We start from the raw sequence: 57,471 nt of genomic DNA on the forward strand, positions 1-57,471 counted from the left end.
CCGGGGGTTGTGCAGCAGCAGTCGACGGGAGGGTCGCGGTACCTGTGAGCAACAGCAGCAGGCTGAGGATGGACAGGGATGTTTTCACGTTGAGGCTCACTAAAAGTTGGTATGTCGTTGGCTGTGCAAGGGTTTTCCCCCAAAAAACCGCTGCATTGTGGAGTATGGTCGAAGTGCTGTCGATTGCTCGTTGAAGCGACCCGGCGAAATGAAAAAAGCTTCATGCTGGATCGGTTCTGCCGCCTCCGCTCGTCGGATCACACGGGCAAAAAAAGACCCGCCAAGCGGCGGGCCATAAGGGCGTAGGGAGCAACGCACAACAAATAATGTCAAGCGACCAGGGTATCTGGCTGCAACTGGTCGGCCAGGGCTTGAGCCGAGGCGCGGGTCGCCAAGGGGCCGCTCACGGGTTCACCGTTACGCACCAGGTACCAGCAGGCCAGCAGGCCTTGCTGACGCAGTGAAGGGGGGACGGCGCTGCCGACGACGGACATGATCTGGATAGTGGCCATGTGGACCTCCTGTAAAACATGGCCCTACCTTACGCAGCGGCCGCAGCGGTTTGAAATTAACTGAGTTGATAGTGATCATTGGTTTTATCAACGATCACCAACGGGGTGGCCCGTAGTACACCGGGGGCGGGCCGTAATAAGGGCGATAACCCGGTGGCGGCGGGGCCGGCGCATAGTAGGGCTGGTAGTACACCGGCTGCGGCGGCGGCTGTACGTAGACCGGCTGCGGTGCGTAATAGACTGGCTGGCGCTCCACATACACGGTGCGATCACGCCCGCCATAAACCGTTGCCCCCACCACGGCACCGACCACCGCCGCGCCTAACAGCGGGCCGGGTCCATACCAACCACCGCCACCACCATGGCCACCATGGGCAGCAGCTTGTCCGCTGATGGCCAGGGCACCGACCAGCAGGGCGATTACGGGAATGTGACGGTTCATAAAGCGTCCTCGCAGGGCAACCCCACAGATGGGGTCCTATTACTATGACTCCTGCCTCTGTCAGCTGAGCACAGGGAAACGGTAAAGGTTGTGTAAGGGACGACAAGCGGCTGCATCTGATACGCTGAACAAACGATTCAGTTCTGAAAATGGAGCAGGTTATGTCGACAACTCCCAGCAGAGACACAGTGCTGTGCATCTCCCTGGCCGGGCGGCCTGGCACCTTCGGCGTGCGTTTCCACAACCACCTCTACCAACAGTTGGGGCTGGACTTCTACTACAAGGCCATGAGCACTGACGACCTGCCGGCGGCGGTCGCAGGCATTCGTGCTTTGGGTATTCGCGGGTGCGGGGTGTCGATGCCTTACAAGGAAGCCTGCATGGCGTTGGTCGACGAGGTGGACCCGTCCGCTGAGGCAATCGAGTCGGTCAACACGTTGGTCAATTGCGGCGGCCATTTGAAGGCCTACAACACCGATTACCTGGCAGTGCGGCAACTGCTGGCGCAACACAAGGTCGACCCAACGACTGCGTTTGCCCTGCGCGGCAGTGGTGGCATGGCCAAGGCGGTGGTGAGTGCCTTACGTGACGCGGGCTTTACCCAGGGCACGATCGTTGCCCGTAATGAACAGGCGGGGCGGCAACTGGCAGATGTTTGTGGTTATCGCTGGGTGGCCGAGCTCGGAGACCTGTGCCCGCCGATGCTGATAAACGTGACGCCGATCGGCATGGCCGGCGGGCAGGAGGCCAACGCACTGGCTTTTAGCGAACAGGCCATTGCGGCGGCGGAGCGGGTGTTCGACGTGGTGGCGATGCCGGCGCAGACGCCGTTGATTCGCCGGGCCCAGGCATTGGGTAAGCCGGTGATCACGGGCCTGGAGGTGATTGCGCTGCAGGCGCTGGAGCAGTTCGTGCTGTATACCGGCGTGCGCCCTACGCGTGAGCAGGTGGAGGCGGCCGTCGCATACGCGCGCGATCCTCTGTAGGAGCAGCCTTGTGCTGCGAAGAGGCCGGTACAAGCATCATCATTCTCTGATCGCTGCACCGGCCTCTTGGCAGCACAAGGCTGCTCCTACAGGAGGGCCGCGCTATATTGCGTCAATCAGAACGCTTTGTGCCCCTTGTCCAGCTGTTCATCCACCAGCGCACGGCCATGGGCCAGCGACACATGCTGGGCATTCTCAAGGTCTGAGAAGAACTTCATCGGCATCGAGATACGCTTGCTGGTGTGCCCCTCAGGGTCAGTGATCAGGCAGCCGGCGGCATAGGGCAGGGGGGAGTCGGGGTGGGGCATCACACTGGCGGTGATGGTGTACTTGCGGTGCTCACAGTGAAGAGATTGCATCGTCCTTACCTCGCTGTGCTTATGAAGCGGTTACCTTCATATACCACAGCAAGGGGCCGGGAGTTCCCGGCCCGACGAGCGAATAGCGGTGTGCCTCAGCCTTTGAGTTCGGTCGGCTGGATCACTTCGACCCAGTAACCGTCCGGGTCCTTGACGAAGGCCAGGTGGTTCATGCGGCCATCCGCCAGGCGTTTCTGGAAGGGTACGTCGAGTGCTTCGAAGCGCGCGCAAGCCTCACGCACGTCCGGCACCGAAATGCAGATATGGCCGAAACCGCGGGGGTCGGTGTTGCCGTTGTGGTAGGCAAAATCGGCGTCGTTTTCGGTGCCGTGGTTGTGGGTCAGCTCTAGAACGCCTGGGATCGACTTCATCCACTGGTGGCGCGCGGCGTCATCGGCAGGGATCTGCGCCGGGTCGACCAGGGCCAGGAAGTACAGGCTGAAGGCGGCTTCCGGGAAGTCGCGCTTGTCCACCAGGCGGAAGCCCAGAACACGGGTGTAGAAGTCCAGCGACTTCTCGATGTCCTTGACCCGCAGCATGGTGTGGTTGAAGACGAACTTGGAGGTGGCGGCATCCGGCTGCGCGGTGACGCCAGGCAAGGTTTGCAGATCGTGCAGGCTCATGGGAACTCCTGAGACGGGGCCGGTGCGCGGCACCGGCAAAACAGACAGGCTGGCCATGATACGGCAGTGAAGCGATTGCGCAAATGAAAGCGCCCTGCACGAGGCAGGGCGCTTGAATTAGAGGCCCGCATGTGCGGGCGCGTGGGGTCGCTAGTCCTTTAGCTGTCTCGATACTGAGCCAGCGCTTGTGAAAAAAGTGTGAAGCCCATGTGGACGTTTCATCAGCGTACCCAGCTTTCGACGGTGGCAGCGCCGTACTCTTCTTTCCAGGCTTTCAGCCCGCGGTGGTTGCCACCTTTGGTCTCGATCAGCTCGCCCGTGTGTGGGTTTTCATAGACCTTGACCACGCGTGGGCGGCGCTGTTGTTTGGGGGCTGCGGCAGTGGGGCGGGTGGCAGCCTTGGGGTCGAGGATGGCGATGATATCGCGCAGACCCTTGTCATAGCTTTTCATCAGGCCGACTAGTTTCTGCTCGAATTCGATTTCGCGTTTGAGGCCGGCATCCTTTTTCAGCGCTTCCAGTTGAGCCATTTGTTCCTGAAGCGCTTTTTCGGCAGCACGAAACTCTGCAAGTCTGGACACTGTAATCACTCCTGTACGTCTTTCGTGGCAGGGCGTGACGAACATTGAAGAAGAACAAAACGCCTGCCACGGGGGGGGGTTCCGCTGTTCGCTGATATCGAGTGTAGTCATTCATTGCTACTGGGTAAACTGCAAACTTTTTATAAGTAAGCACGGAACTTTACAGGTTTTTCATGCGCCAGTTTATGACGACTTAGTGGGGACTGGCGAATTGCTCTAGACCAAGGTCCAATAGCCCGGAATAGAGCCTTTGAGCGATCATTTCAGATGATGCCCGACCACTGTTCGAGCGTGTCGCAGTACCGCAGCAGGTGTTTGCTGCAGGTTGTTTTTCGCCTTTCTTTCTGGATATTTCCTCGCATGTTTGCCCCCCTCCCTCACGCCCCTGGGCGCCGTGTTGCCGGCCTGTTCCTTTTGTGTGCCGGCGTCAATGCCCAGGCCGCCGGTTTTCTTGAAGACAGCAGCGCCAAGGTCGAAGCGCGCAATGTCTACTTCAACCGGGATTTCCGTGACGGCCACAGCAGTTCCAGCCAGGGCGCGTCCAAGCGCGAAGAGTGGGCGCAAGGCTTTATTCTCAATGTACAGTCGGGTTTTACCCAAGGGCCGGTAGGGTTTGGCGTGGATGCGCTGGGCATGTTCGGCTTCAAGCTCGACTCCAGCCCGGCGGACAGTAACAGCGGCCTGCTGCCGTCGTCTGGCCATGATCCACGGCGCTCGGCCGATCAATACGCGAAGATGGGCTTGGCGGCCAAGGTCAAGGTGTCCAGCACCGTGCTCAAGTACGGCTCGATGATGCCGGATGTACCGTTGCTCAAGTACAACGATGGGCGTTTGTTGCCGACGATGTTCCATGGCGCGATGCTCACCTCTGAAGAAGTCCGCGACCTGAAGTTCACCCTGGCCCGCCTGGACAAATACACCGCGCGTGATTCCACCGATCGCCAGGACATTCGCGTGCACTGCAAGAACAAGCGCTATGCCTGCGACATCGAAGCCGACCACTTCGACCTGGCAGGCCTCGACTACCGTTTCAACGACCGTATCAGTGCCCAGTACCAAGTGGCCAAGCTTGAAAACATCTATCGCCAGCACTTCTTTGGTCTGGTGGCTAGCCAGCCGCTGGCGGTAGGCAGCCTGTCGGCCGACCTGCGCGTGATCAAGAGCGACGACATCGGCAATGCCCGCGCTGGCGACATCGACCATCGCGCCTTCAGTGGCATGCTCGGCTACAGCCTGGGCGGCCATAAGGTCAGCGCCGGCTGGCAGCGCATGTACGGCGAAAGCGCCATGCCTTACCTGGATGGCAGCAACCCGTACCTGGTCAACTACGCCCAGGTCAACGACTTTGCCGCCGCCCAGGAGCGCTCCTGGCAGCTGCGCTACGACTATGACTTCAAGGCCCTGGGTGTGCCCGGCCTGACCTTCTTCACCCGTTACATCAATGGTGACCACATCAAAGTCCCGGGCAGTACGGCCGAAGGCAAGGAATGGGAGCGCGACACCGAGTTCAAGTATCAGGTGCAAAGTGGCACGTTCAAAGACGTCAGTGTGCGCCTGCGTAATTCCACCTACCGCAGCAACTATGAGAAGTGGGCGCGAGATATGGATGAGACTCGCGTCATTGTAAGTTACAACTTTTCCATCTTCTGACGGGGCGCTTTGCCAAGCGTGAGTGGCTGATCGACAATGGCCGACTGGCATTGGCGAAAGGGCAGGGCAATGAAAGACCTGTTGTTGATTGGCATCGGCCCGGGGGACCCACGTCAGGTCACCTATGAAGCGGTCGATGCGTTACGTCGTGCCAGCGTGTTCTTCGTGCTCGACAAGGGCACGGAGAAGGACGAGCTGGTGCGCTTGCGCAAGGCTATTCTGCAGCGCTATCGGCCTGAAGGCGGCTACCGGCTGGTGCAGGTCGCTGACCCTTCCCGCGATGGCCGGGCGGTAGATTACGTGGGTGCGGTTCAGGATTGGCACCGGCAGCGGGCCGCGCTGTACAGCCGGTTGATCGCGGACGAGATCGGAGCCGACGATGTCGGCGCCTTTCTGTTATGGGGTGAGCCTGGCCTGTACGACAGTACCCTGCGCATTCTCGATTGGGTCCGCGAAAGCGGGGTGGCGCTGCGACTGCAGGTGATTCCCGGCATCAGCAGCGTCCAGGCCCTGGCGGCTCGCCACCAAGTACCGCTCAACCGTATCGGTGAGCCGCTGACTGTACTGCCTGGGCGTCGCCTGGCCGAACAAGAGCGTATCGACAATGTGGTGGTGATGCTCGACGGGCAGTGCGCGTTTGCCTCGCTGGATGACCCGGGTTTGATGATTTACTGGGGGGCTTACCTGGGGACCGCAGATGAGGTGCTGATTGCCGGGCCTTTGCAGGCGGTGAAGGCGCAGATTCTGCAAGTGCGGGAGGAGGCCAGGTTGCGCAAAGGGTGGATCATGGACACGTATCTGTTACGCCGCGAAATGTAGCTGGCTGCAGCCCCCACAGTCGTTAAAGGCCTGTGGGAGAAACTGTCTTGTGGTGCTTGTGCCGGCCTCATCGCTGGCAAGCCAGCGCCCACAGGTGCGGCGCTAGCCTTTCAGGCTACACAGCTCGGGTGGGAGCGGGCTTGCCCGCGAAAGCCACCACGTGGGCATCAGACCGTACCCAGTATGTCCACCACCTTGTTGCGCAATTGTTCGATGCTGAACGGCTTGCCAATCAGGTGCATGCCCTCCGGCACTTTTATGTTTTCGGCATAACCGCTGGCAAACAACACCGGCAGCAGTGGACGAAGTTCGCGTGCCCGTTGCGCCAGCACTTCGCCGCGCATGTCCGGCAGGCCCACGTCTGTCATCATCAGCGCCAAGGCCTGGGAAGGGTCTTCGAGCACCCGCAGTGCTGCGGTGGCGTCTTCCGCTTCGATGACCGTGTAGCCCAATTCGTCGAGCACTTCGACCATCAGCATGCGTACGATGTCGTCGTCTTCGACTACCAGAAGATGCATGGTTTGGATCCTGTGAAAATGAATGTCTTTATTCTGTACGCCGGTAGACGGCAGAAGTTCCCGAGGATACCGATCCCTGCAATCAGATGGAACGATTCGCGCCTGTAACCTTCAAATGCTGGCTAAATGCCCTGCCAGCGCTAGCAAAGCTGGTTAGACTCGCTATTACCGGTGAGCGCGGCGGCAGACAATTATAACGGTCTTGGTGCCACACTTTTTCATGGACTCTTTTCGCTCGGGCGTTTTCAGATGATTCAAGTAGCCTCGATTGACCAGCAGAGCTTTCGCAAGCTGCTGAGTCGCAACATCGGCCTGCCCCTTGGGGTCGGCCTGCTGGGCGCAGTGGCGTTTGTCGCGGTGATCAACTACCTGCTCTCGGCCATGCAGTGGGTCGAGCATACGGACCGGGTGATCGGCAATGCCAACGAAACGGTCAAGCTGTCGATCGACATGGAAACCGGCATGCGCGGCTTCCTGATCACCGGCGACGAACGCTTTCTCGACCCCTACGAGGTGGCCAAACCGAAAATTCTCGGCAGCTTGCAGAGCCTGCGCGGCCTGGTCGAGGACAACCCGCAGCAGGTTGACCGAATCGATCGGCTGTTGGCCTTGCAAAAAGCCTGGAATGACTTCGGCAGCGAGATGATTACCCTGCGCCGCAGCCAGGGCAATTACCAGGCATCGATCGGCAATGGCCGCGGCAAGCGCATCACCGATGAAATCCGCAAGGAATTCGAAGGCCTGATCGACACTGAGCAGCAACTGCGCATGGCCCGTAACGAGAAGGTCAGTTCGGTCACCGTGACCGCGATCTCGGCCTTCGTACTGTTCATCGTCGGCCTCAGCGCCTTGTTGGCCTACCTCGGGCGCCGGGACCTGCTGGCGCTGTCGAGCAGTTATGACGAAAACCTGCAGGCCCAGCAGCGTGCGGCCGAGCGCCTGGAGCACCAGGCCTGGTTGCGTAATGGCCAGACCCAGTTGGCCCAGCAGGTGCTCGGGCAGCTGACCCTGCCCATGCTGGGCGACAATATCCTGCGCTTCTTTGCTACGTACCTGGGCAGCGTGGTGGGCGCGGTGTATGCGCGCGACGAACATGGCCGCCTGGTGCGCGTGGCCACCTATGGCCTGAGCGCCGAGGAGCAGGCCCGTGACCAGATCAAAGGCGACCACGATGGCCTGTTGGCCCAGGCCGTGCGCGAGGGCCGGCTGTTGTGCCTCGACGACCTGCCCGAAGACTACTACCGCCTGAGCTCAGGCCTCGGCAATGGCTTGCCGCGCAGTGCATTGCTGATGCCCGCCACCGATGATGGGCAGATCAATGGTGTGATCGAGCTGGGCTTTCTGCGCCCCTTGCAGCCGCGCGATGAAGAGCTGATGGAGCGGGTCGGCGGCAACCTTGGCATGTCCATCGAGAGTGCGCGTTATCGCCAGCGCCTGCAGGAAGTGCTGGCCGAGACCCAGCAGTTGAACGAAGAGCTGCAAGTGCAGCAGGAAGAGCTGAAAACCGCCAACGAAGAACTCGAAGAGCAATCACGGGTGCTCAAGGAATCCCAGGCCCACCTGGAAACCCAGCAGGCCGAGCTTGAACAGACCAACGAACAACTGTCCGAGCGCACCGACGCCCTGGACCGCAAGAACGATGAGCTCAGCCAGGCCCAGCAAGAGTTGCAGGCCCGCGCCGATGACCTGCAGCGTTCGAGCAAGTACAAGTCCGAGTTCCTCGCCAACATGTCCCACGAGCTGCGCACGCCGCTGAACAGCTCGTTGATCCTGGCCAAGTTGCTGGCCGAGAACGGCGAAGGCAACCTCAGCGCCGAGCAGGTCAAGTTCGCCGAATCGATCTACTCAGCGGGTAATGACCTGCTGAACCTGATCAACGACATTCTCGACATCGCCAAGGTCGAGGCCGGCAAGCTCGAAGTGCGCCCTGAGACCACCCAGCTGGAGCGCCTGGTCGAAGGCCTGCGCGGCATGTTCCTGCCGCTGGCGGAGCACAAAGGCCTGGCCTTTGAGGTCAAGGTCGAGCCGCAGGTGCCAGTGACGCTGTTCACCGACCGTCAACGGCTGGAGCAGATCCTCAAGAACCTGCTGTCCAACGCCATCAAGTTCACCGACCACGGCCAGGTCAGCATGACCATCAGCCACGAGGCGGGTACCGGCATCATCTTCGCCGTCCGTGACTCTGGTATCGGCATTGCCGCCGACCAGCAGCAGGCGATCTTCGGCGCCTTCCATCAGGTCGACGGCAGCAGCAACCGGCGCTATGGCGGCACCGGCCTGGGCCTGTCGATTTCGCGTGACCTGGCGCACTTGCTGGGTGGGCAGATCAACGTCGAGAGCAACCCGGGGCAGGGCAGCGTGTTCAGCCTGGTCATGCCCGAACGCTACGAAAATGAGGGCGAGGAAGTCGAGGCCCTGAGCCTGCGCCCTGCAGTAGACACTCTGCCGCCAGCGCCCAAGGCTTCCAACGCCGTGGCGCCGAAACTGCCGGCACCGACCTTCGCCGATGACCGCGAGCGGGCCCCCTTCAATAACCGCTGCATCCTGGTGATCGAGGACGAGCCGAACTTCGCCCGCATCCTCTTCGACCTGGCCCACGAGCTGGGCTACAGCTGCCTGGTGGCGCATGGCGCCGACGAGGGCTTTGCGCTGGCGTCCCAGTACATCCCCGATGCCATCCTGCTGGACATGCGCCTGCCTGACCATTCTGGCCTCACCGTGCTGCAGCGCCTCAAGGAGCTGGCCGGCACGCGGCACATCCCGGTGCACATCATTTCGGTAGAGGATCGCGTCGAAGCGGCCATGCACATGGGCGCCGTGGGCTATGCGGTCAAGCCGGCCAGCCGCGAAGAACTCAAGGAAGTGTTCGCCCGCCTGGAAGCCAAGCTGACCCAGAAGCTCAAGCACATCCTGCTGGTGGAGGACGACGACCTGCAGCGCGAAAGCATCGCCCGCCTGATCGGCGATGACGATGTCGAGATCACCGCCGTGGCCATGGCCCAGGACGCCTTGGCGCTGCTGCGCGAGAACATCTACGACTGCATGATCATCGACCTCAAGCTGCCCGACATGCTCGGCAACGAGCTCCTTAAGCGCATGACTGCCGAGGACATCCGGTCATTCCCGCCGGTGATCGTCTACACCGGGCGCAACCTCACCCGCGAAGAAGAAACCGACCTGCTCAAGTATTCGCGCTCGATCATCATCAAGGGCGCCCGTTCGCCGGAGCGCCTGCTCGACGAAGTGACGCTGTTCCTGCACAAAGTCGAATCGCAGTTGTCCCATGAGCGCCAGCGCATGCTCAAGACCGCGCGCAGCCGCGACAAGGTCTTCGAGGGGCGCAAAGTGCTGCTAGTGGATGACGATGTGCGTAATATCTTCGCCCTCACCAGTGCCCTGGAGCACAAGGGCGCCATCGTCGAGATCGGCCGTAACGGGCGTGAAGCCATCGAGCGCCTGGAGCAGCATGACGACATCGACCTGGTGCTGATGGATGTGATGATGCCGGAGATGGACGGCTTCGAGGCTACCCGGCTGATCCGCCAGCAACCGCGCTGGCGCAAGCTGCCGATCATCGCCGTGACCGCCAAGGCGATGAAGGATGACCAGCAGCGTTGCCTGCAGGCTGGCGCCAATGATTACCTGGCCAAACCGATCGACCTGGACCGCCTGTTCTCGTTGATCCGTGTATGGCTGCCGCAACTGGAGCGAATTTGACTAGCGAGCGCAACACCGACATCGAGATCCGGCTGCTGATCGAGGCGATCTACCTCAAGTACAGCTACGATTTCCGCAACTATTCCGGCGCTTCGATCAAGCGCCGCATCCTGCATGCCCTGCGCCAGTTCGACTGCCTGACGGTGTCGGCGTTGCAAGAGCGGGTGCTGCACGACCCGGGCATGTTCATGCAGTTGCTGCAGTTCCTGACGATCCCGGTCAGCGAGATGTTCCGCGACCCGAGCCACTTCCTGGCCCTGCGCAATGAAGTGGTGCCGCTGTTGCGGACTTGGCCGTCGATCAAGATCTGGGTCGCGGGCTGCAGCACCGGTGAAGAGGTGTACTCGATGGCCATCCTGCTGCGTGAGGAAGGCCTGCTTGAGCGCACCATCATTTATGCCACCGACATCAATCCGCATTCGCTGGACCGGGCCAAGCAGGGTATCTACTCGATGCAAAGCATGCGCGAGTATGAAGAAAACTACCGCCTGGCCGGTGGCCGCCGTGACTTTGCCGAGTACTACACCGCCGCCTATGGCAACGCCATCATGGACAGCAGCCTGCGCGACAACGTGACCTTCGCCGACCACAGCCTGGCCACCGACAGCGTGTTCTCCGAGACCCAGTTGGTGTCGTGCCGCAATGTGCTGATCTACTTCAACAAAGACCTGCAAGACCGGGCCTTGGGCCTGTTTCATGAATCCCTCTGCCACCGGGGCTTCCTGGTGTTGGGCAGCAAGGAGTCGGTAGACTTTTCGGCCTACAGCCAGCGTTTCGAGCCGCTGGTGAAGCCGGAACGGATCTACCGTAAGACATGAACGGCGCACGGGCAGTGGTGATGGGGGCCTCGGCTGGCGGGGTGGCGGCCTTGTTCCAAGTGCTCGGTGCGCTGCCGTCGGCCTTCGCCATCCCGGTGCTGTGCGTGCTGCACTTACCTGACGGGCGTCACAGCCAGCTGGCCGAAGTGCTGCAGCGGCGGCTGCAGCGCCCAGTGCGCGAGGCCAGTGACAAGGAACGGATCAGCGCTGGGATGATCTACGTTGCTGGGCCGGGGTACCACCTCTCGGTAGAACGGGACCTGACGCTGTCGTTGAGCCAGGAAGCGCCGGTGCACTTCTCACGCCCGGCCATCGACTTCCTGTTCATGTCGGCGTCCGATGCCTACGGCGCCAGCCTGCTAGGCGTGCTGCTGACCGGTGCCAATGAAGATGGCGCCGAGGGCCTGGCCTACATCAACAATAATGGGGGCCGCACGATTGTTCAGGACCCCCGCGACGCACAGGTCGCACTGATGCCGGAAGCCGCCTTGGCCCTGCACCAGCCCGACCATATCCTTACTCTGAGTGGTATCGGGCAGTTGCTCGCGACCCTGGAAACAAGCGCATGCTAAGCCACACCATCGCCAAACTGCTGATCGTCGACGACCTGCCGGAAAACCTGCTGGCGCTCGATGCCCTGATCCAGGGCGAAGACCGCGAGGTGCACCAGGCCCAGTCTGCGGAAGCGGCGTTGTCGCTGCTGCTGGAGCACGAATTTGCGCTGGCCATCCTCGATGTGCAGATGCCAGGCATGAATGGCTTCGAGCTCGCCGAGTTGATGCGCGGCACGGAAAAGACCAAGAACATCCCCATCGTGTTCGTCAGTGCGGCGGGGCGCGAGATGAATTACGCCTTCAAGGGCTATGAAAGCGGGGCCGTGGACTTTTTGCACAAGCCGCTCGACACCTTGGCAGTAAAGAGCAAGGTCTCGGTGTTCGTCGACCTGTTCCGCCAGCGCAAGGTGCTTGGTCGGCAACTGGAAGCCCTGGAGCGTAGCCGTCAGGAGCAGGAGGTGCTGCTGGGCCAGCTGGAGCTGGCGCGGTGCGAGCTGGAGCATGCGGTGCGCATGCGCGACGACTTCATGTCGATCGTCTCCCACGAAGTGCGTACGCCACTCAATGGCCTGATTCTGGAAACCCAGCTGCGCAAGATGCACCTGGCACGGGGCAACTTGGAGGCTTTCAGCGCAGACAAACTGCAGGCCATGGTCGAGCGTGACGAACGGCAGATCAACAGCCTGATCCGGCTGATCGAAGACATGCTGGACGTCTCGCGCATCCGCACCGGCAAGTTGTCGCTGCGGCCCAGGGTGTTCGATATCGGCCAACTGGTGCGCGGCCTGGTGGAAAACTTCAGCGCCCAGGCCACCGCGCTGGAAACCCATATCGCGCTGCAACGCTGTGAAACGTTGCAGGGTGAGTGGGACGAATTTCGGATTGAACAAGTGGTGGCCAACCTGTTGTCCAATGCCTTGCGTTACGGTGAACGAAAACCGGTGCAGGTGCGGGTGTTCGCTGAGGACGGCATGGCCTGGGTGCAGGTGCAGGACCACGGCATTGGCATCAGCGCCGTCAACCAGCAGCGCATTTTCCAGCAGTTCGAGCGGGTGGCTGCGCACCAGGCCAGCGGTGGGCTGGGCTTGGGGCTGTACATCTCCGAGCAGATCGTCCAGGCCCACGGCGGGCGGATTCTGGTGGACAGCGAGGAAGGCGAGGGCGCCACATTCACGTTGCAATTGCCGCTGGCAACGTTCAAAGAACAAAACGACCAGGCGCGGGCAACCTCTGCGTAAGCCTGGGGTCAGATGGCCAACTGTAAGAATTTCAAGGCGTTATCATGAGTGAAGATGCACAAGATGTGGTGCTGGTGGTCGAGGACGAGCCGGCGATTCGGATGATTTTGCGCGACTACCTGGCCGGCGAGGGGTATCACGTGCTGGTGGCCGAAGACGGCGAGCAGGCGTTCAAGATCCTGGCGAGCAAGCCGCACCTGGACCTGATGGTCACCGATTTTCGATTGCCAGGGGGCATCTCTGGGGTGGATATCGCCGAGCCCGCAGTCAAACTGCGGCCGGAGCTGAAGGTGATTTTCATCAGTGGCTACCCGGCGGAGATTCTTGAATCGGGCAGCCCGATCACGCGCAAGGCGCCGATCCTGGCCAAGCCGTTCGACCTGGATACCCTGCACGAGCAGATCCAGGTCCTGTTGCGCTGAGGCTGCCCGAATGTAGGAGCAGCCTTGTGCTGCGAAGAGGCCATTGCAGCCATAGAGAAGCAGGTGCCCCTGCCGGCCTCTTCGCAGCACAAGGCTGCTCCTACAAAAGCGCGAACGATTGCAGTCATAGAAAAGCAGGTGGCCATGCCGGCCTCTTCGCAGCACAAGGCTGCTCCTACAACAGTGTGAACGTTTAGCGCAGGGTTCGCTCAATGCCCCCCAGCAGCAGGCTTTCCATCAAGGCCAGCCCTTCGCCTTCCGGTAGGCGCCGTGCCTGCAGCAGCCCTGGCAACTGGTTGAGCAACGTCGCCAGCACATGCGCGGTCGCCGCCAGTGCTTCGCCTTTAAGGCTTGCCCGCGGTGCAATCAGGTGCAGCACCCCGGTTTCGTAACGCCTGCGCAGTAGCATCAGGCGTGCCTGTTGCGCCTCGCTCAAACAGCAAAAATCCCGCTCGGCCAGGCGAAACTGCAACGGCCGCTCAGCATGCAACTGCCAATGTGCCGCAATCAGGCACGACAACGCCGAACCGCCACGGGCCATGGCTCTGCGCCCAAGGTCCAGGGTCGCCTGCAGCTCCTCGTACAATTCTTCGATCAAGTCGTACAGCAGGTCCTGCTTGCTGGGGAAGTGGTGATACAGCGAACCCGCAGTCAGCCCGACGTGGGTCGCCAGCTCACGCATGCTGACCTGGCCGAAGCCCTTTTCGGCAAACAACGCCATGGCCCGGTCACGTCGCTCTTCAAAATTGGCACAGCGCATTGCAGCGTTGACCGGGGGCATGGCACTTGCTCCTCAATAAGTGAAGAAACCGCGGCCGCTCTTGCGCCCCAGCCAACCGGCCGCGACCATTTCCTTGAGCAACGGCGCTGGGCGGTACTTGCTGTCACTGAAGCCCTCATGGAAGGCCTCCATGATTGCCAGCAGGGTATCCAGGCCGATCAGGTCGGCCAGTGCCAGAGGGCCGATCGGCTGGTTACAGCCCAGGCGCATGCCCGTGTCGATGTCCTCGGCACTGGCCAGGCCTTCTTGGCGCACGAAGATCGCTTCGTTGATCATCGGCACCAGGATGCGGTTGACCACAAAACCTGGGCGATTGCCGGCGCTGATCGGGGACTTGCCCACCTTCTCGGTCACCAGCAAGGCCTGGGCATAGGTGCTGTCGCTGGTCTGCAGGCCACGAATGATCTCGACCAGGGCCATCATCGGCACCGGGTTGAAAAAGTGCACACCGATGAACCGCTCGGGGTGCTCGATGCTCGCGGCCAATTGCGTGACCGACAGCGACGAGGTGTTGGTGGCAATCAGGCAGTCGGCGGCCACGCTGGCTGCCACTTGCTGAAGGATGCGCTGCTTGAGCTGCAGGTTTTCGGTCGCTGCCTCGATCACCAACTGCGCGCCACTGAGTTGCGCGTAGTCGGTGCTGGTGCGAATACGGGCTTTCGCCGCCTCGGCCTTTTCGGCGTCGAGCGTGCCTTTGCTGACCTGGCGTTCGAGGTTTTTGCGCAAGGTAGCCACGCCACGCTCCAGCGCGGCATCGGCAACGTCCACCAGTAGCACGTGATAGCCCGCCACGGCGCACACCTGGGCAATGCCGTTGCCCATGGTGCCCGCGCCGATCACGGCAATCTGTTCGATGTTCATGTGTCAGTTTCCTCAGACGCGCTCGAAGACCACGGCGATGCCTTGGCCGCCGCCAATGCACATGGTGGCCAGGGCGTAGCGGCCCTGAATGCGGTGCAGTTCATGGATGGCCTTGGTGGCGATGATCGCGCCGGTGGCGCCGACCGGGTGGCCGAGGGAGATACCTGAACCGTTCGGGTTGACCTTTTCCGGGTCGAAGCCGAGCTCGCGGGCCACGGCGCAGGCCTGGGCGGCGAAGGCTTCGTTGGACTCGATCACGTCCAGGTCCTGGATGTTCAGGCCGGTTTTTTCCAGCACCTTGCGGGTTGCCGGGATCGGGCCCAGGCCCATCAGCTCCGGCTCGACGCCGGCATGGGCGTAGCCCACCAGGCGTGCCAGCGGTTTCAGGCCCAGGCGGCGCACGGCGTCACCATTGGCCAGCACCAGGCCGGCCGCGCCGTCGTTGATGCCACTGGCATTGCCGGCGGTGACGGTGCCGTCCTTCTTGAATACGGTCTTCATGCCGGCCAGCTGCTCGGCGGTGACATCGCCACGCACGTGCTCGTCGACGCTGAACTGTACGCTGCCTTTGCGGGTTTTCAGTTCCAGTGGGACGATCTGGCTGGTGAAGCGGCCCTCGGCAATGGCACGCGCGGCGCGGCGCTGGCTGGTCAGGGCCAGCTCGTCCTGCATTTCACGGGTGATGCCGTGTTTGGCCGAGACGTTTTCGGCCGTGATGCCCATGTGGAAGTGTTCGAAGGGGTCTTGCAGCACGCCGACCGTGTAGTCGATGCCTTGCAGGTCGCCCATGCGTGCGCCCCAGCGGGCTTGTGGCAGCAGGTACGGGCCACGGCTCATGGACTCGGCGCCCGCCGCCAGGGCCACATCGGTGTCGCCCAGCAGCAGGCACTGTGCCGCCGAGACAATGGCTTGCAGGCCCGAACCGCACAGGCGGTTGACGTTGAAGGCTGGGGTTTCCTTGGGGATACCCGCGTTCATCGCTGCAACCCGCGCCAGGTAGGCATCACGGGGTTCGGTGGGGATCACGCTGCCCATCACCACATGGCCGATTTGCCCAGCGTCCACGCCCGCGCGTTCGATGGCGGCACGCGTCACGGCGGTGGCGAGGTCGGCAAGCGGCAGGTCCTTGAGGGAACCGCCAAAGCCACCAATGGCTGAACGGACGGCACTGACGACGTAAATTTCTGCGCTGCTCATAGGGGCTCCAATTGCGAAGGCATGGCGGGACCGGGCCTGGCTCTGCGAGAATGGCGGGCGATCCCTTCGTTCATCCGAGTCTAGGCAAAGGCTCTGCCAGAGCCTATGCCGGATCTGTTCAATCAACCTGGCACTTTTTGCCACTCAGCATAGACAGCGAAATCCGCCATGCGCGATAGCGATACGGTCGCCGTGTACTTCCTTGAAGCCATGCTTCATGCCCTGCGCGCGCGCCCGGACGTGCGCGATGCACACCTGCGTGCGGTCGGCATCGACCCGCAACTGCTCGAACAGCCCCAAGCCCGCGTGCCGGCCAAGGCATTCGCCCAGCTGTGGCTGGCCCTGATCGAACTGTTGGACGACGAGTTTTTCTGCCTCGACAGCCACGGCATGCCGCTGGGCAGCTTTGCCCTGATCTGCCGTGGCCTGATTCAGGAGCCGAACCTGGAAAAGGCCTTGCGTCAGTGCATGGGCGGTTTTGGCCTGTTCCTGCGTGACCTGCGCGGCAGCCTCACGCTGCGCGGCGGCAGGGCGGTGATCAGCGTGCAGTCGAGCATTGCCGACCCGGTTACGCGTGTGTATGCCGAAGAAACCTACCTGGTGCTGATGATCGGCTTGCTGTGCTGGCTGGCAGGGCGGCGCATCGCCATCGACCGCACCGAGCTTGCGGTATCGCGCCCTGCGCAGGACGATGACCTGCTGTTGTGGGGGCCTGACCTGCGCCTGGGCAGTGGGCGTACCGAAGTGGAGTTCGACAGTGCCTACCTGCGCCTGCCGGTGGTGCAGGATCTGTCAGCCCTGAAGACCTTTTTGCGCAGCGCCCCCCAAGGCCTGGTCATCCGCTTTCGCAACCAGAACGGCCTGGTGGCCGAGGTCTATCGCCATCTACGCGCACGCCGCTACGGGCAATGGCCGACGTTGGCCGCGTTGGCGCAGGTGCAGGGAATCAGCGCCAGCACTTTCCGCCGTCAGCTGGAGCGGGAGGGGCGTTCGTACCAGCAGATAAAGGACGAAGTACGCCGGGCGATGGCCTTCGAGCGCCTGCGCGAAGGGGTGCTGAGCATCGCCGAGGTTGCCGAGCAGGCTGGGTTCCAGGAGCCCAGTGCATTCCACCGGGCGTTCAAGAAATGGACCGGGCAGAGCCCCGGCAGCTATCGGGCCAAGTTGACCGGGCGCAGTGGCTAAGCTGACACCATCAGGCCGGCACCATCGCAAAGCCGACGCCGAAGCGGTTCCAGGCATTGATGGTGGCGATGGCCAGCGTCAGGTTGACCACTTCCTGCGGCTCGAAATGCGCTTGCAGCGCTTGGTATTCCGGTTGTGGCGCACCGCGCTCTGGCAGCCGGGTCAGGCACTCTACCCACGCCAGTGCGGCGCGTTCACGTGGGGTGAAGTAGGCGGTTTCCTGCCACACGCTCAGTGTCTGCAGGCGTGCCTCGGTTTCGCCGGCCTGGCGCGCGTCATTGGCGTGCATGTTGACGCAATAGGCGCAGCCGTTGATCTGCGAAGCGCGCAGGCGCACCAGTTCGAGCAGTGAATTCTCCAGGCCGCACTTGGCCAGGGCCTGTTCCAGGCCGACCATGGCTTTGTAGGCGTCCGGTGCGTGCTTGGCCCATTCGATACGGGTGTTCATGGTGTTCTCCAGAAGGTGTTGGGTGGACATGGCGCTACCTTAGCGCTGTGCAGCGATCAGCCCGATAGCCAATCGCACACTTTGCCCGGAGGCCAATCTGGGCATTCAGGTGGCCACTGAGGTGCATCCAATCTCTTCATTTCTGCCAAGGCCGACAAGCCGGGATAATGGCCAGGTCTTGCAGAAGGAGTACCGACTCATGTCCGAAGAACGCTATATGCGCGAAGCACTCGAACTGGCCCGCACCAACATTCAGGCCGGTGGCCGGCCCTTTGGTGCGGTGCTTGTCTACCAGGGGCAGGTGGTGGCGCGCGCGGTCAACGAGATCCACAGCACCCAGGACCCGACCGCCCATGCCGAGATGCAGGCCATCCGCAAGGCCGCGCATGCCTTGGGCCAGGCTCGTCTGGACGGTGCCGAGGTCTACGCCAGCGGTCACCCGTGCCCGATGTGCCTGGCGGCCATGCACCTGTGCGGCATCGAGCGTGCCTGGTTCGCTTATGACAACGATGAAGGCGAACCCTTCGGCTTGTCCACCGCTGCGGTGTATGCGCAGATGGCGCGCCCACCGCAACAGCAGAGCCTGCCGTTGCGGCCGCTGAAACCCAGTGGCGAAGCCGGCCTGTACCTTGAGTGGAAGCAGGCCAACACGCAATGAGAACTGCCTTTAATCTGTTGCTGGTGGTGCTGCTGGCGCTGAACTTGCGCCCGATCCTCACCAGCATCGGGCCGCTGCTCGAACCCATGCGCGCCAGTACCGGCCTGGGCTATCAGCAGGCCGCACTGCTGACCGCGCTGCCCGTGTTGTGCATGGGCCTGGTGCCGTTGTTGCAACCTTGGTTGCGGCGCTGGATCAGCGAACATGGCGGCATGCTCGCCGGCTTGTCGGGCATTGCGCTGGCGTGCCTGTGGCGCTTGCAACTGGACAGTGCCTGGGCATTGATTGCCAGCGCCGTGGTCGCGGGCCTCGGCGTGGCGGTGGTCCAGGGCATGATGCCGGGGTTGGTCAATCGCTGGTTCCCGACCCGCCTGGCTGGGGCCATGGGCATGTATTCTGCGGCCTTGATGAGTGGTGGCGGCTTGGCGGCGGTGCTTGGCCCGCATATCAGTGGTTACTTCGGCCATTGGCAGGCCGGGCTGGGCCTGTGGGCGATCCCGGCGCTTGTGGCGCTGCTGGCCTGGACGCTGCTGCGGCCACGGCAGGCTACGCCGACACTGGCGGGTGCCGCGGGCGGGCATTGGTTCGGCACCCGCCGTGCCTGGTTGCTGGCGGTGTATTTCGGCCTGATCAATGGTGGCTATACCAGCATGGTCGCCTGGCTGCCGGCCTATCACCTGGAGCACGGCGGAACCGCCCAGGGCGGTGGTGATCTGGTGGGGCTGATGACGATCTTCCAGGTTGCCGGCGCGCTGGGGATGCCGTTGTTGCTGCGCCGCTGGGTGGACCGTCGGCCAGGTTTATGGCTGGCGCTTACGATCCAACTGGCCGGCTTTCTTGGGCTGCTACTGGCGCCCACGCTGAGCATGGGCCTGTGGGTGGCGATGATCGGCTTTGGCCTGGGGGCGTGTTTCAGCCAGAGCCTGACGCTGACCCTGGAGCACCTGAAAACACCCGCTGAAGCGGGGAGCCTGGCGGCCTTTGTTCAAGGGATCGGCTTCATCATTACCGGGATCGTGCCGTACATAACCGGCTGGCTGCGCGACGTCAGTGGCGACTTCCAGGCGTCGTGGGTGCTGTTGACCGTGACGGTGGTGGCGATGCTGCTGGTGACAGCCTGTTTTGCGCCACGCGGCTATGCGGCTGCCATTGCCCGTTCGGCGCCGAACGGCCAGGCCGCGTCGGTCAGCTAAGGCGCTGCAGGGTATCGCGAACACGGTCAAGGGCGGGGTCGATGTCGAGCAGCTCGATGGCGCCGAAGCCCATTACCAGCCCAGGGCGCACAGGCACGTCACTGAAGAAGGGTGCCAGCGAGTAAAGGCCGACCTCCACCTTGCGTGCGAGGTTGGCCAGCAGTTCGACATCCACCCCCGGCGTGGCCAACGCGCTCAGGTGGAAACCGGCGCTGGCCGGCACGGCGCTGAACCAAGGCGCCAGGTCGCCGCCCAGACGGGCGAGAATGCGCTCGCGGCGGGCACTGTAGACATCGTGGCAGCGGCGGATGTGCTTGTTCAGGTGGCCCTCGCTGATGAAGCGCGCCAGTGCCCATTGCAGCAGGGTCGGGCTGTGCCAGTCGCTCAGGTGCTTGGCCACGCAGGCGGCTTTCAGCACGGCGGGCGGCAACACGGCGTAGCCCAGGCGCAGCTCCTGCAGCAGGGTCTTGGAGAAGGTCCCGACGTAGGCCACCAGGCCATGCCGGTCGAGGCGCTGCAAGGCGTCGGCGGGCGGCCCCTGGTAGCGGAACTCGCAGTCGTAATCGTCCTCGATGATCAACGCGCCAAGCTCGGCGGCGCGTGCCAGCAACGCCCGCCTGCGCGGCTCGCTCATCGGCATGCCGAGCGGGAACTGGTGTGACGGGGTCACGTAGATCAGCCGCGTGCCGTCGGCGATCTGCTCGACACACATCCCTTGATCATCGACCGGTATTGATTGCAGGCGTGCGCCCAAGGCCAGGAACAGTTGACGGGCCGGCGGGTAACCCGGGTCTTCCATGGCCACCGGGCAGCCCGGTTCGATCAGTACCCGGGCGATCAGGTCCAGCGCCTGTTGCGCGCCATTGCATACCAACACGTCCGCTGCGTTGCAATGCACGCCGCGGGCGTAGGCGATGTGGTGGGCGATGGCTTCGCGCAGCTCAGGCAGCCCCTGGGCAGAGAACTGCCGCTCGGGGTGCCGCTGGCTGCGGCGCAGGGCGTAGTTCAGGCAGCTGCGCCATTGGTCGAATGGGAACTGCGTCTTGCTCGAAGCACCGCCAACGAAGTCATAGCGCGACGGTGCTTGCAGTTGTGGCCTGCCCAGCACGGTCGCGCGTTGCTGCCAGCGTTCGAGGGAGGCTGCACCCGCCAAGGGGAGGGCCGTTGCCTCGTTCGAACGCAAGGGGTGGCGCGGGGTAATGAACGTACCGCGACCGACCACGCCACTGAGCAGGTTGTCATAGGTAAGCCTGGAGTACGCTTCGGCCACAGTCTTGCGCGACACGCCCAGTTGTTCGGCCAGCAGCCGGGTGGGCGGCAATTGGCTGCCGGCCGCCAGGTGGCCACTGTCGATGCCCGCGCGCAGTTGCTGGTAGAGCTGGTCGGCCAGGCCTTTGCGGCCTTCCAGGCGGATGTGCAGTTCCATGAAACGATCCGGTGCAGGGGAATGCTGAGGATAGCGGATCGCACTTCGACGTACAGTGCCAATGCACCGTGTTGCGCCTACAAGCGTGCCGTGCTGACCGTGATGTAGCCTTTGTCGGGCAGGGCGATGCGGATCACCGTTTCATCGGCCGGTGCCTTGTGCTTTTGCTTGATACGCACCCCGTCAACCGCAGCCGCCCGCATCCGGTGGGTGATGGCGCGGCCACTGGCGTCGAAGAAGGCTTCACTGGCCAGCAACTCGATGCGCTCGATCAACTGGCGGGTGCGCTCGTCGGTGGCACAGAAGAACAGCACACCCGACAGGTGCGGGTCGTCATCAGGGTTGCTGACCTCGTGGGCCAGCAATTCACGCAGGGTGTGGCGCAGTTCGGCGGTGGGGCGAGTGGACTGGTGCATGCGGGGGGCTCCTCTGGGTCGTCCAGAGGGGATCATGTTTTCAGCAGTCAGGCGCGACAAGTAGGACATTTCTGACGTAGTTGTGGGGGATTTCCGAAAGTGTTTCAGCCTAGTGATTTTCTGCGCTTATGAGATCGAGCGCCGCGCGGGCGGCGCTCGATCTCCCAGGCGCTGCATATCTAGCGTCATACCTATCCCGCCCCCAAACCCGCATCGACAATTTCAACCCAATGCCGCACCGGCGTGCGCCCGGCCCCACCAAGGTGGGTCTGGCAACCGATGTTGGCAGTAACAATGACCTGCGGCCTGCCGCTCTCCAAGGCATTCAGCCGGTTGTCCCGCAACTGCCGCGACAGCTCTGGCTGGGTCAGCGAATAGGTCCCCGCCGACCCACAGCACAAATGGCCATCCTGTACCGCGGTCAGGGTAAAACCGAGCCGAGTCAGCAGGCCTTCCACCGCGCCGCCAAGCTTGAGCGCGTGCTGCAAAGTGCAGGGACAATGAAAGGCCACGCGCTGCTCGGCGCACAGCCCAAGCTGCTCGACCGGCGCTTCGCACAGCACTTCCACCAAGTCGCGAGACAAGGCACTGACTCGCGCCGCCTTGGCGGCATACCGCGGGTCCGCCTCCAGCAAGTGGCCGTAATCGCGCACGAACGCCCCGCAGCCGCTGGCAGTTTGCACGATGGCTTCGGCCCCTGCCTCGATGGCCGGCCACCAGGCGTCGATGTTGCGCCGGGCGCGGTCCAGGCCTTGAGCTTGGGCATTGAGGTGGTACTCCACCGCACCACAGCAACCGGCTTCGCGAATCGGTTCGACGCTGATCCCCAACCGGTCCAGCACGCGGGCGGCAGCGGCGTTGGTATTGGGCGACAGCGCTGGCTGCACGCAGCCTTCAAGCAACAGCACCCGGCGGGCATGCCGTGGCGCCGGCCGTACGCCGGGTGCGGTCACCCGGGCGGGCAGCTTGCTTTTCAGGCCTGCCGGCAGCACCGGGCGCAAGGCTTGCCCAGTGCGGCACAGGGCCTTGAACAGCGCAGGGCGCGGCACCACCGCCCGCAGGCCCCCGTGCAGCAGGCGCTGGCCAAGCGGGCGTGGCACTTGCTGTTCGACCACGGCGCGGCCGATGTCCAGCAAGTCGTGGTACTTCACGCCTGAAGGGCAGGTGGTTTCGCAGTTGCGGCAGGTCAGGCAGCGGTCCAGGTGCAGTTGCGTGCTGGCGGTGATCGGTGCGCCTTCGAGCACCTGTTTGATCAGGTAGATGCGCCCGCGAGGGCCATCCAGTTCGTCGCCGAGTAACTGATAGGTGGGGCAGGTGGCGGTGCAGAATCCACAGTGCACGCAGCTACGCAGAATGCGTTCGGCCTCTTCGGCGCGGGGCAGGCGTTTGGCGGCTTCGCTCAGGTTGGTTTGCATGGTGTGCCCTCACAGGTCTGGGTGCAGGCGGCCAGGGTTGAAGATGCCCTGGGGGTCGAGCTGCTGTTTGAGGGCTTTGTGGTAGCGCAGCAGGGCGGTGGGCAACGGTGCGCTGCTCTGTTCGCCAGGTGCGTAGCAAGTGGCATGGCCGCCGACCTGGGCGACCGTTGCGCGGATCAATTGCGCTGTTGCGCTCGACTTCAGCCAGCGCTGCGCGCCGCCCCAGTCGATCAGTTGCCGCCCGGGCAGGTTCAGCTCCCCGGTGGCGTTGGGCACGGACAGCCGCCACAGCGGTGACGGGTCGTCAAAAAAAGCCAGGCGCTGTTCGCGCAGGTCGTTCCAGAAACAGCTGTCGAGCACGTCACCTCCCAAGCGTTGGCGTGCCGACTGCACCGAGCCTTCACCGCCTTCCAGGCGCAGGTACAGCGCCTCGCCGTCATGGCAGGCAGCGCTGATCGGCAGCGGCTGCTGGCCCCAGGTGGTAAGCGCCGCCAGCGCCTGGTGACGGTCCATCGGCAGGCATAGGCTCAGGCATTGGCGCGGGCGCGGCAGTACTTTCAGCGACACCTCGGTCAGCAGGCCAAGGCAACCGAAACTGCCGACCATTAGCCGCGAGACGTCATACCCGGCGACGTTCTTCATGACTTCACCCCCAAAACGCAGCAGTTTGCCGTGGCCAGTGATCACCCGGGTGCCGAGCACATGATCGCGCACCGCTCCGGCCCAGGGCCGGCGTGGCCCAGACAACCCCGCCGCAACGACACCGCCGAGGGTCGCTTCGGGGCCGAGGTGCGGGGGCTCGCAAGGCAGCATCTGGCCAGCCTCGTGCAGCGCTGCCTCGACTTCCTGCAGCGGCGTGCCGGCGCGTGCGGTCAGTACCAGTTCGGTGGGGTCGTAGCTGACGATACCGCGATGGGCCCGGGTATCGATGACTTCCCCGGCGACCGGGCAGCCGAGCATGGCCTTGCTGTTGCCGCCCTGGATTCGCAGTGGTGTGCCCAGGTTCAGAGCCTGGTTGACCTGCTCCAGCAGGGCCTGGCTGATGTCGCGGTCCTTGCCCATCAGAAACGCTCCAGGTCGGGGAAGGGCAATTGCCCGTGGTGCACGTGCATCGCGCCGAACTCGGCGCAGCGGTGCAGGGTGGGGATGTTCTTGCCAGGGTTGAGCAACCCTTGTGGGTCGAAGGCGGCCTTGACGGCGTGGAACAGGGTGATTTCGTCGCTGTTGAACTGCGCGCACATCTGGTTGATCTTCTCCCGCCCGACGCCGTGCTCGCCGGTAATGCTGCCGCCTACCGCGACGCACAGTTCGAGGATCTTGCCGCCAATGGCTTCGGCGCGTTCCAGTTCGCCGGGCAGGTTGGCATCGAACAGGATCAGCGGGTGCATGTTGCCATCGCCGGCATGGAACACATTGGCCACGCGCAAACCGTACTGTTCGGAGAGTGCGCTGATGCCCTTGAGTACGCGGGGCAGCTCGCGGCGTGGGATGGTGCCATCCATGCAATAGTAGTCGGGTGAAATACGCCCTACCGCCGGGAAGGCGTTCTTGCGCCCGGCCCAGAAGCGCGCGCGTTCTGCCTCGTCACAGGCCAGCCGCACCTCGCGTGCGCCGGCTTGGGTCAGCACGGCCGCGACCCGCTCGCAGTCGTCATGCACATCGGCTTCGACACCATCGAGTTCGCACAGCAGAATCGCCGCCGCATCCACGGGGTAGCCCGCGTGGATGAAGTCCTCGGCAGCGCGAATCGCCAGGTTATCCATCATCTCCAGTCCGCCGGGGATTATCCCGGCGCCGATGATGTCGGCCACTGCCCTGCCGGCGTCCTCGACGCAGTCGAAGCTGGCGAGCAACACCCGCGCCACCTGGGGCTTGGGCAGCAACTTGACGGTCACTTCGGTGATGATGCCGAGCATGCCTTCGGAGCCGGTGAACAGTGCCAACACGTCGAAACCGGGGCTGTCGAGGGCGTCGCTGCCCAGTGTCAGGCGTTCCCCCTCGACTGTGAGCATCTCCACCTTGAGCAGGTTGTGCACGGTTAAACCGTACTTCAAGCAATGCACGCCCCCGGCATTTTCGGCCACGTTGCCGCCGATGGAGCAGGCGATTTGCGAAGACGGGTCGGGGGCGTAGTGCAGGCCATGGGGCGCGGCAGCCTGGGAGATGGCCAGGTTGCGCACCCCGGGCTGAACACGGGCGAAGCGCCCGTCGGGGTTTATTTCGAGAATGCGGTTGAAGCGCGCCATTACCAGCAGGATGCCTTTGGCCAGTGGCAGGGCACCCCCGGAAAGCCCGGTGCCGGCACCGCGCGCCACCACCGGTACGCCACGTTGGTGGCAGAGTTGCAATAAGGTCTGAACCTGTTCCAGGCGTTCAGGCAGGACCACCAGCAGGGGCACAGTCCGGTAGGCGGAAAGCCCGTCACACTCGTAAGGTTTGAGGTCTTCTGCGCGATGAAGCATCGTCAGGTCCGGCAGCGCATCGCGCAGGGCCTTGAGCAGGGCGGGCAGGTCCACGTCAGGCAGCGCTCCATCGACCCGCTCGTCGTAGAGGATGTTCATGGGGCTCACTCGGCGGCAATTGTTATTGTCGTTGGAAGCGTATCACCCCTTCAGCCTGCGTGTGCCCGCAGCACACCCACGCCTGTTAAATCTGCGAAGAGAAGCAGTCGTGGGTGTGCTGAGTGCAAGGTTTCAATGATTTGCGACAGGATCGTCCTGGGAGAGAATGGCCCGGGCCAGTTCTTCGTCGTTGGCCTGCAGGCCGGGATGGTCCTTGCGTGCCTGTTCCAGCGCCGATTCCACGTAGGCACCGCGGATAGCACCGCCGCTGGCGACGAAGGCAGACAGCTCGTCACGGGCCGGGATAATCCGTTTATCGTCCTTGAAGGTCGAATACAGCGAAGCGGAAACACCGGCCGAGGTGGCCACGTCGCCCGCATCGACGCGGGCCAGGGCAGCACCGGCAGGCAGCAGGAGCAGCAGCGCGGGGGCGAGGAATAGGTGGCGCATAGTGTGTTCTCCAGTAGCGTCAAGCCCAAGGAAATAAACCACTCACTGAGTAAGAGAGCTTGGGAGTGCGAGTAGTTCAATTTTTGCCAGGGGACTGCCGCACGCGCTGGACATGCACGGTCTTGCGTCGTGGGTAGGAGCAGCCTTGTGCTGCGACGAGGCCGGTGATGCCACACCAACTTTTGTGTTGCATTCACCGGCCTCTTCGCAGCACAAGGCTGCTCCTACACAGCGCGTAAGATCAGGCCAACTGGTACGTGGTTTTCACCCGGGTGAAGAACTGCCGTGCGTGAGTGCCTTGCTCTCGTGAGCCCAGGCTCGATGCACCATTGCCACCAAATGGCACGTGGTAATCCACGCCCGCCGTGGGCAGGTTGACCATGACCATGCCCGCCGAACTGTTGCGCTTGAAATGCTCGGCATGGCGCAGCGACGTGGTGACGATCCCGGCCGACAAACCAAACGCGGTGTCCTCGGCAGCTGCAAACGCCTCGTCGTAGTCACGTACCTTGAGCACACTCAACACCGGGCCGAAGATTTCTTCGCGGTAGATGCGCATCTGCGGCGTCACGTCGGTGAACAGCGCGGGTGTGAACAGGTATGCCCCGTCCTTGTTGTCGATGCGTTCGCCGCCGCACACCAGCGTCGCGCCTTGCTCAAGGCCTGAGGCCACGTACGAAAGGTTCTGCTCCAACTGCCGGCTATCGACCACGGGGCCGATGTCGGTGGTGGGCTGCAATGCATCGCCCACATTCAGCGCCCGGGTACGCTCGGCCAGGCGCGCCACGAACGCGTCATGAATACCCGCGGTGACGATCACCCGAGAGCTTGCCGTGCAGCGTTGGCCGGTGCTGTAGAACGAGCCGTTCAATGCCACCTCCACGGCCTGCTCCAGGTTCGCATCGTCCAGCACGATCAATGGGTTTTTGCCCCCCATCTCCAGTTGCACTTTCTTCATGCCATCGGCCGCCAGCCTGGCGATCTGCCGGCCGGTGTGCTCGGAGCCGGTGAAGCTGATGCCATCCACCAGCGGCGAGCGGATCAGGGTGTCGCCGACGCTGCGCCCCGGCCCGATCAGCAGGTTGAACACACCGGCGGGTAAACCGGCCCGCGAGATGATTTCGGCCAGCGCCCAGGCCGAGGAGGGCACCAATTCGGCTGGCTTGAACACTACACAGTTGCCGAAACACAGGGCTGGGGCGATCTTCCAGGCCGGGATGGCGATCGGGAAGTTCCACGGCGCGATGATGGCGACCACGCCCAGCGGCTGGGTAAACACATCGATGCCTACGTCCTGGCGTACCGACTGGTATTTCTCGCCTTCGGCGCGCAGGGCTTCCTGGGCGTAGAACTTGAACGAGCGGCCGGCACGGTCGACTTCGCCCAGTGCCTCACGCGCCACCTTGCCTTCCTCGCGGGCCAGCAGTGTGGCCAGTTCTTCTCGGCGGGCGAGGATTTCGCTGCCAATGAAGTCCAGCGCATCGGCGCGTTGCTGCGGGTTGCTGCGCGCCCAAGCGGGGGCGGCGCGGCGGGCAGCAAGCAGGGCCTGTTCGGTCAGTGCCTGATCGGCGCGGGCGAAGCGCTCTACCACCTCGCTCGGGTTGGACGGGTTGCGGTTTTCCAGCACATCGCTGCTGCCTGGGGCGACGAAGGCGCCATCGACATAGCTGCTCTTGGTGACCAGGGTCATGCGGTTCGGCTCCTTTTTACGTTGGCTTGGCGGGCGACGAAGTCGCTGATGTTGTCCACGGCGCTGTCCATTAATTGCTGCATGGCATCTTCACTGCTCCAGGCAATGTGCGGGTTGAGCAAGAAATCATCGCGCTCGATCAGTTGGAACAGCGGGTTGCTAGGGTGCAGTGGCTCGTGCTCGACCACATCCAGCGCCACGCCGCCCAGGCGGCCGTCCCGTAGCGCCTGGATCAGCGCGGCTTCGTTGACCACGCCGCCACGGCCGGTATTGACCACCAGGGCGTCCGGCTTCATCAGGGCCAGTTGTTCGGCATCGATGAGGTTGTAGGTGTCGGGCGTCAGCGGGCAGTTGATCGACAGCACGTCGCAACTGCGCAGCAGTTCGGCCAGCGGTCGGCAGTCCGGCCCCTGGCGCTTGCCGCCACGGTCTTCAAACAGCACCTGCATGCCGAAGGCCCGCGCCAGGTGCGCCAGACGCAGTGCGATCGGGCCGCTGCCGATGATTGCCAGCTGCTTGTCGCGCACGTCGCGGATGCGGTGGTTGAAGTAGATGTTCTGCTGCGGCTTCTCGCCGGCATGCACCTGGCGCATCAAACGCGTGAACGCGGCCGGGCGGCGGAACAGTTCGAGGATCATCGCCAGGCTGTGCTCGGCCACGGTGTTGGCGGCATAGCCCGGCACACTGGCCACTTCGATGCCATGGGCATCGCAGTAATCGACATCGACGATATCGCGGCCGGTGAGGGCCAGCGAAATCATCTTCAGTTTTGGCAACTGACGCAGGTGTTCCTCACGCAGCGGCACGCTGCAGGTAAAGGCGATGGTTGCGTCCTTGAGGTGTTCGAGCACCTGCTCGGGGTGGGTGTAGGCAAACTGCTGCCAGGTGTGCTCGCAGGCCGGGCGCTTTAGGCGGGTGGAGGGCGCCAGGCCCTCGTCGTCGAGCAGTACGATATGTTCGCTCACGGTCCGTTTCCTTATTTTTTCTGGGCCGGCACGTAGCCGGCTGGGGCCATGGCCACCAGGCGGCGGGTGAGGAAACCGGCGTCCTGGTCATGGTCTTCGAGCGATTCCTTGCGGACCAGGGCATCACGCACCATGTGCGCGCCAAAGAAGCGGAACGGCTCTGGCGGCAGCATCTTCATCTTCTGGTTGACCAGGCCGCAGTTGGCCCATTCGTCATTGGCATGCTCGACCAGCGACTTGATGATGCGGCTGGCAAACACGGTGGTGGCCACGCCATTGCCAGAGAAGCCGATGCCGTAACTGATGTTCTGGTGGTGATCGAGGTAGCCGAAGTTCGGCAAGCCCTTCATGGCCCGGTCGATGGGGCCGGTCCAGCTGCTGACCACCGGTACATCGGCAAGTTGCGGGTACAGCCGGCGCAGCTCGGCAGCCACTTTATCGGCAGCAGGGGAAGGCTTCTCGTAGAGGTTGCCGATGCGTCCGGCATAAGCGAATTGGCCCAGCGGCTTGCCGAAGACTACGCGGCCATCAGGGGTGTTGCGCCAGTAGTTGAGCACGGTGCGCGAGTCGGTCATGCATTCGCCGCGGCTGAAACCGATGGCATCGAGCTTGGCCTTGACAGGGGCTGTCGCCACCATGTCGCTGGACATGATCGCAATCATTCGGCGCAACTCTGGGAACTGTGCGCCCCAGGCGTTGAGTGCCAGCACCACGTGCTTGGCCTTCACATGGCCCTTGGCGGTGTGCACCACCGGGTTGGCGCCACGCTGCAGGTGGGTGAACGGCGATTTCTCGAAGACCTGCACGCCAAGCTTCAGCGCCACCCGGCGCAGGCCCCGCGCGAGCATGGCGGGCTGTACGGTGGCGGCGTTGGGGTCATAGATGCCACCCAGTACCAGCGGTGAGCCGACCCGCCCGCGAATGGTCTGGCGGTCAAGCTCTTGGAATGGGTTGACGTCTAGCTTTTGCAGGCCATCGGTCAGCACCCGCCAGGAGTTCATCTGGCGTTGGTTCGTGGCCGTCCACAACCAGCCATCCTTGCGGTACTGCGCGTCGATGCCATGTTCCTGGCAAAAGCTGCCGATCTCGTCGATGGCCGACTCTGCCGCCTCGCAGATGCGCCGCGCCTCGACGTCGCCGCAAATGGTCCGCACCGACAGGTACTTGCCCCACCAGTTGGTGGCAACGCCGCCGTTACGTCCGCTTGCGCCTGAACCGCAACGGTCGCGCTCGACGATGACGATGGTTTTTTCCGGGTGGGCCTGCTTCAGGCGGATGGCCGACCACAGGCCAAGGAAGCCACCGCCGACAATGCACACGTCGGCTTGAATCGAGTCCTGCAGGGCAGGGGCGAGGTCGCTGTCCAGGTCCAGCGCCTGGGCATACCAGAATCCACGGTACATGAGGGGTGCCTCTGAGCATGTTTGTCTTGTGTACACATGATGCTCAGTGCGGCCGGGGGGCGATATTACAGTCATGACAATTGATAGGACGTGGGCGCGTGCCTGGAGGGGGCGTTCTGAGAACGCTTACATCATAAAGGAATAAAACTGACGGCTTGTTTCTGAGGGTGATAGTTCCTGGCTAGCAGTTCTGCGAGGTCTTTTCCTCGCGGTAATCCATTAGTGTCGCCGTGTTTGAATGGGTTCGCCAAGTTCAATAGTTGCTCACCCTGGGGTGGGCTTGTCTAGTGGTTATTGCAGTAAGGTTATCTAATGATTCAAGATTATTCCGAACAGCGTAAGTCTCTCATGAGCAAGCTTAAGGTCGATTCGCTGGCGTGTGTGGGCGATCTGTCTGTAGAAGAACTGCGTGAGCAATTGGGCGATAGCGTTGATATTGACGAAGCTCGCCAGTTGCACGACCAAGTACGCCGGGCATGCAACCGAACCCTGCTCGATGAGAAAAGTACCATCATCCGTAATTCTCCGCTTGTGCCGGAGAGCCTCCAGCACGTTGACGATCAGCCGATCGAGACAACGACTAGAATTGTCCTCGATGAAAGCTGGCAGCAGGAGCGCGCACCACGATACTGTGCCCCAGGGGACGTGGCTTCAATGTTTTCGCCGGCGGCTTACCTGGCAGAGTTGTATAAGCAGGCGAAGGAGTTGTACCCCGCGACCAATCCTTGGCATATCGATCAACGCCGCCCCGACCTGCGGCAATTGATACTCAGCCAGCACAATCTGGACACGCCGATCAGTGCCCTCAGCCTGTCCAATGAGATAGTGCTGAGCCGGGCGATTGCGGCGCTTACCCAGCCGGGCAGCCCGGCGCTGAATAATGACCAGCTCCTTCAAACGCTGTCGAGCGATGTCGGCACCAGCACGACGCCGTACCATCATCATTACAACCGTCTGCGTCAGGTGTTTGTCCAGAACGATCCAGATCTGTCGCACCTACTGGCGGCATCCCATTTCGCTAAACATATGGATGACGCGGCACTGGCTTGCCTTCACTATGATATCTCGCCCGCGTTGCGCCGTTTATTGACAGACGGCATCAACGAGCAGAATGCTGAAGCGCAGTTTATCAAGTACTTTCCTGGCATGACGCCCGCTTCCATGATGCAGCCCGCGCGCTTGCGCAGTTGGTTTGGCCTGACAGACGCTGAGCTGCAAGGCTTCATGGGGGAAATGGATAAAGCTGAATACAGTGGGCGCACGCTGACGACCCGTGCCGATGACGAAATCATCGAGTTGACGTTGAGTGATACGCCTTCCAATATGCGTTATGTTCGACTGTATCCATTGCATAACGACACCTGGCAGTTGGCGTTCAAGTTTCAGATCAATCGCGTTGTTAAATTTGAACTCAGCGGTCCTTTTGAGTTTGAATTGAAAGCGTCAGATTATGGGCTCGGCCACTATGTGCAAGATGTCGAGTATCGCCACAGTTTCGAATGGGCCGACGTGCCGGCCGAGGCCGCGCTCACGGCTAAATGGACGCGGTCCCGTAGCGCTAACCATGAGAGCCGTGAAAGCACGTTAAATGTTACCTGCACGCGGTTGTCGATCGCAGCGTATCTGCTTCAGTTGAACAAGATCGTTCGCCTGTACAAAGTGACCCAGCTGTCACCACGGGCACTGCAAGACATCATAAACAGCGTTGACCCAAGCCAGATTACCGACCAGACGCTGGCCGTTGTTTTGCGCACCGCCCATTCAGTAAAGCGTTACGGCATCGATCACCAGGACGCGCTGCTCATGGCCCGGGGTTAATCTCAGAAGCGTCCGACGGCACTGAAAAAAGTCAATTCGACCGCCTGTTCAATGACCCGCCACTGGTTGCAGGTGGTTTGACCAGAACCAATACACGGCTGCGCCTGCACCCAGACCATGCCAGCGAGCATGCCGACATCAAGGCAACCCTCAAACGTGCATGCCAAACCGATGACGAAGGGCTGTTCGAGCTGGGCCGGCTCATCAGTGGTCTTCCGCAGGCCGACGTCGGCATGAATGTCATCCTGTCCCATTTGTCCGCGCTGTACACCTTGAGCCTGTGGGCTCGGCATCACGGTCTGACGCTTGCTGAGCTGCGCCAACTGCTGCAGATGATGGGCGCGCCGCATCCGATGCATTCGCTGGACAACAGCGGATGGCAACTGTTGTTGCAAGAGGTGCGCAGTACCACCGACTGGATGGCCGCCCGTGGCTGGACCGTTCGCGATCTGCAACTGATGACCCGTGCTGTCCAGGCCATCCCAGCCAGTACGGAAGTCGGCAACCTGCTCAACGACATGCAGGCCGCCTTGAGCGCCGCGCAACTACCCCAAGCACCGACAGTGCAGGATCTGCTAGACGTGCTTTCGCCCTTGATCGCCTCCACGTTCAACCTCAGTGGTGATGCGTTGGCGCAAGCATTGTTGAACTGGGTAAACCGTGCCAAGCCAAGTGGGCTCACGCTGCAGCAGGCCTGCGACCGCCTGCGCAAGGCCGACCCATCGGCCCCGCATGAACGTGCCTTGGTCGACGTTGCCTACACCCTCGCGCAAATGGCGCTCATCGCACATGGATGCGGCGTCACAGGCGATGCGCTGCTCCTGTTGGTGGAAAAGCCGCAGTTGCTGGCAGCCAACGCCGGGCACAGTGGCAGCGCTGGCTTGCTGCGGGATGTCCAGACCCTCATGGCGCTCGGCAACTTCAGTGACTGGCTAAGCAAGCTACCAGACCCGTCAGGCGCAGGCGGCGCATTGCTGGCGGCACTTAGTGAAGGTGCAGGCGTGTCGTTGGCCCAGCTTTCTATGACTACCGGTGTTGCTCAAGCGACGTTGGCGCAGGCGGCTGCGCATGCACATGGCCAGGAAGCGCTGAAAGAGCCGGCAAAAGTCCACAGCTGGCAGGAAATCGAACTGCTGATGCAATGGGCGAAACTGGCCGAGGCCTATGCCGTGATGCCGGACACGCTGGCAAGATTGCTGACCCAGGACGACGACTGGGCCGGATGGCGGCAGATGGCAGACGCTTTTCAGGCAGGCCTGAAGCCGTCGCAGGTTACGGCGGCCCATGCCGCCACGCAGCGGCCGCTTAGCCTGGCGCTGACGGGCGTGCTGGGCGCGAAACAGAACTTCACTGTCGAAGCGCTGAACAAGCACCTGTTGATCGACGTGCTAAACGCCGAACAGGTGATAAGCAGCCGTATCGCCGAAGCGATGTCGGCCCTGCAGCAGTTTATCCACTGCACCCTGTCGACCCCAGAAGACCCGGCCAACGTGCGCCATGCTGTCCTGGGTCGGCAGTTCTTCAAGGACTGGACGCGTTGGAACGCCAGCTATGCCAACTGGGCCGCCGGGCAAATGCTGATGTACTACCCAGAAAACTACATCGACCCGACGGTACGCCTGGGGCAAACCCGGGCAATGGACGACATGCTGCAAACGCTGGGGCAGGCGCAGATCAATGACGATACGGTGGGCGATGCCTTCCAGGGCTACCTGAGTGCGTTCGAGGAAGTGGCCAACCTGGAGACTATCAGTGGCTATCACGACAGCCGCGAAGCCGACACGGGCAAATCCTGGTTTATCGGGCGTAGCCGCAGCCAGCCTCACCAGTACTGGTGGCGCACTGTAGACGAAGCCAAGCGTGCCCTAGATGGCGTGCTGCCGGCCAATGCCTGGACCGCCTGGACGAAAATCGAGCTGGCCCCGCAAGTGCAAGGGCGCCAGATTCGGCCGGTGGTAATCCGCGGGCGTCTGCACCTGGGCTGGGTAGAGCGCCAGGAGCACATCATCACCCGTGATGACAAAGGGCAGCCAAAACTGCGTGAGTGGAGCTGGACGTTCAAGCTGGCCTGGCTGCGTTATGACGGCAAGTGGAGCGTGCCCATCGAGTACCCGCTCGTGGTCAATATTGGCGATGAAACAGTGCTGGAAAACCTCTCGTTGTTTCTTGCAGCCTGGCCGCAACGTGAGGGGTTGCTGGCCGCCATCTATGATCGGACTGCAGCGAAAGTGAGCGAAGCTTCTTCTGTTGCCGGCTTGGAGATTTCCGAGAACTTCTGCAGCCGCACGCTGGGCAGTGTCGCACTGTTCCTGGGGCGGGTGCAGCACTGGCTGGATACCACCATTGATACCGGCATGTGCGCGGTTTTCGAAGGGCTGGGGCTGCCAAGCGCGGAAAATCGCATGCCGGTCACTGCCGGGAATGGGACGCCCAGTCGTTTTACGCAATTTGAGGCAAGGCTCGATGAAGCCAAGGTTACCGGCGTGGCAGGGGAGGTTGGGAATACCTACAGCCTGTATTTTCGAAGCCAGTTGTCAGTCACGTCAAGGCGGCCAGCCATTGAGAATAAATGGGTTGCAGCACTGATTGAGAAGTACCCCGCACTTGGCACAGAGGCGAAGGCAATACCCGGGCTGCTGCGCAGTGGTCACGGTGCGTTTCTGGTGCGTAAAGAGGGTAGCCAGGATTGGGGGTACTTGTGTATCAGCTCTGAGCGCATGCACAGGCATGATCTAACGGAGGTCGTCAAGGTAGGTGACTTTGGGAATACCCCTGAAATGACTGATTTTCAGGAGGTTGCAACAGTCGCAGGTTCAGCCTATATCGGTCGTTACAAGATCCGTGCAGCAAATTATCCACTTTTACACCTGTACCTCGCCTTCGATAAGCGTTCGGGAGATCGCGTCCAAATTAGCGTAACTGAGGCGCTTGCCTATCCTGGAGGTCGCCCGCAAGAGTCCATCGTCCCTCGGGATTACCTGAACATGCTTGGCAGAGTTCGTGCTGAGGAAGTGTTATGTCGCATCTACAGCGTCGATGGCGCGCGCTGGAAGACCGTAAAGGCCAACCAGGAATACGATCTGTCACTAAGGCCGGCGCAGGTACAGTTGAGCACCACCGCGCCAATGGGCGATATCAGCGAGTGGGACGGGGGTAGCGAAGCCCTGCACCGCGTCGAGTTCCAGTTCGGCAACGGCAACACCCGCAACTACACCGTCAAGGTTTACAAGGATGCCGATGTACTCAAGACCGCCATCATCGGTACCACTGATCAAGGCGCTCAGTATCTGGCGCACAGGCGGCAGGTGACCCGCCTCAACACCCTGTTCGCCCGGGAGCTGACGGTACAGGCGGTGTCGGGGATCGACTCAATCCTGAACTACGACACCCAAAACCTACATGAGCCAGAACTTGGCGTCGTGGTGCGTCTGACCCTTCCTGTGTACAAGGCTTCTTACCACGGTGCAGCAGACCGCAAGGCCAAAGTCTGGCTGGCTACCGGGCCGAACACGCGCACCTTGCTCTGGGAGGGCGAGCTTAGTGACAACGCCAAGGTGCTGGCTGACATGATGTTCGAGCCGGGCCTGGTTTATGGCACTCAGCAGTTCTATCACTTGGAAACGCAGTACAGCGCCATACATAACACGGCCGGGTCAGGCCATAGCATCATGATTAACAGCACTACGCTGGCCATCCAGCGGGATTCTGATACTGCACCCGCCAACGGCAGCAAATTGTCCAAGGACAATGTCGACAGTGTGCAGGCCTTCGGCAAGAACGCCAGTGACCGCATGGACTTCACCGGCGCCAATGCCCTGTATTTCTGGGAGTTGTTCTATTACACCCCAATGTTGGTCATGCAGCGCTTCCTTCAGGAAGAACGCTTTGACCTTGCCGAACAGTGGCTGAAGTACGTGTTCAACCCAGCTGGCTACTCAAGATCCGGCGCAGGCGCGCAGCGGATGTGGAATGTACGGCCGCTGGAAGAAGACAGCAGCTGGAACGACGACCCCCTGAAGTCGCTCGACCCGGATGCCGTGGCGCAGAACGACCCGATGCACTACAAGTACAACGTCTTCATGCGCCTGCTGGACATTTGCATCGGCCGCGGCGATGCCGCCTACCGCAAGCTCCAGCGCGACACCCTCAGCGAAGCCAGCGTCTGGTACCAGCGCGCGCTGAGACTACTGGGCGATGCTCCCTGGACACCACCGGCAACGGGCTGGAACGAACCCGTGCTGGGGCAGGCCGCAGCGCCCGGCAAAAGCCAATTTCTGCCAGAGGTCAACCGTACCCTACTCGGTTACTGGGAGGCGCTGCGCATTCGACAGTACAACCTGCGTCACAACCTGACCCTCGATGGCCAGCCGTTGAGCTTGCCGCTATACGCCACACCGGCCGACCCCAAGGCGCTGCTGGCCGCTGCAGTGACGGCAGAGGCAAGTGGCGAACGTGGCCTGCCGGAAATCAACGACGTGCCGGCGCTGCGCTTCACCGTACTGCTCGACGGTGCCCGCAGCATGGCCGCCCAGCTGATTCAGTTTGGCAACGCGATGCAAGGGATTCTCGAACGCCAGGATGCCGAGGCGTTGGCAGGCTTGCTGGCCAGCCAGGGTGCGGAGCTTGCCGAGAGCAATGTGGCGCTGTTCAAGCAGACCCTCAACGAGCTGGCAGCCGACCGCGTGACCTTGCAAAGTTCGCTGGTGGCGGCCACGGCCAGTCGAAATCACTACCGGAATCTTTACCAAAAGAACGTCTCTGACCGCGAGCGCCTTGCACTGAAGTTGCGAACCCAGTCTGAACTGGCTGGTGCGGGTGAATCAGCCCTCATGGCAGGCGCTTCGATCATTGCCGCCTTCCCCAAGATCTTTGGTTTCTCCAACGGTGGCGGTAAACCGGAAGACGCATTGAAGGCAGTTGCCTACGGCTATGGCGCGCGCTCGAAAGTGTATGGCCTTGTGGCGTCGCGCCTCAGCCAAGAGGAGGTCTTCGCGCGCCGTCGTGCTGACTGGAAGTTCCAGTATGAATCGGCAGAGAAACAGATGGCGACCGTACAGGCTCAACTCGATGCCCTGGCAGTACGTGAAACCTCTGCGCAGATGCATATTGCACACTTGCACACCCAAGCCGCCCATTCTCAGGCCCAGCTTGCCTTGTACCAAGGCAAGTTCACTGGCAAGGCGATGTACAGCTGGCTGCGCGCACGCCTGGCGAGCATTTTCTACACCTATTACGACCTCACTGTGTCGCGCTGCCTGATGGCACAAAAGGCTTTGCAGTGGGAGAAGGGCGACACGCAGATGTACCTGCGCACCGGCACCTGGAACAGTGCCTGGGCGGGTTTGCTGTGTGGTGAGGGGCTGATGCTGGCACTCGGGCAGATGGAAACAGCCTGGGTGAAATGGCAGAAGCGCGAGCTTGAGGTCACACGCACGGTGTCACTGGCCAGGCTCTTCGACGGCAAGCTCAGTTCGCAAGGCCAAGCCGTCACCCTGGGCGAGGCGGTCAAGGCGCTGCTTGACGGTAAAACAGTTGAGGTCGATGACAAGCTTGAACACAGCAGCCTTGCACTGGCCGCGGGTGGCATGCTGTCGATCCAGTTCGGCCTGAAAGCGATGAACCTGGCAGTAGGCTTCGAAACTGCGGCTTCGCGACGTATCCGCAGCATTGCGGTGTCGCTGCCAGCTTTGCTTGGCCCTTACCAGGATGTGCATGCGCGGTTACTGACAAACGCCCCAGGCCTGCCTGCAGGCTGTGAGCAGACCAGCATCTCCCATGCGCTGCAGGACAACGGCCAGTTCAGCCAACTCAACGGGTACCCGCCGCTGCGCCCGGGCAACCAGTTGCTGCCGTTCGAAGGGCTGCACATCGCCAAGGCGGATGATCGCGAAGACCAGACCCAGATGACGTTGAACTTCGCCCAGGCCCAGGGCGATCAGCGGGCACTGCTGGAACGCCTGAGCGACATCATTCTGCACGTGCAGTTCACCGTCCGCTAAGGAGCAGGGGAGGGCACCCAGGTGCCCTTCCGCTGAGGACGACTTCCTATTTCCTGACCCTTGCGCCAAGGCGTGGGGGTCGTCAAGGAGCAACATCATGAATGATATGTCTGTCACCCCTTCGGGTGCCGGCGGTGAACCTGTGTTCAGCCCCCCCTCGCTGCCCAAGGGCGGCGGTACCGTTTCGGCGGGCGGAGGCATGCTGTCAGTCGGCAGCGCCGACGGCGCCGCAGGTTGGTCGCTGCCATTACCATTGCCGGTCGGCCGCGCGTTGTCGCCGTCGTTGAGCCTCACGTACCGTTCTTCGGCAGGTAATGGCGCCTTCGGTGCTGGCTGGCAGTGTAGCCCGCCCACTGTCTGCCGCCTGGACCGCCTGGGTGTCCTCCGTTACACCCGCAGTGACCGTTGGCAGGGCCCCGATGGCGAAGAAATCCTGCTCGACGGCGGGGCGCCGCGCACTGTCGCCAGTTTGCCGTTTTCCGACACCCCCGCTGCTCACACGGTAACCGCTTGGGTGCAGCGCAGTGGCGGCCGCGACCAGCGCCTGGAGCATTGGCAAGCGCAAGCGAGCCCCGACTCGCCTGGCTTCTGGCTGCAATACCATGCCGACGGCAGCATTACGCTGTTTGGCTGGTCGGCCTCGGCACGCCTGGCCAAGCCCGGCAAATCGGCAGAGGTCGCGTGCTGGTATGCCGAAGAGACCGTCAGTGCCACGGGGGAGCACGTGGTCTACACCTACCGCAGCGAAGACCAGGCGGAGTGTGATGCGCACGAACAGGCCATGCACCCGCAGGTTGCCAACACCTACCTGGTTGCCGTCCACGCCATGAATGCCACCCCAAGCGCAGCGCTGCTGGTACCGCAGCAGGCCTTTCGCCCGGATGATTTCATGACCGTGATGCAGCTGGATTACGGCGAGCGGGGCGTGGATGTGAACACCCCACCGGCGTTCGAGGTGAAGGCACCCTGGCCGGTGCGCCAGGACTGCTTTTCCTACTGGCGCTGGGGCTTCGATAAACGTGTGCGACGGCTTTGCCACGAGGTGCTGCTGTGGCACCGTACGCGAATGATGGCCGGGGACGCTGACCCAAGCCCGCAACTGGTTTCGCGCTTGCACCTGGGGTATGACACATCGGGCGTCGCCTCGGTGCTGGTCGCCGCGCAACAGATCGCTTACGAAACGGATGGCACGCCGTTGTTGCTGCCGCCAGTGGAATTCGAGCCGAGTCGCCCAGGGTGTGAGCATTCGGACTGGGAGGCATTACCCGACCTCGATGGCTTCAGTGCACCGCACTGGCAGATGGTAGATCTACACGGCGAGGGGCTGCCGGGTTTGCTGTTCCAGGATGCAGGTGCCTGGTGGTATCGCGCGCCAGAACGCGACAGTGACCAGGGTGGCGATGCCGTCACGTGGGGTGAGTCACACGCATTACCGGGAGCGCCACGCCCAGGCACCGGGATGCTGGCCGACCTCGAAGGAGACGGCCAGCCACAATGGCTGGTCAACCTGCCGGGGGTTCGCGGCAGCTTCACCCTGACGCCGGATGGGCAATGGCGTGACTTCATTGCCGCCGACGCCATGCCCAGCGAGCTGGCCCATCGGGGGGCGCAACTGGTCGACTTCAGCGGTGGCGGGCAGCAGGACCTGGTGATGATCGGGCCACGTAGCGTGCGCTTGTCTGCCAGGGTGCGTGGTGCCGGCTGGCAGCCGGCCAGCGACATCGTGGCAGGCCCCACGCTGCCGTTGCCTGGCGGCGAGCACCGGCTGGTGGCATTTGCCGACCTGGCGGGTACAGGGTTGCAGCAATTGATCGAGGTCACGGCCGAAGGCGTCACCTACTGGCCGATGCTTGGCCACGGTCATTTTGCCAACCCTGTGCAGATGCCGGGTTTTGCCATCGAACATTTCAACGCCTCGCGGGTATTGCTTGGCGATACCGATGGCAGTGGTACTACCGATATCCTTTATGTAGACGCGGACCGCATCCGGGTATTCGTCAGCCATAATGGCAATCGCTTCGTCGAAAGCCATTGCGTGCCGGCGCCTGAGGGGGTCGTGCTCGATGCCAGCTGTAAGCTGCAACTGGTCGATTTGCGCGGGCAGGGTTGTGCAGAGCTGGTGCTGACTGTGCCGCACCTCTCTCCCCGTAGCTGGGTGTACCGCTTCAATGACCGACGCCCATGGTTGCTGGCCGAGGTGTGCAGCAACACCGGTGGCCGTACGCTGTTCGACTACCGCAGTTCGGCGCAGAGCTGGCTGGATGAAAAGCGTGCCCTGCAGGGGGAGAGCAAGGCAGCGATCAGTCGCTTGCCGTTCCCGGTTCACACCTTGGCCCAGGTGACCCTTGTGGACGACATCAGTGGCCTGCGTACCGTCAGTGGCATGCGCTATCAGAGCCCGGTCTGGGACCCTGTTGAGCGTGAGTTTCGCGGTTTCAGGCACCTGATCCAGACCGACACCTTGAGCGACGCCCAGGGCACGGCCGCCGAGCGTTCGCCGCCGGCGCAAGTACGCCAGTGGTTCCTCTGCGGCATCGAAGACCTGGACAGCATCGCGCCTCAGGGCTTTGATGCGCAGCGCAGCGCAGAGGCGGACTTTCCCTTGCAATCGGTGCGTTTCACCCGCCTTGAAGGTGATCACGATGTGCCTTACGTGCCGCAAGGTGCGGCCCGGCAGTGGCTGCTTTGTGCCTTGAAGGGGGCCCAAGTGCGCAGTGAAACCTACGGCCTTGACGGCACTGAACACGCTGGGGTGCCGTACAGCATCACCCGTCAGCGCTGGCAAGTGCGGGTTTACGAGACCGCGCACGCCGACCGGCCTGCGGCCTTGGTAACGGCAGTAGAGACCCTGGCCTTCACCACCGAGCGCATTGTCCAGGACCCAGTTATCACGCAGACCCTGGTGATTGGCCAAGACAAGTACGGCTATGTCCTGCAGCAGGTGCAGGTGCATTACCCGCGCCGGGTTGCAGTCTCCCCATCGCCTTACCCAGCCTCGCTGCCAGCCGGTTTGCTGGACGATGCCCGCGACCCTCAGCAGGACATGGCCTGGCTTGAGCACGCGCGCCATCGGGTACGCAACCTGGAGGACGGCCATGACTACGTGTCCGGGCTGATCGAAGCGACCCGTACCGATGTGCTGGCGCTGCCAGCGCACGCGCTGCCGCAGGGCGGCTTCAGCGTGGAGCACCTGCTGGCACCCGGCAGCCCGTTGCAGGGCCTGGACGCTGCCACGCTGTCGGGCTATCAGCGCAAGCAATGGTGTGATGCCCAGGGGCAACTGACCACGGCGCCAATCCGCCAGGCGCTGGTGGCCTACCGCGAAACCGCCATGCTCGAGCACGCTACCCTGGCTGAACTTGAGACAACGCTTTTGCCGCACGAGCTGGCACAGTGGCAGGCCAACGGCGGCTATCACCTGATCGCCTTGGCTGAGGACGGCAAGCGGGTGTACGTCAGCCGCCACGACCTGATCAAGCACCAGGGTGCGCCACTGTTTTATCGACTGGCCACGCTGCGTGCCAGCGAGCTGCTTGGCGAGCAGCGTGTTGACTGGAGCCCACACGCCCAGCAAGTGCTGAAGATAACCGACGCCGCTGGCCTGGAAACCGGCTTCGAGTATGACTGGCGTTTCCTCACACCCGTAGCCATGACCGATGCCAACAACAACCAGCACCAGGTCAGCCTCGATGCCTTGGGGCGAGTGACACAAACCCGCTTTCACGGCACAGAGCAAGGCCAGTTGGCCGGCTATAGCAGCAAGGCATTCACGCTGCCGGCAACGGTCGAGGGCATCCTGGCACTCGAAGGAGGCGAGGTACCCGTGGCCACGGCGCACCGGGTAGTGACCGACAGCTGGATGCCCTTGGCACGTGACAGCCGAGGGCGCCCCCTGGCTACCCGTATGGGCGAGCTGGCGCTGCGTCGCCTGCTCAAGGCCAACGGCCTGCCCGCTGTGAACGACGGCGAAAGCCGCCAGCCGCCGCATATCATCAGCCTGCAGACCGACCGCTACGACGGCGACCCCGCGCAGCAGCTGCGCGTAAACGTGGCGCACAGCGATGGCGCCGGCCGCCTGTTGCAGACCGCCGCGCTAAGTGCGTCTGGCGATGCGTGGGTGCGTACCGCCGCAGGCCGCCTCGAGCGCGATGCCAACGGTGCTGCACGCGTGCAGCCGGCAGCGCGACGTTGGGCGGTGACAGGCAAGACCGAGTACGACAACAAAGGCCAGCCCGTGCGCACCTGGTTGCCGTACTACCTCGATGACTGGCGCCCTGTAAGCGATGACAGCGGCCACCCCGGCCTGTATGCCGATACCCAGCTGTATGACGCCATGGGGCGCGTTTACCGCGTGCTCACCGCCGCGGGCTGGGAGCGGCGTACCGAGTACTACCCCTGGTTCACGGTAGCGCAGGACGAAAACGACACGGCCTGAGCGCGACCTTGATGGCGTGCGCTACCTGGCGCCCGCCATGCCACTTAACCCCATGCAGAATTCAAGAACAGGAGGCACGCGATGCCTGCTCTTTCGGACAACGCTGTCCATCGCAATACCCCTACCGTCACGGTCGTGGACAACCGCGGCCTGGTGGCCCGGACCATCCACTACCACCGCCACCCGGACACGCCGACCCTGACGCAACCTCGGATTACGCGCCAGCAGCATGACGCCAAGGGCTCCATGACCCACAGCAGCGACCCGCGCCTGCACGCCAGCGGCCGGGGTAACTTTGCCTGGCTGACCGACCTGGCCGGCACCCCGGTGTGCACCCAAAGCGCCGACGCCGGCGTGTCGATCAACCTGAGCGACGCAGCAGGGCGCCCGTTGCTGGCCGTGTCGCGAATCGCGCTCGATGAACACGGCGAGCACCTGCGCAGTGAAGCGGTCACCCGCACCTGGCATTACGAGAACGCCAGCCTGCCTGGGCGCCTGCTGGGGATCAGCGAACAGGTCAACGGCGACGTGGCGTGTCGGCTGGAGCGGCTGATTTATGCCGGCAATAGTGCCGCAGAAAAAGCCCACAATTTGGCGGGCCAGGCTAGCCAGCACTACCACACCGCTGGTTTGCTGCAGACCCATGGCGTTGGCTTGACCGGCGTCCCTCTAGAGACCACGCAACGCTTGCTGGCGGATGCCGATAACCCGCAGGTAGGGGCGGATTGGCAAAGTGAGCAGCCTGCTGATTGGGAGGCCCAACTGCAGCCGGAAAGCGAAGCCAGCACTACGCTGAGCACGGTGGATGCGACCGGTGCACCCTTGACCACGCGTGATGCCGCAGGCCATCTGCGCCGCCAGGCCTACGACGTGGCGGGCCTGCTCACGCAGCGTTGGCTGACGCTCAAGGGCTGCCCTGAGCAGGTCATTCTCAAAGCCCTGAGCTACTCGGCGGCTGGGCAAAAGCTGCGCGAGGAGCACGGTAACGGCTTGGTCACCCAATACTGCTACGAACCGCGCACACAGCTGCTGGCAGAAGTGCGTACCGAGCGCCCGACAGGGCACGCGCAAGGGGCCAAGGTGCTGCAAGACCTGCGCTACGCCTACGACCCGGTGGGCAATGTGCTCAGTGTGCGCAACGACGCCGAAGCAACCCGCTTCTGGCGCAATCAGAAAGTCGAACCGCTAAGCACCTATGTCTATGACAGCCTGTACCAGCTGGCCAGCGCTACCGGACGCGAGATGGCCAACGCCGGCCAGCAGGGCGTCAACCTGCCGGATATGGCGCCCCTCGATAACGTCACCTACAGCCGTTACAACCGCACCTATACCTACGACATGGCGGGCAACCTGACCCGCATCCGCCACAGCGCGCCTGCCACAAACCATAGCTACACCACCGATATCACCGTCAGTGACCGCAGCAACCGGGCGGTGGACAGCACGCTCACCAAGGACCCGGCCGCCGTCGAGGCGTTGTTCAATGCCAGTGGCCAGCAAAAGGCGTTGTTGCCTGGCCAACAGTTGAACTGGACACCGCGCGGTGAGTTGCACGCCGTTACCCAGGTCATGCGCGAAGGGGCGGGGGACGATGGCGAAAGTTACCGCTATGACATCGGCAACCAACGCGTGCTCAAGGTCAGTACCCAAAAGACCGCGACCCACATGCGTACGCAACGTGTGCAGTACCTGCCAGGCCTGGAGCTGCGCAGTACAACCCAGGGCGGCATGCTGACCGAGCAGCTGCAGGTGGTGCTGGTGGGCGAAGCCGGGCACGCCCAGGTGCGGGCCTTGCACTGGGCTGCAGGTAAACCGCCAGAACTTGCCGACGCGCAATTGCGTTACAGCTATGCCGACCAGCTGGGCAGCGGTTGCCTGGAGGTCGATGGTAGTGGTGCGCTGATTAGTCGAGAGGAGTACTACCCGTATGGTGGCACGGCGGTATGGGCCGCTCGCAGCGAAGTGCAGGGGCGCTACAAGTTCGTTCGTTATTCGGGCAAGGAGCGTGATGCGACGGGGCTGTACTACTACGGGTATCGCTATTACCAGCCTTGGCTGGGGCGGTGGTTGAGTGCGGACCCGGCAGGCACCGTGGATGGCTTGAACTTGTATGCGATGGTGCGTAACAACCCAATGACTTTGGTTGATGAGTTGGGGTTGATGCCTAAGAAAAAGGACGACAGCAACGGTTCGAGGGCACCAGCTGCGATTGGAAGTGAAGGCTCTGCCAATGAGCCGGGCGCTTCAACCTCTTCTTCTTCAGCAGGGGCGAGCCATAATGCGGAACGTGGCACTGGTGAGACTGAAACGCTTACAAAGAATCAAAAGCGCACTCGGGCCCGAAAGGCCGCGAAGCAGAAGGACAGGGAGGCGGAACTCGAATTTACACCTGAGCAAGCTGTTAAGAAAGAACCGAAAGTGAAGCAGCAGCTCCCCAACCTCGTGGGTGAGTACGGCTTTGAGGGCAGTGAAGTTTTTGAGAGGTTGAAACATCGACTCCCTACAAACAGACAAACGGGTTTGGGTGTAATGGCTATCGGGCAAAGGGTAAGTGAGGATGGCACTAAACTTGAGTACTTTTTCTTGGAAAAGGGCAACGACAAAGAGGGTTTTAAACATATCACCTACCGGCACCGTGCGGATTTCCGTGAGGTAGGCATAAACACTGATAGAGATATAGCTGATTTGGTTTTGACAGCGTTGGCCAAGGGAAAACAGATAGGCAATCAAGGCGCCCAGCGTGCAATTTATGAAGTTACTTTTAAGAATAAAACTCACTTCGTAGCCGTGCAACGTATACCCAACGTTAGCAACGACGGTAAGGCAGAGAGCTTATTTGCCGCTAACCCTAATGAAGGTTCCTACCGGTCCAAAGGTCTTATGAAGAGGCCATTGAAATGAATCGTTACACTCAACCTTTGTCAGAAATTTACTATTTTCGGCGCTTAATATGATAGGGCGGACGCCTGAATACGCCTAAAATGACACCCACTTCGGATGTCATGTGAGCAGCGTCCATGGTCGCCCTACAAGATCAACAACCACCACCGCCCCCCGAAGCCGCCTCGCAGATCAAACCTGAACTGCGGGTCGGCTTCGTGCTCCTCAACCAGTTCACCCTGGTCCCGGTCGCCGGCCTGGTCGACTCGTTGCGCTTCGCCGCCGACAAGTCGTTCCGCAGCCAGCAAGTGTATTGCCAATGGGACTGGATGACCCTGGACGACCAGCCGATCACCGCCAGTTGCGGCATGCCCATTTCGCCGACCAAACCGCTCAACCTGTTTGCCCAGTACGACTACATCGTGCTGGCGGGCGGGCTGCTGGGCGAGACGCGTAACCCCCCAGACTGGCTACTCGATGCGCTGCGTGAGGTGTATGCGGCCAATATCCCGATCATCGCCCTGTGTTCAGGTTCGTTCGTGCTGGGCAAGGCCGGCCTGCTCGATGGCCGGCGTTGCGCGTTGCATTTCACCTTGCGCGATGAGTTCAAGGAGCGCTTCCCGCTGTCCACCGCCGTGATCGACAAGAGCTATGTGGATGACCGCGGCATTATCACCTGCCCAGGCGGCACGGCCATCGACCTGGCGGCCAACCTAATTCGCCGGCACTGCGGAGCGGTGCGGGCGCAGAAGGGCTTGGAGTACCTGCTGGTGGATGAGCGAGCCGACGCGCAAGAGGACAAGGCCGCCAGCGAAAGCGTTTACCAGAACGACCGTGTGCAGCGGGCCATTGCCTTCATGCGCGCCAACCTGGATGCCTCGATGACCCTCAAGGCCGTGGCCGAGGCAGTGGGCACGCACCCGCGGCAGTTGCACCGCGAATTCGTTGCCAACACGCAAGAGCCACCGGCCAACTACTGGCGCAAGCTGCGCCTGGACCATGCCCGGCGCTTGCTGGTGAATACCAGCCAGAACATCACCACTATTGCCTTGGCGTGTGGCTTTTCCGATGCGTCGCACTTCATCTTATGGTTTCGCAAGCAGTACGGCGAGACGCCTTACAGCTTCCGCAAACGGCGGCATGAAGTGGAGCGGTTTGACTGGCATGGGGACAAAGTAGGCTTGGACCCGGAGCTGTAACTGTGTAGCCATCTCCTACCCGTGTAGGAGCTGGCTTGCCTGCGAATGGGCCGCAGAGCGGCCCCGGCGCTATCAAAGCTGACCAAATGCCTGAATTTCGATCCGATACTCAGGCGCCGCCAGCGCAGCCCCCACACACGCCCGCACCGGTGGCTGCTGCCCGACCCAGGCGTCATACACCTCATTCATCGCCGCAAACTCCCCCATGTCAGCCAGCCAGATCTGCACGCGGGTGAGGTTGCCCTTACCTGCGCCAACCTGCGCCAGCCACTGCTCCAGCTGCGCCAGCACGCACCGCGTCTGCGCAGCGATATCGCCCGCTGCAAGGGCGACGATCCCGGAGGTTTCCAGGCGGCCATCCACCAGAACCATCTGGCTGGCCCGTTTGCCGGGGTTGATACGTTCGATCATCAGCGCGCTCCTCAGAACAGTACGTAGGTCTTGCGCAGGGTCTCGCGGATCTCCCACACCCCTTCGCAGTTCTCTGGGAACAGCACCGCATCGCCCGCCCGCAGCTCGACCGGCTCGCCACCGTCGGGGGTAAAGGTGCAGCTGCCGCTGACGATATGGCTGAATTCGCGGTTTTTCAGGAAGCGGCGGAATACCCCGGGGCTGCTTTCCCAGATGCCGATGCTGGCACCCACCGCTTCATCGGTCTGGTCCTGGGCGCTGGCGGCGTGGGCGATCGGTTCGCCGATCGGCAGACGGGCAGGGGCTGGTACACCCAGGGGCGAGGCAGCGGCATTGCGGACAACAGTAAGCACTTGGCTCATGATGTGGCTCCTTCAGGCTTTTCGGGCAACGTTTTTGTAGGACGGTGACGGTGCTGGGGCGGCCCCGCCCAACGCAGCGGCTTGCTGCAGGTCGAGCTTGCTGGTCTCTGGGGCCAGCCACCACGAGATCAGTGCACCGAACAGTGAGATCAACGCGGCGGCGAACATGGTGTTGGCAATGCCATAGGTGGCCAGGGAAATAGGCACCAGGTAGGTGCCCACGGCCGCGCCGATACGCGACAGCGAAGTGGCCAGGCCAACGGCAGACGCGCGGATCTCGGTGGGGAACAACTCGTTGGGGTAGACGTATTCCAGCACCTGGGCGCCGCCAATCAACACCGCGTAGGCGCCAAACAGCACCAGCACGGTGGTGGGCGATGCGTCGGGGAACACGCCCAGCAGCACCAGCGACATGCCCGACCAGAGGAAGCTGTGGATCAGCATCTTGCGCCGCCCCAGGCGGTTGATCAGCTTGGTTGCCAGCAGGCAGCCGAGGGTGAACAGCAGGGTGATGGCGATCGAGCCGTAGGCGGCCCAGTCGCCGGTGAGTTTCAGCGCCTGCAGCACTTTTGGGGCGAACGCGTAGATGGCGAACAGCGGGACGATGGCGCAGGTCCAGAACAGCGTGACGAAGGCCATGCGCTTGCCGTAGCCGGAGTGGAACAGCGACCACACCGACACCGGTTTGCCGCTGACGTGTTCGGGCAGGTCGGCGATGGAGTAATCCGGGCCATAGACGCGTTTGATCACGGCATCCGCCTCGGCAGTGCGGCCCTTGCTCAGCAGCCAACGTGGCGATTCTGGCGTACCGCTACGGGCAATCAGGAACAATGCACCCGGGACCAGCGCACTGGCCAATACCCAGCGCCAGCCGTCATCGCCGCCGACGCGCAGCAACAGTTCACCGACCACATAGGCCACGGCGGCCCCGGCGAACCACATCAGAACCATCGCCGCCAGCAGCGGCCCGCGTTGCTTGCGTGGCAGGAACTCGGCCAGCAGCGAGGTAGCGATCGGGTAGTCGGCGCCGACCGCGATACCGATCAACAACCGCCAGGCGAACAACGCCCAGGCCGACTCGACCCAGAACTGCGCCACCGAAAAACCGACAATGGCGATCAGGTCGACCAGATACAGCACCTTGCGCCCGTATTTGTCGGTGAACCAGCCACCCAGGAAGCCGCCGAGGAACACCCCGATCAGCGCCGAAGCCGCAATCAGCCCCTCCCAGAAGGCCGACAGTTGCAGGGCCTGGGTGATTTGCAGCATGGCCACGCCGATGATGCTCAGCACATAGCCGTCGAGGAACGGGCCTCCGGCGGAATAGACCGTCAGTTTGCGGTGGAACGCATTGAGTGGCGCATCTTCGACGGAGCGTTTGGGGACAGACATTGGACTTACCTCTTGTTGTTATTTGACGCACTTGCGTGGCGGCACTATGGCACCGGGTTGCAGGGGTTCCCTATAACGGTTCGGACGGGTCGTGGGATGGCATTGCGAGGTGTGAATGGCACTGTAGGAGCAGCCTTGTGCTGCGAAGAGGCCGGCGACATCAGCCAAGAATTACGGCGTTGTCACCGGCCTCTTTGCAGCACAAGGCTGCGCCTACCGCGATCGAGTCAACAGCGAGTCCAGCACCACTTCGCAGGCCGCGCCCCAGCTGGCACTCACCGGTTGATGCATCAACACGGCCAGCCCATCGGCGGTAAAGGTGCCCGGCGTGGCAATCGCTTGCCCCAGTGCCTTGAGCGTGTGTTCGGGCTGGCGCTGGGCACTGCTTACACAGTCGTGCAGGTTGCCCAGCACCAAGGCGCGCGCCTCGGTTGCGGGCAGGCCTTTGTCGGTCAGCCACTGCTGCAGGTCGTGTAAAAGGAAGTACAACCAGCCATTCATGCACGCGGCCACCGTGGCCAGCTCGAATGCGGCTTCATCTTGCAATACCACCAGGTTGCCCAGCCCGGCCAGGCATCGCTCAGTGGGGGCATCCGGGGGGTAGACCACTACCGTGGACTGGTTGTGTTGCGCGGCATAAGACAGCATCACGCGCACGCAGTGAGCGGCGGGGAAGGCGGCTTTCAGCTGTTGCAGGTTCACGCCTGCTGCCAACGACAGCAGGCGTTGCCCGGGGTGCAGGCGTACCTCGCCGGCCAGGTGTGTCAGTGATTCCGGGCGCACGCCCAGCATCAGCACCTCGGCCTGGTCGACTACCGCCTGATTGCTCGGCAGTACTTGGCAACCGTGTGCGTGGGCCAGAGTTTCGGCGCGCTGGGCGTTGCGTGGCGACAGCAGGATCGCGCCGTCGAAACCACTGCGGCGCAGGCCGATAACGACTTTTTCGGTCAGCTCGCCGACCCCGAGGATGCCCAGGCTATGCATGATGCCTCCTTGTCAGCTTTCCAGGCCGGCGCGGCGCTGGCCCCAGTGCAGGTTCAGGTTGACGCCCAGGCTCAGCAGCGGCTCAGGCGGGTTGCGGTTGGGCCCGGCCGAGCCCAGCAGGAAGTCGATCAGCTCGTCACGCTCGCCACTCAACCAGTCGGCCAACAGGGTCCCGGTGGCAGTGCCCCGGGTAATTCCCAGGCCGTTGCAGCACAGCGCCGCATGGACATTGGGTGCTAGCGTGCCGAAATGCGACTGGTGGTTGCGCGACAGGCACATCGAACCGCCCCAGGTGAATTCGAACGGCGTACCCGCAAGCATCGGGAAGCGCCGCTCGAACGACGCCCGGTGCTGTCGCCCGGCCCGTTGCAGGTGGCGCTGGTTGGCGCGCCCATCGGCGTTGAAACTGAAGCTGTTGCGCACCAGCAGGCGCTGGTCTGGGGTGCGCCGCAGGGTGCTGCCGAACGGGTCGGCGGGGATGATGCCCCAGGTCGCCTTGCCGCCCAGGCGTGCCTGTTCGTCTTCGCTCAGGGGCCGGGTCATGCTGGCGTAGGTGAAAATCGGCAGCAGCCGCCCCGGCAGGAAGCCGAAGTACGAGGCGAAGGCGTTGTTGGTCAGCAGCAACTGCTCGGCAACGATCTCGCCATGGGCATGCGTGAGGGTGATGCGCGTGCCCTGTTCGATGCGGGTGATGGTGGTGTGTTCGTACAGCGTCACGTTGCTGGGCAGGCTGTCTGCCAGGCCTTTGGCCAAGGCAGCCGGCTGCAGTAGCTGGGTACCTGGGGTGTACAACGCTTTGCGGTAGAACCCGGTACCGAAGTGCTCGGGCAGGTCACGGGCATCGATCATCTGGTAGGGCTGGCCGAGTTTCTCCAGGCCGCTGCGGTACGCTTCGAGCACCGCCAACCCCTTGTCTTCGACCGCTGCCTGGTACTTGCCGTCAGGGCGGATCTGGCAGTCGATGCCGTGTTGCTGGATCAGCGTGTGCAGTATCGCCTGCGCGCGCAGGTTGAGCTTGAGGTTCATCCGCGCCGTGGCCAGCTCACCGATGTAGTCCGGTGCGCCGATGTCATGGGGCAGGTCGATGGCAAAGCCTGAATTGCGCCCCGAGGCGCCAAAGCCGACTTCCTGGGCTTCGAGCAGGATCACCTCGTCATCCGGATGATGCAGCGCCAGTTGCCGCGCGGCGGCAAGGCCGGTAAAGCCAGCGCCGAGTACCACCCAGCGCGCTTCACTCCGCCCCCGGTGCGCGGCACGTGGCTGGCGCAGGGGGCTGAGGTGGAACCAGCCGCAACCGTTGTCGTCCGCGGGGGTAGAGGTGTTTCTGTACATGGGTTTTATCCGTGTTGTTTTCTTCACTGTCGCATGGCCCGGGCGGGGGGCATATAACGGGAATGACGGGTCGTGGGAGGTTTTGAATTGACCGCGATAAGCCCTGCGTGATTTGCTCGGTTTGCCGGTGACTGGCCCGCGCAAAGGCCCCGGCACTCAACGATCATTCAAAGGAAACTGAAGCTCTGCCATGTCCGAATACACGCTCCACTGCTTCGCCGAATCCGGCAATGCCTACAAAGCCGCCCTCATGCTCGAACTCACCGGCCAGCCTTGGCAGCCGGTGTTTGTCGACTTTTTCAACGGCCAGACCCGCGAGCAGGCCTGGCGCGATGAAGTGAATGAGCAGGGCGAGGTGCCGGTGCTCGAACATGCGGGCAAGTCGTTCACCCAATCGGCCTTGATCCTTGAATACCTCGCCGAGCAGACCGGCCAGTTTGGCCCACGCGATGAGGACGAAAAGCGCGAGATCTGGCGTTGGATGCTGTTCGACAATCACAAATTCACCAGCTATTACGCGGCGCTGCGGTTCATCTATTGCCTGAAACAGATGGGCGAAACCGATGTGACCCAGTTCTTGCGTGATCGCGCCACGGCGGCTTATCGCATAGTTGATGCACATCTGGCGAAGACGCCGTTCATGGTCGGCGGGCGCTTGACCATCGCCGACCTGTCGTTGGCGGGGTATGTGTTCATGCCTGAAGACACAGGTATGGCGCTGAACGAATTCGTTCATATCGAGGCCTGGAAAGCGCGGATCAAGGGCACGCCAGGCTGGAAACACCCCTATGACCTGATGCCCCGGACAGCGCCTGTTCAAGCGCCATTCGGATGACTGGTCGTGACAAGCGCTAGCGCATGACTACGCTCAGGACGTAAGACACATTCTGCAACAACTGGCCAGTTGGCCCTGAGGGATCTCGCTCACCCGCTGCAGATGGAAGGCCGCACTGGTTTGCAGGTCGCCCCATGGGGGGCCGGAACTCACGGGGTGTCATGTGCAACCCCCGTGCTACTCCAAGCGGAGGCTCTACATGCTCAAGAAATGCTTGTTGGCTTTGGCAATCGGCGCGGTTTTGTCAGCGTCGGCCGTGTTGGTGCCTGACTCCATTGGCGGTGCGTCCAGCGCGTATGCGAAGGATGGCGGTGGTGGAGGTGGCGGCGGCCATGGTGGCGGCGGTGGCGGTGGCGGTCATGGCGGCGGTGGGGGTGGTAGTGGTGGCGGCGGCGGCGGTGGCGGTGGTCACGGCGGCGGCAGCGGTGGTGGAGGTGGTCATGGTGGTGGCAGTGGAGGCGGCGGCAGTGGCGGGGGGGGAGGCCACGGCGGCAGCGGTAGCGGACACAGCGGCGATGGTGGCGGGCATGCCAGCTCAGGCCGTGGTGAAAGTGGACGCAATGGCGCCGATGATGGTGCCAACCATGAGGCCAACCATGAGGCCAACCATGAGGCCAACCATGAGGCCAACCACGAAGCGAATCACGAAGCGAATCACGAAGCGAATCACAGTGTTGGCGAGGCCCACGGTGTAGGGCATGGCGCAGATGATGGGGCCGATCATGATGTCGGCGATGATCATGGCGGTGACCGCACCTAGCATCTGAGTGGCCCGTGCCGGCCTCTTCGCGGGTAAACCCGCTCCCACAGGATCTTCACTGGCCTTGAAAGCAGTGGAATACCTGTAGGAGCGGGCTTGCCCGCGAAGAGGCCGGTACGGGCACTGCACATTTCAAATCGACAACCGTACCACCCGGTTATCCAGAACCTGCGATTCTTGCCCCCGCCTTTTGTTCACCACCAACTCGCCAATCGCAATCAGCCGGGTCCGGGTGATGTTGCGCGACAGCCCCAGCAACTGCGCGGTATGCACCTGGTTGTAATGGCAAAAACGGTAGGCCGAGCGCAGCAGGGCATTTTCGACCTTCTCGTACAGCCCCACAGGCTGCTCCTCGTACAATTGGCTAAATGCCCGCTGCAGCAGTTCCTCCGCAGCATTGCTGGCAGGCTCCTCCTGCCGTTCGATACGCAGGTTGGACAGCCGCAAATCCTGCGCCTGGATCACCCCGTCAGCACAGGTCAACAAACTGTGGTGAATGACGTTCTCCAACTCACGGATATTGCCCGGCCACGCATAATCAACCAGCTTGGCCTGGGCCGTCGGGCTCAGTTCCACCGGCCCATAGCCCAGCCGGTCGCTGTAGCTGCGAATAAAATGCCGCGCCAATGGCAGGATGTCACCTGGCCGGTCACGCAGCGGGTGCAACTGCAAGGTCACCACGTTCAGCCGGTAATACAGGTCTTCGCGAAAATGCCCGGCATTGATGGCCTTCTCCAGCTGCACGTTGGTCGCCGCCAGCACCCGCACATTGATCGGGATGCTTTTGCGTGAACCCAGCCGCACCACTTCGCGCTCCTGCAACACCCGCAGCAGCTTGACCTGGATCGGTAAGGGTAGGTCGCCGATCTCATCGAGGAACAGCGTGCCGCCGTCAGCCTCCTCGAACCAGCCGGCCTTGGCCGCCAGGGCGCCGGTGAAGGCGCCTTTTTCATGGCCAAACAGTTCGGCCTCCACCAGCGACTCGGAAAACGCCCCGCAGTTGACCGCGACGAATGGGCCGTTACGCCGGCCACTGAGGTTATGAATATGGCGTGCGACCAGCTCCTTACCCGTGCCGGTTTCGCCGATGATCAGCACGCTCGCCTCACTCGGCGCGACCTGTTGCAGGTGGGCGAGCAGCGCCTGTGACCTGGGGTCTTCGAAAACCTGTGCGGTCGCCCTGATCGAGGTGGCCAGTGTCGGGGACGGGGGGAGGGTCAGCAGTTGCATGGGCAATCCTCAGGAATAGAAGGAGGGGGCAGGGCGCTTGCCGTTGAGAGCCCACTCACCCAGTTCATGGATGCGGTAGTCCACCGGGTCGTGCAGGGTCTGTGTCCTCAGGTTGCGCCAGTGGCGGTCGAAGCGCAGCGAGGCGTGGGTAGCGCGGGCACCGGTGACCTCGAACAGCCGGTTGCAGATATCCAGGCCATGGCGGCTGGCGGCAACCTTGGCGGTGCCGATGGCCAGGGCCAGGTCGCCGCGTTCCTCTGCGCTCAAGGCATGCTCCTTGGCCCAGGCGCTATCGAGCTGGCGGGCAGCGCGTTCGATCAGCAAACGGACGCTTTCCAGGCCGACCAAGAACTCGCCGTAATGGCGCAGCACGTAAGGGTCTTCGGCAGTGGTGGTGGCGTTTGAGCGGAACCACGGCCGGCTTTCCTTAAGGGTGTACTGGCGGGCTTCCTCGTACGCGCCTTCGGCGATACCCAGGAACAGGTTGGCGAAATGCAGCTGCGCAATCAGCGGGCGCAAGGCGGCGAAGGGCGTGCTCAGCGGCCCTGGGTCAAGCAGCAGTTCAGTGTGCTCGACCCGCACCCGTTCAAACGTGGCGCTGCCGCTGTCGGTCTGGCGCTGGCCGATGTTGTGCCAGTCGCTGTGCAGGCTGATACCAGTACGGCCACTGGGGATCGCGGCGATCAGCAGCTTGCCGCCCGCGCGTTCGTCCACGGCGGAGGCGATCAGCATTTCCGAGTCGCTGGCACCGGAGCAGAAGCTCTTCTTGCCAGAGAACTCGCACCAACCTTCGCAGTGCTTGACCACGGTGCGTGTGTCCAGCGGGTTGAGGGCGTTACCCCAAAACCACTGCTTGCGCGCGGTCTGCTCGAACCACGGCTGCCATTGGTCTGGGCGCGAAAACAGGCGCACGGTGGCCAGCATCAGGTGATGGAAGCCGAAGACGTGGGCAATGGAGCTGTCTACCCGAGCGAACTCGCGCACCACTTCGAAGGTGTCGAACCAATTGGCGCCTTGGCCACCGAACGCCTGCGGGATAGTTAGCGACAACAGGCCGCTGTCACGCAGCGCGTCGCGCTCAGCCTTGGGCGTGCCACCGCGTTCGTCACGCTCGACAGCGGTCTGGGCGAACTGCCCAGCCAGCTCGCGGGCGATGGCCAGAGCAGGGCGTGGTGCCGTGTTAACCAGTACATTCATGGCCGCTCCTCAGGCGCTTTTGCGCAGCGCGTGGTGGGCGCGGAACAGTGGCACGGCACGTTCGGCGGCCAGGCGTATACGCGCGGCGAGGGCCTCGCTGGAAACGCGGTAGTCGGCCAGTTCCGCTTGGCTGGCAAACACACCAATCGGCAGCGTCAGGGCCTGGAGAAAGCTGAACAGCGGGCGCAACTGGTGATCGAGCACCAGCGCGTGGCGCTCACTGCCCCCGGTGGCGGCGAGCAGTACCGGGGTGTCGACCAGGGCGTCCTGGCCAATAAGGTCGAACAGGTGCTTGAAGTGGCCGGTAAAGCTGCCGCGGTACACCGGCGTGGTCACCACCAGCAGGTCTGCCTTTTCCACCAGCCGCAGTTGCTGCTCCACGGCCTCCGGCAGCTCGCTGCGCCACAGGGCACTGCCCAACGGGCGGGCAATGTCACCCAGGTCGATGAGGTGGGGCTTGATGTTCAGGTGTTCGGCCAGTTCCGCGAGGATCGCCTCGGTCAGGGCCAAGGTGCGCGAAGGGCGGGAAGTACCGCCAGACAGGGCGACGACATTCAATGGGGTGCTCATGGGCAAGTCTCCGGTTCGGGTTGAGCGGGGGACTTTGCTGGAGCAATCGTCGTGCCGTTTATAAAACCTATTTTAGATCAAATGGTTACGCGTTTTAGCGCCCGGGGCGATGTTGCCGTGCGGGCGCTGGCTGTTGATCGGGTGTTGCGCTGCAGACAGTTGGCCGGGTGTTGGCGGCTGTACAGTTGGGAGAGTTATAGAGGATTTGGTGGCTGCTAAAAAGAATAAGAAATTATATTCTTATTCCTGAATCTCCTTGTAAGGTGGAGGTTGCGCAGGTAGTCGTATTTTCTTGAGCACTGTAGCGCTATGACTGGACCGCTGTGGAACCTCAGTGCCATCGCCTCCAATCATTTACCGTGTTAATCACAGTGGTGTGACGTGGGGAAGTTGCACCGTGATCGAATAACCGTTACAAGCGGCGTCGTTGTGTATGGTCTTGTGGTACCGACCATTTTTGAAATGAAGCGCGATTCCGTCATCGACGGCATAGGCAGGATGGATGCGCTCATGGCAAACCAGTTGGACAAATGAGGTCTTACGACCCTTTTCTGAATTGAAGTGCGGGCACAGCGCGCCCTGGAGCAAGCCTAGCCCTCGGATCAGTGCAAATGTACCTCCAGAGTCGGAGTGACCGAAATCGAACCAGCATATGGCGCCCGCGCTGACGCCGCACAGCACCTTGCCGTTGTCCCTAGCCTGTTGCAAAAGATCGATGATGCCAAACTCTTGCCAGACGGCCAACATCGCACGAGTATTACCACCCGCGATGTAAATGATATCGGCCTTTTCAAACATCGATGAGGTCTTATACGTGTGCGCAAAGGGAGGGGTGAAGAATGTGAGAGACGTGACTGAACAGCCCGCGCTTGCATATTTGTTCTTGAAGTCGGATATCTTCAGGGGATCATCGCCATTGGCGGTAGAGATATAAAGAACCACGGGTGATGCTTTGCCCGTTAGCGCGATGATGTATTCGTCTATTGGCGTCATGGCCTTCTCATCGGCATTGGACTCACCGCCAACAACCACAATATCTGAAGTAATCACCTGTGACCCTGCTGTTTGGAAAAGACTATATTATTTCCACTGGAGATGCATGCTCGTCAAGCCCTGCAGTCGCCCGATATCGTGTTTCATCCCATCTGGCGGACACCCAGAGATTGACTCCTACCGTATTGTTGTTCATCGAATTATATTCTCATGGTCGGCAAGTGCATTTGGAATAATCGTGGTTGCCGGCTATGAAGGAAAGCCATTTGTAGGATTTTTACCGGCTTTGTCTGTAGTATAACTAAGAAATGTCCTATGCCAAATCACTTGCGCAGGATAGAGAATCAGCAAGACGACACCGTTTGTAACTCCAAAAGCTGAAGTTTCGACTCTTATCCTTAGTAGTGGGTCGAGCGGTATCTGCATACTGGTAGCGTAGTTGCAGGCTCCAAAAGTGCATTTTCGATGGGCTTGGGGCTAATGCCAGTCAGTTAGGGCCAAGGGGGCCGCTGCGCGGCCCATCGCAGGCAAGCCAGCTCCTACAGGTGAGCGAAATTCACAAGAAGTACGCTACTCCCGTAGGCACTGGCTTGTCGGGGCGGCGAACTGCTGCGATGGGCTGCATACAGCCCCAATTACAGCTTATGGTGATTAACCGAAGGGCATTAGGCCTGAGGCTTTTTATTCTTGAGTACCAGCCTGTGCGGATATCTGCTAATCAGACAGATTGCCAGTCCCAACAATCCCTTGCACAAACATCACCAGTTGCTCCCGCGCCATCATCACCGCCCCCCACTGCGCCTGCCCGCACAGCAGGCCCAGCACTGCATGGGCAATCGACCGTGCGCGGGCGGCAGGCAGCCCGCATTCGGCCGCGACAATGTCGCTGAGCAGCCCACTGTATTCGGCCTTCAACTGTTCCACCTGCAACACTTGCTCCTCACTCAGGTTGACCGCCTCGCGCGTCAGCAGGGTCAGCTTGTCTGGGTTGGCCTGGCTGTAGGCGACAAAGGCCTGGACGAAGCACTGCAAGCGCTCGCTGGTGGAGCGGGCGCCTTTGAGGCATTGTCGGGTTTCGTACAGCAAGTCGGCCAGGCTCGATTCGATCAGCTCGAACAATAGCCCTTGCTTGCTCTCGATGTGGTGGTACAGCGACCCGGCATGCAAGCCCAGGTGGCTGGCCAGG

Annotated in this window: 49 protein-coding genes (2 of these 49 running past the window's edge); 17 read left to right on the forward strand and 32 right to left on the reverse strand. The window is 62.3% G+C overall.

What is annotated here, in order from left to right; translation table 11 throughout:
* The 3 genes from pbpG to LOY53_RS10015 form a co-directional block, all read right to left on the reverse strand.
* Positions 1-88, reverse strand: partial view of a D-alanyl-D-alanine endopeptidase gene (gene pbpG, locus LOY53_RS10005; RefSeq protein ID WP_027593731.1) — the 5' end (the start) only. 836 nt of this gene lie to the left of the window's left edge; 88 of the gene's 924 nt are visible here — the first part of the coding sequence; the start codon lies at positions 86-88; its stop codon lies beyond the left edge, outside the window.
* 241 nt (positions 89-329) lie between these two features.
* Positions 330-512, reverse strand: coding sequence for a hypothetical protein (locus LOY53_RS10010; protein WP_027593730.1), 183 nt, complete (start codon positions 510-512; stop codon positions 330-332).
* A 94-nt stretch (positions 513-606) separates the two neighbouring features.
* Complete coding sequence (locus LOY53_RS10015) at positions 607-954, reverse strand: hypothetical protein (RefSeq protein ID WP_027593729.1); 348 nt, start codon at positions 952-954, stop codon at positions 607-609.
* 161 nt (positions 955-1,115) lie between these two features.
* Between LOY53_RS10015 and LOY53_RS10020 the strand changes: the two genes are divergently transcribed.
* Entirely contained in the window at positions 1,116-1,940 is an 825-nt protein-coding gene (locus LOY53_RS10020; protein WP_258703944.1) for a shikimate 5-dehydrogenase, read from the forward strand.
* A gap of 116 nt (positions 1,941-2,056) precedes the next feature.
* On the opposite strand, the gene LOY53_RS10025 is transcribed toward LOY53_RS10020, so the two are convergent.
* The 3 genes from LOY53_RS10025 to LOY53_RS10035 form a co-directional block, all read right to left on the reverse strand.
* On the reverse strand, positions 2,057-2,299 hold the full coding sequence (locus LOY53_RS10025) for a hypothetical protein (protein WP_099429788.1): 243 nt from the start codon (positions 2,297-2,299) through the stop codon (positions 2,057-2,059).
* A 95-nt stretch (positions 2,300-2,394) separates the two neighbouring features.
* Positions 2,395-2,922 (reverse strand): lactoylglutathione lyase, encoded by a 528-nt coding sequence (gloA, locus tag LOY53_RS10030; protein WP_258703945.1) that lies wholly within the window; start codon positions 2,920-2,922, stop codon positions 2,395-2,397.
* A gap of 221 nt (positions 2,923-3,143) precedes the next feature.
* Positions 3,144-3,503, reverse strand: a complete 360-nt coding sequence (locus LOY53_RS10035) for a histone-like nucleoid-structuring protein, MvaT/MvaU family (RefSeq protein WP_027593725.1) — start codon at positions 3,501-3,503, stop codon at positions 3,144-3,146.
* Positions 3,504-3,863: 360 nt separating this feature from the next.
* Here LOY53_RS10035 and LOY53_RS10040 point away from each other — a divergent pair, with 360 nt between their 5' ends.
* Positions 3,864-5,153: an OprD family porin gene (locus tag LOY53_RS10040; protein ID WP_252823564.1), complete on the forward strand. Its 1,290-nt coding sequence runs from the start codon at positions 3,864-3,866 to the stop codon at positions 5,151-5,153.
* 69 nt (positions 5,154-5,222) lie between these two features.
* A complete protein-coding gene (gene cobF, locus LOY53_RS10045; RefSeq protein ID WP_258703946.1) occupies positions 5,223-5,972 on the forward strand; it encodes a precorrin-6A synthase (deacetylating) in 750 nt (249 codons plus the stop codon).
* A 167-nt stretch (positions 5,973-6,139) separates the two neighbouring features.
* Here the strand turns inward: cobF and LOY53_RS10050 are convergent, their stop codons facing one another.
* A complete protein-coding gene (locus LOY53_RS10050; RefSeq protein ID WP_252823567.1) occupies positions 6,140-6,490 on the reverse strand; it encodes a response regulator in 351 nt (116 codons plus the stop codon).
* 249 nt (positions 6,491-6,739) lie between these two features.
* On the opposite strand from LOY53_RS10050, the gene LOY53_RS10055 reads away from it, so the two are divergent.
* The 5 genes from LOY53_RS10055 to LOY53_RS10075 are packed head-to-tail and all read left to right on the forward strand — an operon-like array spanning position 6,740 to position 13,239.
* Positions 6,740-10,207 (forward strand): response regulator, encoded by a 3,468-nt coding sequence (locus tag LOY53_RS10055; RefSeq protein WP_252823569.1) that lies wholly within the window; start codon positions 6,740-6,742, stop codon positions 10,205-10,207.
* The gene (locus LOY53_RS10060) at positions 10,204-11,025 is read left to right on the forward strand and encodes a protein-glutamate O-methyltransferase CheR (RefSeq protein ID WP_027593720.1); all 822 of its coding nucleotides are present in this window, start codon (positions 10,204-10,206) and stop codon (positions 11,023-11,025) included. The genes LOY53_RS10055 and LOY53_RS10060 overlap by 4 nt, the downstream gene beginning before the upstream one ends.
* The gene (locus LOY53_RS10065; protein WP_252823573.1) at positions 11,022-11,597 is read left to right on the forward strand and encodes a chemotaxis protein CheB; all 576 of its coding nucleotides are present in this window, start codon (positions 11,022-11,024) and stop codon (positions 11,595-11,597) included. Before LOY53_RS10060 ends, LOY53_RS10065 begins: the two co-directional genes overlap by 4 nt.
* Positions 11,591-12,817 (forward strand): hybrid sensor histidine kinase/response regulator, encoded by a 1,227-nt coding sequence (locus LOY53_RS10070; protein ID WP_099429782.1) that lies wholly within the window; start codon positions 11,591-11,593, stop codon positions 12,815-12,817. Before LOY53_RS10065 ends, LOY53_RS10070 begins: the two co-directional genes overlap by 7 nt.
* 44 nt (positions 12,818-12,861) lie before the next feature.
* The gene (locus LOY53_RS10075) at positions 12,862-13,239 is read left to right on the forward strand and encodes a response regulator (RefSeq protein WP_238212177.1); all 378 of its coding nucleotides are present in this window, start codon (positions 12,862-12,864) and stop codon (positions 13,237-13,239) included.
* A gap of 193 nt (positions 13,240-13,432) precedes the next feature.
* Here the strand turns inward: LOY53_RS10075 and LOY53_RS10080 are convergent, their stop codons facing one another.
* Genes LOY53_RS10080 through LOY53_RS10090 form a run of 3 tightly spaced genes read right to left on the reverse strand, consistent with a single transcriptional unit; the run spans position 13,433 to position 16,078 of the window.
* A complete protein-coding gene (locus LOY53_RS10080; RefSeq protein ID WP_258703947.1) occupies positions 13,433-14,020 on the reverse strand; it encodes a TetR/AcrR family transcriptional regulator in 588 nt (195 codons plus the stop codon).
* A 12-nt stretch (positions 14,021-14,032) separates the two neighbouring features.
* A complete protein-coding gene (locus tag LOY53_RS10085) occupies positions 14,033-14,881 on the reverse strand; it encodes a 3-hydroxybutyryl-CoA dehydrogenase (protein ID WP_258703948.1) in 849 nt (282 codons plus the stop codon).
* Positions 14,882-14,893: 12 nt separating this feature from the next.
* Positions 14,894-16,078 (reverse strand): acetyl-CoA C-acyltransferase family protein, encoded by a 1,185-nt coding sequence (locus LOY53_RS10090; protein WP_258703949.1) that lies wholly within the window; start codon positions 16,076-16,078, stop codon positions 14,894-14,896.
* A 168-nt stretch (positions 16,079-16,246) separates the two neighbouring features.
* Between LOY53_RS10090 and LOY53_RS10095 the strand changes: the two genes are divergently transcribed.
* Positions 16,247-17,263: an AraC family transcriptional regulator gene (locus LOY53_RS10095; RefSeq protein ID WP_252823576.1), complete on the forward strand. Its 1,017-nt coding sequence runs from the start codon at positions 16,247-16,249 to the stop codon at positions 17,261-17,263.
* A 10-nt stretch (positions 17,264-17,273) separates the two neighbouring features.
* On the opposite strand, the gene LOY53_RS10100 is transcribed toward LOY53_RS10095, so the two are convergent.
* Positions 17,274-17,711: a carboxymuconolactone decarboxylase family protein gene (locus LOY53_RS10100; RefSeq protein WP_252827408.1), complete on the reverse strand. Its 438-nt coding sequence runs from the start codon at positions 17,709-17,711 to the stop codon at positions 17,274-17,276.
* 199 nt (positions 17,712-17,910) lie between these two features.
* On the opposite strand from LOY53_RS10100, the gene LOY53_RS10105 reads away from it, so the two are divergent.
* Entirely contained in the window at positions 17,911-18,369 is a 459-nt protein-coding gene (locus LOY53_RS10105; RefSeq protein ID WP_027593711.1) for a nucleoside deaminase, read from the forward strand.
* Positions 18,366-19,562, forward strand: a complete 1,197-nt coding sequence (locus LOY53_RS10110) for a CynX/NimT family MFS transporter (RefSeq protein WP_258703950.1) — start codon at positions 18,366-18,368, stop codon at positions 19,560-19,562. The genes LOY53_RS10105 and LOY53_RS10110 overlap by 4 nt, the downstream gene beginning before the upstream one ends.
* On the opposite strand, the gene LOY53_RS10115 is transcribed toward LOY53_RS10110, so the two are convergent.
* The 9 genes from LOY53_RS10115 to LOY53_RS10155 form a co-directional block, all read right to left on the reverse strand.
* Entirely contained in the window at positions 19,555-20,988 is a 1,434-nt protein-coding gene (locus LOY53_RS10115) for a PLP-dependent aminotransferase family protein (RefSeq protein WP_258703951.1), read from the reverse strand. The genes LOY53_RS10110 and LOY53_RS10115 overlap by 8 nt on opposite strands.
* A gap of 77 nt (positions 20,989-21,065) precedes the next feature.
* On the reverse strand, positions 21,066-21,404 hold the full coding sequence (locus LOY53_RS10120; protein ID WP_252823579.1) for a hypothetical protein: 339 nt from the start codon (positions 21,402-21,404) through the stop codon (positions 21,066-21,068).
* A 191-nt stretch (positions 21,405-21,595) separates the two neighbouring features.
* The gene (glcF, locus tag LOY53_RS10125) at positions 21,596-22,819 is read right to left on the reverse strand and encodes a glycolate oxidase subunit GlcF (protein WP_252823580.1); all 1,224 of its coding nucleotides are present in this window, start codon (positions 22,817-22,819) and stop codon (positions 21,596-21,598) included.
* A 9-nt stretch (positions 22,820-22,828) separates the two neighbouring features.
* Positions 22,829-23,881, reverse strand: a complete 1,053-nt coding sequence (glcE, locus tag LOY53_RS10130; RefSeq protein WP_258703952.1) for a glycolate oxidase subunit GlcE — start codon at positions 23,879-23,881, stop codon at positions 22,829-22,831.
* Positions 23,881-25,380, reverse strand: a complete 1,500-nt coding sequence (gene glcD, locus LOY53_RS10135; RefSeq protein ID WP_258703953.1) for a glycolate oxidase subunit GlcD — start codon at positions 25,378-25,380, stop codon at positions 23,881-23,883. The genes glcE and glcD overlap by 1 nt, the downstream gene beginning before the upstream one ends.
* A gap of 132 nt (positions 25,381-25,512) precedes the next feature.
* Positions 25,513-25,830 (reverse strand): DUF2388 domain-containing protein, encoded by a 318-nt coding sequence (locus LOY53_RS10140; RefSeq protein WP_099429773.1) that lies wholly within the window; start codon positions 25,828-25,830, stop codon positions 25,513-25,515.
* Positions 25,831-26,071: 241 nt separating this feature from the next.
* Positions 26,072-27,520, reverse strand: a complete 1,449-nt coding sequence (locus tag LOY53_RS10145; RefSeq protein ID WP_258703954.1) for an aldehyde dehydrogenase family protein — start codon at positions 27,518-27,520, stop codon at positions 26,072-26,074.
* The gene (locus LOY53_RS10150) at positions 27,517-28,485 is read right to left on the reverse strand and encodes an NAD(P)-dependent oxidoreductase (protein WP_027593702.1); all 969 of its coding nucleotides are present in this window, start codon (positions 28,483-28,485) and stop codon (positions 27,517-27,519) included. Before LOY53_RS10150 ends, LOY53_RS10145 begins: the two co-directional genes overlap by 4 nt.
* Positions 28,486-28,496: 11 nt before the next feature.
* Positions 28,497-29,888, reverse strand: coding sequence for an FAD-binding oxidoreductase (locus LOY53_RS10155; protein WP_099453705.1), 1,392 nt, complete (start codon positions 29,886-29,888; stop codon positions 28,497-28,499).
* 348 nt (positions 29,889-30,236) lie between these two features.
* Here LOY53_RS10155 and LOY53_RS10160 point away from each other — a divergent pair, with 348 nt between their 5' ends.
* The 5 genes from LOY53_RS10160 to LOY53_RS10180 all read left to right on the forward strand — a co-directional run bounded on the left by LOY53_RS10160 (position 30,237) and on the right by LOY53_RS10180 (position 46,219).
* Positions 30,237-31,706, forward strand: coding sequence for a Tc toxin subunit A (locus tag LOY53_RS10160; protein WP_258703955.1), 1,470 nt, complete (start codon positions 30,237-30,239; stop codon positions 31,704-31,706).
* Positions 31,707-31,783: 77 nt separating this feature from the next.
* On the forward strand, positions 31,784-37,705 hold the full coding sequence (locus LOY53_RS10165) for a neuraminidase-like domain-containing protein (protein ID WP_258703956.1): 5,922 nt from the start codon (positions 31,784-31,786) through the stop codon (positions 37,703-37,705).
* Positions 37,706-37,802: 97 nt separating this feature from the next.
* Positions 37,803-42,140, forward strand: coding sequence for a SpvB/TcaC N-terminal domain-containing protein (locus tag LOY53_RS10170; RefSeq protein ID WP_258703957.1), 4,338 nt, complete (start codon positions 37,803-37,805; stop codon positions 42,138-42,140).
* A gap of 135 nt (positions 42,141-42,275) precedes the next feature.
* Positions 42,276-45,041: an RHS repeat domain-containing protein gene (locus tag LOY53_RS10175; RefSeq protein ID WP_258703958.1), complete on the forward strand. Its 2,766-nt coding sequence runs from the start codon at positions 42,276-42,278 to the stop codon at positions 45,039-45,041.
* Between the two features lie 116 nt (positions 45,042-45,157).
* Positions 45,158-46,219, forward strand: coding sequence for a GlxA family transcriptional regulator (locus LOY53_RS10180; RefSeq protein WP_252823590.1), 1,062 nt, complete (start codon positions 45,158-45,160; stop codon positions 46,217-46,219).
* Positions 46,220-46,291: 72 nt separating this feature from the next.
* Here the strand turns inward: LOY53_RS10180 and LOY53_RS10185 are convergent, their stop codons facing one another.
* The 5 genes from LOY53_RS10185 to LOY53_RS10205 form a co-directional block, all read right to left on the reverse strand.
* Entirely contained in the window at positions 46,292-46,630 is a 339-nt protein-coding gene (locus tag LOY53_RS10185; RefSeq protein ID WP_252823591.1) for a RidA family protein, read from the reverse strand.
* Between the two features lie 11 nt (positions 46,631-46,641).
* Positions 46,642-46,992 (reverse strand): cupin domain-containing protein, encoded by a 351-nt coding sequence (locus LOY53_RS10190; RefSeq protein ID WP_252823592.1) that lies wholly within the window; start codon positions 46,990-46,992, stop codon positions 46,642-46,644.
* Between the two features lie 12 nt (positions 46,993-47,004).
* Positions 47,005-48,384, reverse strand: coding sequence for an MFS transporter (locus LOY53_RS10195; protein WP_099453710.1), 1,380 nt, complete (start codon positions 48,382-48,384; stop codon positions 47,005-47,007).
* A gap of 213 nt (positions 48,385-48,597) precedes the next feature.
* Positions 48,598-49,368 (reverse strand): NAD(P)-binding domain-containing protein, encoded by a 771-nt coding sequence (locus tag LOY53_RS10200; protein WP_258703959.1) that lies wholly within the window; start codon positions 49,366-49,368, stop codon positions 48,598-48,600.
* Between the two features lie 12 nt (positions 49,369-49,380).
* Positions 49,381-50,700, reverse strand: coding sequence for an FAD-binding oxidoreductase (locus LOY53_RS10205; protein ID WP_252823594.1), 1,320 nt, complete (start codon positions 50,698-50,700; stop codon positions 49,381-49,383).
* Positions 50,701-50,890: 190 nt separating this feature from the next.
* Here LOY53_RS10205 and LOY53_RS10210 point away from each other — a divergent pair, with 190 nt between their 5' ends.
* Positions 50,891-51,535, forward strand: coding sequence for a glutathione S-transferase family protein (locus tag LOY53_RS10210; RefSeq protein WP_258703960.1), 645 nt, complete (start codon positions 50,891-50,893; stop codon positions 51,533-51,535).
* A 244-nt stretch (positions 51,536-51,779) separates the two neighbouring features.
* Here LOY53_RS10210 and LOY53_RS26850 read toward each other — a convergent pair whose 3' ends face one another.
* From LOY53_RS26850 to LOY53_RS10240, 7 genes are all read right to left on the reverse strand, one after another.
* Positions 51,780-52,022, reverse strand: a complete 243-nt coding sequence (locus LOY53_RS26850) for a hypothetical protein (RefSeq protein WP_408981358.1) — start codon at positions 52,020-52,022, stop codon at positions 51,780-51,782.
* A 48-nt stretch (positions 52,023-52,070) separates the two neighbouring features.
* Positions 52,071-52,277: a hypothetical protein gene (locus tag LOY53_RS26855; RefSeq protein ID WP_408981359.1), complete on the reverse strand. Its 207-nt coding sequence runs from the start codon at positions 52,275-52,277 to the stop codon at positions 52,071-52,073.
* A gap of 150 nt (positions 52,278-52,427) precedes the next feature.
* Complete coding sequence (gene sfnR / locus LOY53_RS10220; RefSeq protein WP_252823598.1) at positions 52,428-53,525, reverse strand: sigma54-dependent transcriptional activator SfnR; 1,098 nt, start codon at positions 53,523-53,525, stop codon at positions 52,428-52,430.
* Between the two features lie 9 nt (positions 53,526-53,534).
* Positions 53,535-54,722 (reverse strand): acyl-CoA dehydrogenase family protein, encoded by a 1,188-nt coding sequence (locus LOY53_RS10225; protein WP_252823599.1) that lies wholly within the window; start codon positions 54,720-54,722, stop codon positions 53,535-53,537.
* A gap of 9 nt (positions 54,723-54,731) precedes the next feature.
* Positions 54,732-55,292 carry an FMN reductase gene (msuE, locus tag LOY53_RS10230; protein ID WP_258703962.1) on the reverse strand — a complete coding sequence of 187 codons (561 nt, stop codon included), beginning with the start codon at positions 55,290-55,292 and terminating at the stop codon, positions 54,732-54,734.
* A gap of 366 nt (positions 55,293-55,658) precedes the next feature.
* The gene (locus LOY53_RS10235; protein ID WP_252823601.1) at positions 55,659-56,342 is read right to left on the reverse strand and encodes a Type 1 glutamine amidotransferase-like domain-containing protein; all 684 of its coding nucleotides are present in this window, start codon (positions 56,340-56,342) and stop codon (positions 55,659-55,661) included.
* A 657-nt stretch (positions 56,343-56,999) separates the two neighbouring features.
* Positions 57,000-57,471, reverse strand: the 3' portion of a protein-coding gene (locus LOY53_RS10240; RefSeq protein WP_252823603.1) for a TetR/AcrR family transcriptional regulator. Its footprint extends 113 nt past the window's final position; 472 of the gene's 585 nt are visible here — the last part of the coding sequence; the start codon falls outside the window, past its right edge; its stop codon occupies positions 57,000-57,002.

The organism is Pseudomonas sp. B21-031 (genome assembly GCF_024748985.1).
GTDB classification, from domain to species: domain Bacteria; phylum Pseudomonadota; class Gammaproteobacteria; order Pseudomonadales; family Pseudomonadaceae; genus Aquipseudomonas; species Aquipseudomonas kermanshahensis.

What these genes read in the sequence shown, in the direction of transcription:
- glcF (WP_252823580.1), bottom strand. Translation starts at nt 22,819, where the DNA reads ATGCAAACCAACCTGAGCGAAGCCGCCAAACGCCTGCCCCGCGCCGAA.
- LOY53_RS10010 (WP_027593730.1), bottom strand. Translation starts at nt 512, where the DNA reads ATGGCCACTATCCAGATCATGTCCGTCGTCGGCAGCGCCGTCCCCCCT.
- LOY53_RS10205 (WP_252823594.1), bottom strand. Translation starts at nt 50,700, where the DNA reads ATGTACAGAAACACCTCTACCCCCGCGGACGACAACGGTTGCGGCTGG.
- cobF (WP_258703946.1), top strand. Translation starts at nt 5,223, where the DNA reads ATGAAAGACCTGTTGTTGATTGGCATCGGCCCGGGGGACCCACGTCAG.
- LOY53_RS10025 (WP_099429788.1), bottom strand. Translation starts at nt 2,299, where the DNA reads ATGCAATCTCTTCACTGTGAGCACCGCAAGTACACCATCACCGCCAGT.
- LOY53_RS10085 (WP_258703948.1), bottom strand. Translation starts at nt 14,881, where the DNA reads ATGAACATCGAACAGATTGCCGTGATCGGCGCGGGCACCATGGGCAAC.
- LOY53_RS10075 (WP_238212177.1), top strand. Translation starts at nt 12,862, where the DNA reads ATGAGTGAAGATGCACAAGATGTGGTGCTGGTGGTCGAGGACGAGCCG.
- gloA (WP_258703945.1), bottom strand. Translation starts at nt 2,922, where the DNA reads ATGAGCCTGCACGATCTGCAAACCTTGCCTGGCGTCACCGCGCAGCCG.
- glcE (WP_258703952.1), bottom strand. Translation starts at nt 23,881, where the DNA reads ATGGGCAAGGACCGCGACATCAGCCAGGCCCTGCTGGAGCAGGTCAAC.
- glcD (WP_258703953.1), bottom strand. Translation starts at nt 25,380, where the DNA reads ATGAACATCCTCTACGACGAGCGGGTCGATGGAGCGCTGCCTGACGTG.
- LOY53_RS10145 (WP_258703954.1), bottom strand. Translation starts at nt 27,520, where the DNA reads ATGACCCTGGTCACCAAGAGCAGCTATGTCGATGGCGCCTTCGTCGCC.
- LOY53_RS10180 (WP_252823590.1), top strand. Translation starts at nt 45,158, where the DNA reads ATGGTCGCCCTACAAGATCAACAACCACCACCGCCCCCCGAAGCCGCC.
- LOY53_RS10020 (WP_258703944.1), top strand. Translation starts at nt 1,116, where the DNA reads ATGTCGACAACTCCCAGCAGAGACACAGTGCTGTGCATCTCCCTGGCC.
- LOY53_RS10225 (WP_252823599.1), bottom strand. Translation starts at nt 54,722, where the DNA reads ATGAATGTACTGGTTAACACGGCACCACGCCCTGCTCTGGCCATCGCC.
- LOY53_RS10120 (WP_252823579.1), bottom strand. Translation starts at nt 21,404, where the DNA reads ATGCACCAGTCCACTCGCCCCACCGCCGAACTGCGCCACACCCTGCGT.
- LOY53_RS10110 (WP_258703950.1), top strand. Translation starts at nt 18,366, where the DNA reads ATGAGAACTGCCTTTAATCTGTTGCTGGTGGTGCTGCTGGCGCTGAAC.
- LOY53_RS10105 (WP_027593711.1), top strand. Translation starts at nt 17,911, where the DNA reads ATGTCCGAAGAACGCTATATGCGCGAAGCACTCGAACTGGCCCGCACC.
- LOY53_RS10090 (WP_258703949.1), bottom strand. Translation starts at nt 16,078, where the DNA reads ATGAGCAGCGCAGAAATTTACGTCGTCAGTGCCGTCCGTTCAGCCATT.
- LOY53_RS10040 (WP_252823564.1), top strand. Translation starts at nt 3,864, where the DNA reads ATGTTTGCCCCCCTCCCTCACGCCCCTGGGCGCCGTGTTGCCGGCCTG.
- LOY53_RS26855 (WP_408981359.1), bottom strand. Translation starts at nt 52,277, where the DNA reads ATGATCATCGCCGACATCATGATCGGCCCCATCATCTGCGCCATGCCC.
- LOY53_RS10140 (WP_099429773.1), bottom strand. Translation starts at nt 25,830, where the DNA reads ATGCGCCACCTATTCCTCGCCCCCGCGCTGCTGCTCCTGCTGCCTGCC.
- msuE (WP_258703962.1), bottom strand. Translation starts at nt 55,292, where the DNA reads ATGAGCACCCCATTGAATGTCGTCGCCCTGTCTGGCGGTACTTCCCGC.
- LOY53_RS10170 (WP_258703957.1), top strand. Translation starts at nt 37,803, where the DNA reads ATGAATGATATGTCTGTCACCCCTTCGGGTGCCGGCGGTGAACCTGTG.
- LOY53_RS10200 (WP_258703959.1), bottom strand. Translation starts at nt 49,368, where the DNA reads ATGCATAGCCTGGGCATCCTCGGGGTCGGCGAGCTGACCGAAAAAGTC.
- LOY53_RS10155 (WP_099453705.1), bottom strand. Translation starts at nt 29,888, where the DNA reads ATGTACCGTGGATTCTGGTATGCCCAGGCGCTGGACCTGGACAGCGAC.
- LOY53_RS10080 (WP_258703947.1), bottom strand. Translation starts at nt 14,020, where the DNA reads ATGCCCCCGGTCAACGCTGCAATGCGCTGTGCCAATTTTGAAGAGCGA.
- LOY53_RS10095 (WP_252823576.1), top strand. Translation starts at nt 16,247, where the DNA reads ATGCGCGATAGCGATACGGTCGCCGTGTACTTCCTTGAAGCCATGCTT.
- LOY53_RS10070 (WP_099429782.1), top strand. Translation starts at nt 11,591, where the DNA reads ATGCTAAGCCACACCATCGCCAAACTGCTGATCGTCGACGACCTGCCG.
- LOY53_RS10055 (WP_252823569.1), top strand. Translation starts at nt 6,740, where the DNA reads ATGATTCAAGTAGCCTCGATTGACCAGCAGAGCTTTCGCAAGCTGCTG.
- LOY53_RS10115 (WP_258703951.1), bottom strand. Translation starts at nt 20,988, where the DNA reads ATGGAACTGCACATCCGCCTGGAAGGCCGCAAAGGCCTGGCCGACCAG.
- LOY53_RS10100 (WP_252827408.1), bottom strand. Translation starts at nt 17,711, where the DNA reads ATGAACACCCGTATCGAATGGGCCAAGCACGCACCGGACGCCTACAAA.
- sfnR (WP_252823598.1), bottom strand. Translation starts at nt 53,525, where the DNA reads ATGCAACTGCTGACCCTCCCCCCGTCCCCGACACTGGCCACCTCGATC.
- LOY53_RS10210 (WP_258703960.1), top strand. Translation starts at nt 50,891, where the DNA reads ATGTCCGAATACACGCTCCACTGCTTCGCCGAATCCGGCAATGCCTAC.
- LOY53_RS10050 (WP_252823567.1), bottom strand. Translation starts at nt 6,490, where the DNA reads ATGCATCTTCTGGTAGTCGAAGACGACGACATCGTACGCATGCTGATG.
- LOY53_RS10160 (WP_258703955.1), top strand. Translation starts at nt 30,237, where the DNA reads ATGAGCAAGCTTAAGGTCGATTCGCTGGCGTGTGTGGGCGATCTGTCT.
- LOY53_RS10190 (WP_252823592.1), bottom strand. Translation starts at nt 46,992, where the DNA reads ATGAGCCAAGTGCTTACTGTTGTCCGCAATGCCGCTGCCTCGCCCCTG.
- LOY53_RS10015 (WP_027593729.1), bottom strand. Translation starts at nt 954, where the DNA reads ATGAACCGTCACATTCCCGTAATCGCCCTGCTGGTCGGTGCCCTGGCC.
- LOY53_RS10065 (WP_252823573.1), top strand. Translation starts at nt 11,022, where the DNA reads ATGAACGGCGCACGGGCAGTGGTGATGGGGGCCTCGGCTGGCGGGGTG.
- LOY53_RS10195 (WP_099453710.1), bottom strand. Translation starts at nt 48,384, where the DNA reads ATGTCTGTCCCCAAACGCTCCGTCGAAGATGCGCCACTCAATGCGTTC.
- LOY53_RS10185 (WP_252823591.1), bottom strand. Translation starts at nt 46,630, where the DNA reads ATGATCGAACGTATCAACCCCGGCAAACGGGCCAGCCAGATGGTTCTG.